The following is a 56,713-nucleotide window of genomic DNA, read 5'->3' on the forward strand; positions in this document are numbered from 1 at the left end:
CGCAGCACGCAGGCGTGCTGGACAGCCGGGCCGACAGTGAGGGATACATCGATTCCGCCCGGTACGACCTCGACGTGGTGGCGGCCGTGCACGCGGAGCTGCTCGCGCAGGTTTCCGCGCAGACGGCCGCACCGCACACCCCGCTGCCCCGGCCGCCGCGACGCTCATACCGACCGGCCAGGTGGATTACGCCGTCGTCCGGCTCGCCGCCCGCGGTGAGCGCACGGACTACGCCTGCCCGCGTGTGCCGGTCTCGGACGGGGGTCAGGGAGATGTGTTCGAAGGGCTCCACAAGGCCACCGGCACGAAGGTGGCGCTGAAGAAACTGCACAGCAGATAGCCGGCGGAACGGCCAGTGGCCCGCATGCGGCAGGAAATCGAGATCGGCCAGCTGCTGGACGGTCATCCCCACGCCATACCGGTGCTCGACTTCGACGCCGGCCACACCTGGTTCGTGATGCCCTGGGCCCAGGCAACCGCCGCACAACGCCAAGAACCACTGCGGGAGCCGGGTCGGCGGGCTCTCGGGCTACTTCGAGGACAAGCTGGAGGAAGAGGAGGAGCGCGAGCACGAGGCGGAGGAAGCGGCGGAGCGCGCGGGCAAGCCCCGCTCCGCGGTCATCCTGGCCGGCAGGGCCGCCTTCTTCATGTTCCTCTACCTCGAGGTCCTGGACGCGTCCTTCTCCTTCGACGGCTTGATCGGCGCCTTCGCCATCCCCAACGACATCGTGCTGATGGCGCTGGGTCTGGGCATCGGCGCGATGTACGTGCGGTCGCTCATCGTCTACCTGGTCCGCCAGGGCACCCTGGACGACAACGTCTGCCTGGGGCACGGCGCCCATCACGCGATCGGCACCCTCGCGGCGATCGTGCTGATCACCTTCCAGCACCAGATCAGCGAGCTGATCATGGGCCTGATCGGTGTGGTCCTGATCGCCGCGCCCTTCCTCGCCTCGGTGCGCCGCAACAAGGCCGGAGGCCTCCAGGACGATCAAGGCCGCAGCAGACGGGAGGGCGCAAGCAGCGTCCGGAACGTAAGTCGCGGCGCTGGCTCCAGGAGGGGAGACAAGGCGCGATCCGGGGCAAACGTGGTCCACGCCATAGGCGTTTTCGCCCGTTTGTGGCTAGCTGGATGCGTTTGCCTCGCGCACAGCGTCGCGTCATCCACGCGCCGCCCTCGTCGATCGCCCGCCCTGGAGACTCATGCGCCTCCGCATCCCCTCCGTCCCGCGAACCGTCATAGCTCGCCCTATCGGCTCGCTGCCGCCGCTGGCCCTGGCCGGCGGTGCCCTCACCGTCGGCGTCGGCGGCCTGTATCTCGCCGGGCTGCTGCTGTCGGGCGGTGACATAGAGGGCGGAACGACAGTGCGCGGCATCGACATCGGGGGCCTGAGCCGCGCGGAGGCCGTCGAGAAGCTTCAGGACCGGCTCGGACCGGCCGGCACCCGCGAACTGGCCGTGACGGTCGGTGACCGCACGACCACGGTCAACCCTCGGAAAATGGGCATCACCTTCGACTACGAGGCGACCGTAGACCGTGCGGGCCGCACCGAGAGCGCCGACCCGTTCAGCGTGATCGGCGGCCTCTTCAGCTCGGGCGGCCCCATCGAGCCAGCCGTACACGTTGACGAGGACAAGGCCCACGACACCCTGAAGAAGATGGCGAAGGCGCTCGACCAGAAGGTCCGCGAAGGCGCCGTCACCTTCGAGAACGGCCAGGTCCGGCCGGTCACCCCGCACAGCGGCCACGCCCTCGACACAGACGCCGCCGTCGCCACCCTGAGCACCGCCTTCCTGGAGGGCGACGCCAACGCCGTCACCGCTCTGCCCACCCATGAGACGAAGCCCAAGATCACCGAGCGGGAGATACGGCGGGCGGTGCGCACGTTCGCGGAGCCCGCCATGTCGGGGCCCGTCACCCTCACCGCGGCCGACCGGCGCTTCACCATCGACCAGTCGGTCCTGGGCCGGCACCTGCGGATGCACGCGGACGCCGCCGGGCACCTGACGCCGAAGGTGGACGCCGAGGGCCTGCGCGCCGACCCGGCGGTGGCCCGCCCCCTTTCCACCCTGCCCGCCCGAGCGCACAACGCCGAACTGCGCCTGGCCGGCAACCGCGTCGAAGTGGCCGAGGACGGCCGGGCCGGGCACACCGTCACCGCCGAAGCACTGGGCAAGGCCGTGATGCCGCTGCTCACCCAGCGGGGCGCGGCCCGCAGCGGCGAGATCACCACGCTCGTGGCCGAGCCCCAGGTGACCCGCGCGAACGCCGAGCGGCTCGGCCTGCGCGAACAGATGTCCTCCTTCACCGTCAACTTCGAACCGGCGGCGTACCGCTCGCGGAACATCGGCCGTGCGGTGGAACTGATCAACGGCTCCGTCGTCATGCCGGGCGAGGACTGGAGCTTCAACCGGACCGTCGGCCAACGCACTGAGGCCAACGGCTTCGTCGAGGGCGTGATGATCCTCAACGACGAGTTCACGAAGGCGCCCGGCGGAGGCGTGTCGGCAGTGGCCACGACCATGTTCAACGCGATGTTCTTCGCCGGCGTCAAGCCCCTGGAGCACGGCGCCCACTCGTTCTACATCGAGCGCTACCCCGAGGGACGCGAGGCGACGGTCGCCTGGGGGAGCCTGGACCTGCGGTTCAACAACGACTCGGGCCACACCATCTACATCCAGGCGCATTCCACCGACACCTCGGTGACGATCTCGTTCCTGGGCACCCGCAAGTACGACGAGATCACCTCGATCAAGAGCCCGCGCACCCAGGTGAAACAGCCCGAGCGCAGGATGAGCACGGCTGAACGGTGCGTCCCGCAGACTCCGCTGGAGGGCTTCGACGTCGCTGTGCAGCGGGTCTTCGTGCAGGACGGCAAGGAGGTGCGGCGCGAGCCGTTCCGCACCCACTACAAGCCGCGTGACGAGATCGTCTGCGAGCCGCAGTCACCGTAGGGACACAGCCCATCCGTGTCACAGGCCCAAGGTGGCCGGCCGACGTACAGGCCGCCCCACCACGGCGCGTGGTGCCTGCGTCGGGGCGCCGGACACGCGACGGTTCCGGCACCGGACCGCCCGGGAGGAAGTGATGACGCCACGCACGCGAGATCGTCACGAGCGCGACGAAGCACTTCCCCGCACTGGACACCCGTAGTGCAGGTGGGGCGGGCGGCCGACGGGTTCAGGTGGCGACAACGCTCGTGGCGAGCAGCCCGAAGAGCAGTAGGGGGTACGAGACCGCGCGGCTGGGTCGCCGGGCTACCGGACGCGGGGGGTTTGTGCGTGCTCAACGACCTCCACCCTGATGCCTTCGCACTGCCGGCGGTCGGGGCAGGGCCGACCGGATCGTGGTGACCACGGGGATGCTGCGAGCCCTGGAGCCTGTCGAGCGGGAGGCCCTGCCCCGTGCACGAGCGGGCCCATCCCACGGCGAGGCACCATCCTTTCCCGTCCGCTGCCCACGTGGCCGGATGGTGTCCTCCCGCGCTGGCGGCCGCCCGCCGCCTGGGAGACCAATCACCACTACCAGCGGGCTTGCGCCCAGGCCCTCGGCCAGGCCGGGGTCGCGGAACTTGTAGACGAGCTGTACCGCCCGCTGCTCACGGCGCTTCCTCCGCGTCACTGGGCAGACAGACATGCCCTGCCCCATGAGTGGGCAGCGGGCAGGGCAGTTCGGGGGCGCGCCAGGCGTCGCTCAGACGGGTGCGCAGAGCTGAGGCGTTCACGCGGCCAAGTGAACAGCACGGCACTGACATTGAGCCCTTTCAGCCTGCAGCACCGGGGGCCTCCTGCTGCTCTGTGGATTCGCCACCCACGAGCCGTGCAGGAGGCCCCCTCATGCGCGGCCGACCCGAAGATCACCGGACCGGGCCGACACCCCCGAACTCACGCCCGCCGCGGGCGATACAGCAGCGGCCACTCTGATGATCGGGCTACCGGCAAGGGCTCAGCAGACGTCGACTATGTCGATCATGTTGTCCCAGGGGGTGTTCGCGAGACTGTCCTCCGTGTGGTAGGCCGTGCTGCCGAACTTGTACACCTTGCGGCCCTCCCAGTTGTAGAACCGGGCCACCGTGCCGGTGGTCTGGTTGTTCTTGTACGAGGTGAGGGTGTCGTTGTTGAAGGCGTAGTTGTTCAGGTCGTAGTCCCGACACTGGTAAAACGACACCTTGCTGTCGGTCCAGTTGGGACCGGTCCACAGGCACAGGTACTCGTAGGCGCAGCTGGTGTTGGCGACGCCGGGCACGGACACCGTGATGATCGCGCTGCCGTCCTTCGCCCGGATCTCGTTGTACGCCACCTGTTCCGCCGGAACCTTGATGTCCGCCAGCTTGGCGTCCACCCGGTCCTGCACCTGGGCTGCCTGCCGGCTCGAAAGGCCCACCGCTTTCGCCTGCGCCGCGTACTTCGACTCGGCCGACTGCGCGGTCCGGTCCGTGGCGGCCGCGGCCGTGCTGCCGGCTCCGACTGCCAGCGCCATGACACACAGCACGGCTGAGACGGGCTTCGTGATTCGGAATCGGTACTTCATGGGGTTTCCTCCGTCTGTTGGTTTCGTTTCATGAGCAGCTCTGGGCGCCTGCAGACAGCCTCCGGCCACAGATGCGGCCGGGCCCTGGCTCCCCTGCCGACCGGCGGGACAGCAGGGTTCGCCAGGCCGCGTGAGGCGGGGCCAGGTGCATGCGGTCAGGGCGGGATCTGTTGTTCCGCTGGAAAGCCATGGGCAGAACCGTCTCCCCAGCAGCAGCCCCGTGCCTCGGTACCGCTCGCCAACCGATCTCAGCGGCTGGCCTATTGGTTGGCAGGGCTGTTCCGGCGACCATCCCCTTTGGGACCACTGCGGCGCCGGCCTCGATTCTCCAAGAGCTCCGGATGTCCTCACGGTCGATCCGACGCCGGTGGGCGCAGTTGCGGTGCTTCGCCGCCTGCGAGGGTGGTTATCGTCCGGCCTGCAAGGCTGTCCAGGTCTGCGGGCCGACGTCGCCGTCGACGCCGAGACCGCGGCTGGTCTGGTAGTCGCGCACGGCTTGTTCGGTGTTGGGGCCGAAGTCGCCGTCGATGCCCACGGTGCGGCCGAGTGCCGCGGTCAGTGCCCGCTGCAGTCGGCTGACGTCCGCGCCGGTCGACCCGCTCTGCAGCGCCGGTGTCGAGCCGTACGCCAGCAGGGCCGTCCAGGTCTTGGGGCCGATGTCACCGTCGGCCGTCAGACCTCGGGCGGACTGGAAGGCCTTCACCGCCGTTAGGGTGTTGGGCCCGAAGTCGCCGTCCGGTTCTCCCGGATTGTGTCCGGCGGTGATCAGCCGGCACTGCGCCGCCTTGACCAGATTGCCGCTGGATCCCTGCTGGATGAGGGGGTACGCGGTGAAGTCGAGGTTGATGCCGCTGCAGGTAGGCGCTGGTGTGCCGTCGCAGTTGTTGCTGGTGACGTTCCGCCAGGTCCGGCCGTTGGCTTGGCCGTACTCGACGCCGTTGAACCAGGGGCGGACCCGTTCCGAGGTGGAGTTGCCCCAGGTGGCGGATCCGTTGTTGTCGGCGTCGTAGGCGAGCTCGAAGTGCAGGTGCGGGTGGTTGTTCGAGGTGGGCCCCGTTTTGCCGACCCGGCCGATCAACTGGCCGCGCTGCACCGTCTGGCCCACGCTGACGTCGCGGGTCTGCAGGTGCAGGTAGGTGGTGAAGTAGCGCTGCCCGTGGTTGATCTGGATCACGTTGCCGGCGTTGGAGTGGTAGAAGGACTGCCGGACCGTGCCGGAGGCCGGAGCCAGCACGGGTGCTCCTTCGGTGCCCACCTGGTTGGGCTCGCGGACCATGTCGAGCGCGGGTGCGTGTGCCCAGCTGTCGAGTCGCCACTGCTGGCCGCAGGTGAAGGGCAGTTGGAAGGCGATGGGCGGGGCCGCCGCGGCAGCCGGCGCCGCGGCCTGCCAGGGCAGGACGACGAGGGCGACAACAGCCACGAGCAGTCTGCCGAGCAGCCCTGGGCTGAGCGTGCGGATGAGGGATATCAACGGACCTCCTTCTTTGGTGCCGAGTTCATGCGTGTGTGGGGCGGGTGTACGGGCGGCGATGGGACGGCAGATGCCCTTCCGCTGTGGCTGGGCGCTGCACGCGGCCGCGTTGGGTCGCGGTGTGTCCCCCCTGGCGGTCACGATGAGGGCCGAGGTGGCGGCAGCCCTGTTCGGCCCTCATCGTGAGCTCGCCGGCAGGGGGTCGACCGGTGCGCTGAGCGTGCGTTGCGTCGGTATAGGCCGGGTATTTACGGAGGTCACCCGGTTGCCCTGGCCGGTGGTGCCAGCCACGGACTGCATGACAGGGGAGAGCAGGCCGCGCCGGCGGCGTACCCGGGTCAGGGCTGCGGGCAGAGCGCGCCGGTGTCCTGGCCGGGGAGGTGGCGGTCGAGTTGCGCCGCGGTGGGCGGTGAGGCGGTGGCCTGGCAAATGCGCCGGATGGCCTCGGTCGCGGTGAGCGGCCAGTGGATGATGCGCTGGTCGGCTCCCGCGGACAGCAGGGTTCCGTCCGGGGTGAACGCCAAGCCCTGCACCGCTGCCGAGTGGCCGGTGAGGGTGGCGATGCGCCGGTGGGTTCGTACATCCCAGACGACGATGGTGTGGTCCTCGCCTGCCGAGGCGAGGAGGCGTCCGTCCCGGCTGAAGGCGAGCGTGCCGACCGCTGCGGTGTGGCCGGTCAGGGTGCCCCTGCTCTGCCCTGTCCGGGTCGACCACAGGCGCACCGTGTGGTCCGAGCCGGCGGTGGCGATCAGATCGCCTGCCGGAGTGGCGGCGATGTCCTGCGTGGAGCCCTGCGTGGCCGGGAAGGCCTTGACCAGCCGGTCGTCGGCGGTGCTCCACACGGCGATGCCGCCGGCCGGTGTGCTCGCGGCGAGGAGGCCGCCCCGGGCGGGGTAGGTCATGGCGGTCGAGGTGCGCGGGCCTTCCGGCGCCGGCAGTGGCCGGGGGTGTGCCGGGTCGCTGACCCTCCAGCGGAACGTTCCTCCCAGGGACATCACGGTGACCGTGCTGCCGTCCGGGCTGAAGGCGACGTCCGTGCCGGTGCCCATACCGGTGAAGGCGATGGTGGTGTGGCGGCGCCCGGTCGAGGGGTTCCACAGGGTCAGGGTGTGGTCGCGCGTCACGGCCGCCAGCACCGTGGCGTCGGGGTTGAACGCGACTGCCTTGACGTGGTCGGAGTGTCCGCCCAGCAGCCTTTCGGCAGCACCGGAGGTATTCCAGATCCGTACGGACCTGTCGTCGCCGGCGGAGGCGACGAGCCGGCCGTCGGGGCTGACGTCCACGTCGTTCACGGCGCCGCCATGACCGCTGAAGGGAAGGACCGTCCGGCGCACCACGATGGTGCGTCCCAGGCCGCCCGAGACCACCGTGCTCGCGTCCGGTGCCAGGTCCAGGGCCATGGTCTCCGAGCGGTAGCGGTCGGCGTGGCGGGCGATCTGCTCGCGGCGCCGGTAGTCCCAGACCGAGATCATGCCCTCTTCGTCGGCGATCGCGATCCGGTCACCGACCGGCGCGGAGATCATCCAGGGGAAGGCCGTCTGCACCGGGAGGTCGGCGAACTGGCGGGCCGAGCGGCCGGTCAGCCGCCAGAACCTGATGCCGTGTTCTTCGGAGGCCGTGGCCAGGACATCGGATGTGGAGCCGAAACGGGCCATCTGGACGCCTTCGGTGTTCAGCTCGACGCGACGGCGACCGGTTTCGATGTCCCAGACGGCCACCGTCCCATCGGGACGGGTGACGGCGAGCGAGCGCTGATCGCCGGCCAGGCTGAGTGCCGCGGGCATACCGGTGGGCAGGAACACGGCCTTGCCACCACCGCCCAGTGTGGCTACGCGTGTGCCCGCGCCCGTGCCGTAGGCCACGACCGTGCCGTCGGCGCTGAAGGCCAGACCGTTGCTGAGGTCGCCGGATACGCCCTGCTTGAACAGCACCTTCCTCGACCGGACCTCCCGCACGACGACCGAGCCTGCGGTCGGCTGCTGCGGATTGTTCACCCGGGCCAGGGACGCCAGCCGACTGCCGTCGGCGTTGAAGGCCACCCTCAGCGCGAAGAACCCCTCCGGGAGCGGCTTGACGACATGCTCGGTGAAGGAGGCCAGCCTCCGATGTCGTTTCGGATCCCACAACTCCACGGTGCCGTCGCTGGTGGCCGCGGCCACCAGCGAGCCGTGCGGGGACAGTGCCAGGCCGAACGACGCGGGCCCGTTGGTGTTGAGTACGACGCTGGGCTGCGCGGACGCCGACGTACTGATCATCGCGCCCAGGGTGTCGGCGTCGGGACGGAGCCGGTAGGCGGCCAGGGCGAGGGACCGGGCGACGTCCGGGTCGGTGGCGACCAACGAGCGCGAGGTGAGCGCGGCCTGATGGGCCAGGACGGTCAGGTGCTCGCGCTGTGCCACCTGCCGCTGCTGCCAGGCGGCACCGCCCCCGGCCACGGTCGCCGCCAGCAGGACCGCCAGCACCACCGCCAGGACCCTCAGCCGGCGGACCCGGCGCCGCGCCGCAGCGAGTTCGGACTCGGCCAGTTCCTCGCTGGCGTCGAGGAACTCACGCTCCAAAAGGTTCAGCTCCGAGCGGTGCGGGCGCGCCTCGGCCAGCCCCGCGCCCCGGTAGAGCCCTCCGGCGTCCCGCCCCGACTGCTGCCAGACCCGGGCCGCGGCGGTGAGCCGCTGCCGTACGACCAGGCGTCGGCGGTCCTCGCTCAGCCAGGCGCGCAACCTGGGCCACGCCACGATGAGCGCCTCGTGGGCGATCTCCACCCGATCCTCGTCCACGACCAGCAGGCGGGCCGCCACCAGCTCGCCGACCACGTCCGCGACTGCCGCGGCCGGGCCCATCCCGTCGAGTTCGGTCTGCGGGACCCGCCGCCGGCTGTCCCGGACCCCGTCCTCGTCCAGGCTGATCAACCGTTGCATGAGCCGGCGCACCAGGTCCTGCTCGGCTGGTTCGAGCTCGGCGTAGACGTGCTCGGCGGTCTGGGCGATCGCATCGTGCATCCCGCCCCCTGCGTGGTACGCGGCGAGGGTCAGGGTGCGGCCCGCCCGGTTGCGCCAGGTCTCCCGCAGCGCGTGGGACACCAACGGCAGTGCGGCGGCAGCGCCGGAGGCCTCCGCCACGACGGTGGCCAGCAGATCGGCGTCGACCGAGCAGCCCTCAAGGTCCGCCGGCCGGACGATCAGCTCGCGCAGTTCAGCGGCCGAGGGCGGACCGACCAGCAGCTGCGCCTCGCTCATCAGCGCCGGCGCCAGCCCGCTCAGCCCGGTCATCTGGACGAAGAAGTCCGCACGGACACTGAGCACGACCTTCGTTCCGGCATGGGACGCCGCCAACAGCCCGGCGACGAACTCCTCCCGTACGGTGGGATCGGAGCACACGGTGAACAGTTCTTCGAACTGATCGACCACCAGCAGCGCCTGACCGGCGGGCCGTTCGTGTTCGGCGAGCGCGGTCGCCAGCTGTTTCACCGGCTGGTCGGTCGGCGTCATCATGACCGGCTGCCACCGAGCGGTCGTCTCCCGCCGGATCCGGCCCAGTAGGCCCGCCGCCAGCAGCGAGGTCTTCCCCGATCCCGAGGCGCCGAACACGACGACCACGGGGAAGCGTTCCACGCGCTCCCACAGCAGCCCGCACAGCCGGTCGCGGCCGAAGAACCGGTCGTGATCCGAGGGGGTGAACGCCGGCAGGCCCCGGTAGGGGTTGGCCCCGGCCGGCTCCCCTGCCGCGACAGGGGCCGCAGAGGGCATGAGGCCCTCGTCGCCGCGGAGCATCGCCTGGTGCAGGCGCTGCAGACCCGGGCCGGGCTCGACACCCAGTTCGCTCCCGTACAGCGCATGGGTCTGCCGGTAGAGCTCGAGCGCCTCCGCCTGCCGACCCGAGCGATACAGGGCCGTCATGAGCTGGCCGCGCAGCGACTCCCGAAAAGGATGCCGGGGCAGCAGCTCCGTCAGCTCCACGACCACCTCGGCATGCCTGCCCAGGGCCAGACCGCAGTCGGCCCACCGCTCATGCACGGCCAGACGCAGCTCCTCCAGCCGGGCCGCCCGGGTCGCGATGGCTTCGGTATCCAGGAACTCCGCGAACGCAGGCCCGTTCCAGCACCGCAGCGCCTCAGCGTGCAACTCCTGCGCGCCCGCTGTCTCACCCTGTCGCAGGGCCTCCTCCGCCTGGAGGGCCAGCCGTTCGAACCGCGTGGCGTCCAGCGCGTCACCCGCCACCACGCGATAGCCGTCGCCCTGCCGCTCGATGCGCTCCGGGCCCAGGGCCTTGCGCAGCAGATGGACGTATAGCTGCAGGTTCTTGCGTGCCGAGCGCGGCGGTTGCTCGCCCCACAGCGCCGCCGTCAAAAGCTCCGACGGCACGGGCCGGTCGGGCCTGCTCAGCAGGACCGCGAGCAGCAGACGCACCTTGGGCGATCCGACGTCGACCGGCAAGCCCCCGCGCCGGACCGCCAGATCCCCCAGAATCCCCAACTCCACTCGGCCGCCCCCCAAGGCTGCACGCATCAACGCTGGCCGCCCGAAGGTACACCAGCCCCCCGACGCCCGCCCCACCCACGCATGACGCCGCACTGACGTGGATCAGCGCACTGCCGCCCGGTGCGGCCACCCGGGCCGGCACCCCCTGGCCGCATGTTCCAAAGGTCCGCGACGCGCAGCCAGCTGAAGCCACGCCCGATGTCCTACCGCACGCATCCCCACCAGGACTTATGCGGGCCTGTACCGCGTCTCACAACGATCGCTTCCCGCACCGGGCCCGCCGGCTCCTGGGCCCCTCCAGTCCAGGAAGGAACGAGTGCGCCCATCCAGAACGACCGACCAGTCCAACAAGCCCTCCGCCGTGGAGATGACGTTGGACTCGCAGAGACCGCGAAAGGACACAGACATCCGTACCCACATCCGTACCCACCCCGCAATCAAGGCGGACGTCCACTGCAAGCAGGACACTGGATAACAGTGCACCGCCTACGCCAGACTCGCCGTGGTGCAGCAGCGCTGGCTCGACGATCACCCCGACGTGCTCAAGGACCGCACCGCACTGCGGACCAGGCAGCTGAGAATCGCCCGCCAGGTCCTCCAGGGGCAGACCAGCTGAGCCGTCGGCGCACCCGATCCGCCCCGGCCCAGCTGCACCGGGTGCTCACGGCTGGGTGCGGTAGCGGAGATAGACCACGCCGCTGGTGAGCCGACGTTCCTCCAAGAGCTCCAAGCGGATCCGGGCCCCGTCGGGGAAGAAGGGCTTGCCGCCGCCCAGAACGGCGGGGCCGACGAACAGGTGGTACTCGTCCACCAGCCCTGCGGCGATCGCGTGAGCGGCGAGGGCGGCCCCACCGACGGTGAGGTCACGTTCGGAAGATGCCTTCAGCCGTCGAACCGCCTCGGGGTCGAAGTCCCGTTCGATGCGGGTCCGGATGGTGGAGGCCGACTCCAGCGTCCCGGAGTACACGACCTTGTCAGCCGCCTGCCAGATCTCCGCGAACTCCCGCGCCCCGGGCGACTGGCCCGCGATGGAGGGGTCGGTCTCCCAGACGGCCATCATGTCGAAAAGCCGGCGCCCGTACAGGTAGGTCCCGACCGGCCGCAGCACATCGTTGATGAAGGAGTAGTACTCCTCATTCGGTACCGCCCAGTCGAAATTGCCGTCCGCGTCGGCGATGTAGCCGTCCAGGGACACATTGAACATGTAGATCAACTTGGCCATGCGAGCGTTCTCCCACGTCGGGGCCACGTGTACGTCCCGCAGCACCCTAGCCCGCGCCTCTGACAATGCCCGGCGAACGGCACGGGCGCATCGCTGCAAGGGGCTGCGTCTGGGACTGCCGCAACTCCGGCGGCTCCGCCCGGCCCGTTGCCGGTCCCGGCCGCGGAGACGGTGGTGCAGCTCGGTGACAACGCGCCGTCGCGCCAACGGCGGAAGAAGGCATACACCCGATCCCGCGCCGGGAAAACTGCGGGCGTCACCCGCCACTTGATGCCGTTGTCGACCAGATAGAACACCGCATCCAGCATCCAATGCTTGGGTGGGGTCGGGCCGAGCAGCAGCATGGCGTCGTGGTCGGGAGTGCCGGCTTCGGCGGTGTAGAAACCGATGCGCTGGCCGGGGGACCTTCCAGTTGCATGGACTGGGAGATGAGCGTGACCGTCCCGACGTGGGGGTGGATCACTGCTGAGGCAGCGAGTCCAGAAGTTCGCGGCCGTGCTGCCATGAGCCCAGGCCGCTGGCGGAGTTGATGTGTCCGCACGCGCCCGCCAGGTGCCATCGCGCCTCCCACCGCGCCGCGAAGCCGGCGGCTGCTTCAGGGGTGCAATACGGGTCATCGGTGCTGCCCACCACCAGGGCCGGGCACGCCATCGGTTGTGCCGACACCTCGATGAACGTCGTGGCGACCTGACGTGGGAACGGCGGCCCGTGCGGGTCGGGCAGTGCGACCAGGAATGCGCCGCCTGTCGGACTCGAGGGGTTCTTGTTCAGCCAGGCGGACGCAGGCCAGCAGCCCAGACTGTGGGCCACCAGCACGACTTGGCTGTCCTGCTGGGAAGCGTCGTCGTATGCCTCCTGGACAGCGTCGACCCAGTCATCCAGATCGGGTCGGACCACGAGGCAGGGGAGATCCTCACCGCTGAGGTGCTCCCCTGCCGCTCCCACAAGGTCTGCCAGTGCTGCCCGTCCAGGCCGTCGACGCTGCCGTTCAGAGGGGCCCAAAGCCCGGAACGCCCGTGCGCATATCCGCACATGAATGCAGGTGAACGCGACTCAACGACCTCCATCGAGTCCCGGCCCTTTATCGGGTGCGCCGGGCAGGGAATCAGTTGCGGGTGATCTCCACCGTCGCCTCAGCCGAGGAGGCGGCGTGCCAGTGGTCGCCGCCGTACGCCACGACGTAGCGGACCTCGCCGGCCTTGGCCGGGGCGTCGGTAGCCGTGAAGGTACCGTCGGCCGCAACCGGTACGGCGCCCAGGGAGACGCCTTCAGGGTTGGCGGCGTCGTGGCGTGTGACCGTGACCGTGGTGCCGGGAGCGATTCCGGGGGTCAGCGTGCCGGTGAGGGTCAGCGTCCGGCCCTTCCGGCTGCTCGCCGGCGCGTCGAGGGCGAGCACCGTCTGCACCGTGGTGTTGACCGGGAGGGAGTGGAAGCGGAGCCCCATGACCCCGCTCTCCCCCGTCACGGCGAAGAGCCGGCTGCCGTCCGGCGCCCAGGCCAGGCCCCGGACCACCGGGCTCTGCGTGGCGGCGCCCAGCTCGACCGCGGTGAGCGGAGCCGGGGCAGTCGGAGCGTAGAGGGACACGTCCGGTATGTCGGCGCTGGTGTTCTGGGCGCCCCCCGCCACCGTGCCGTCGGGTCCGGCGGCGACGGCCAGGGGCGAGGCCGGGGCCGTATGCGTCGCCACGTCCGAGAGATCGTCGAGGCGGAAGGCCCGGTACCCCGGCGAGATGAGGGCGGCGGTCAGGATCGTACGGCCGTCCGGTGTCACGTCGATGTCCCGCAGACCGTTCATCTCGGTCCCGGACAGCACCCGCCGCTTGGCCATCACGGGCAAGCCGCTGCTCACGTCGTACACCGTGAGGGTGTTGCGGTTGGGGTCACCGGTGCCGACCACCAGCATGTTCGGGTCGGCGGGGGAAGTGACGAGCTCCGCCCCGAAGTCCAGCGAACTGTCCAGCCCCAGTTCGACGACCGGCTCGGGGCCGCGCACGTCGATCGAGCCGAGGTCCCCGCTGACGCCGTAGCCGAACCACAGCTTCCCACCCGCGACCGCCACACCCAACGGGGCTGTGCCGTCCCCCACGTGGTACCGCGCGGTCTCCGCCAGCGTCGCGGTGTCGTACGCCACGATGGTGTCGATGTCCCGCGCGGCCACGTACAGGGTCTGGTTGTCGGGCGAGAGCGCCAGCCCGCTGGCCCCCGGCAGGCCGCCCAGCCATGTGCTCTTCCCGTTGTAGTCCGTCACCACTACCCGGCCGTCGACTCCGGCCGGCATGCTGAGGAAGATCTTCTGATGGCTCCCGTCGACCTTCATGTCGGCGAGCTGGTACAGCGGCAACGACACACCGGTCGCCGCGTGCGCCGGTGTGGCCCCCGGTATCGCCAGCAGTACCGAACCGAGCGCCGCAGCGAACGTGGCACCCAGCGTGCGTCTGGATCTGCGCACGGCAGAACCCCCCTATGTGTCCTGTGAGTTCGCACCGGCAGCCCCCTCGACCGGCCGGCGGAGACGACGCATGACGCCGCCGTCGATCATTCTGCGCCACGATGTACGAAACCGCCGGTCCATTTAGCAAGAAAAGCCAAGAAACCAGAGCCTGTTGGGCAGATCACGATGTCACCCGATCGTGCAGCGGACCCCCGACGCCGGGCTCCGGGTCGGTTCAGCAAGAACGCGCCACCTCGCCACCGCGATCACACGGGCACGTAAAGGTCCTGCGGCGAAGCGCCCAGGATGAGCCCGTTGTCGAAGCGGACGCGCACCGTCACCAGGGGTCCCTGTTCCTGGAACGCCACCCACGCCGGCTCCAGCGCGCCAACCTTCTGCTCCAGCTGACTCCTGCTCTCCGGGGGCATGCCGTCACCGTAGGAGTCGAGCAGCGACTTGAGCCGCTCGTACTCGCGGACGGCGGCGTCCTCACGGACGTGCTCCGTGACTTCTACTACGGTTCCCACGGTGTCGGCGGCGAGGGAGAGGATGCCGATGACCACCCCGGACACCTCGATCGGATCGGTCAGGCGAAGATCGGCGGCCAGCTTGACGCGCTGGCCTTCCTGCAAAGTCATGGGATTCCCTGTTCCACGGTTCGGTCGTGCTCGTCCCATGATCGCGCCCGCCCCGCTGAACCGAAACCCGGCCAGGCTGCAGCGACCTTGAGGCCGAACCCGATCAGGACGACGACCGTGATGCGGTCCATGGCGCGGCGCACGGAAGGCTTCTGGAAGAAGGCGTGGGGTTTGGCCAGGAGCAATCACGTAGCCGCCAAGCCATACGGCGGTCGGCATCGCGTGAATGAGCACCAGCAGCGCCATACCGGCGTGCGGGGACAGCCCAGTCGCGTACGTGGACGAGACGGCCGACGTCCTCGCCGCCTGGGCGCCCAACCTGCGCGAGGCCCTGACCGGCCGAGGGGAGGAAGAGTTCGTGATCCAGGACGGCACTCTGATCCCCACCGACTGGGTCGCGGCGGACGAGCCGTCCTACGCGCAGAAGCACAAGAAGCACGGCATGAATGTGCAGGTCGTCGCCGCACCCGACGGCACACACGTGTGGTTCTCGCGGGCCCTGCCCGGACGCACTCACGACCTGACCGCCGCCCGTGCTCACGGCGTGATCGAGAACTGCCGCACACGACAGACCCTCGTCCTGGCCGACCGCGCCCGCCAGGGCGCCGGCGCCACAGCCCGTACCCCCTCCTACCACCACGAACTGCCCGAGCACTACCAGCAGTGCAACCGGGATCACGCCCGACTACGCGCCCCCGGTGAACGCCCAGGCGGCGAACGCGGCGTCCCGCTGGGCCCGTTGACGTCCTCTGGGCCATGCTGCGTGACAAGCGACACTTCACGCCCACTCCACCAGCCACCCAATCGGCTTGACGCCGTCATTGAGACTCACTCGACCGGGGCGTGAGGCGGGTCGGGTGCGGCAGAATACGGAACCAACGCGGCTTCTGTGCCTGTGGGTTGGGACTTCGAACACCTACCTCAACGCACGTGAGCCTCGTGCGTTGCGCAAGGGCTCACTGACACCAAGTCGCTCCGACAATCGGCCGCCGACGCGGGCATGACGATCACCACGCGAGTGGTGAAGACTGGATAGATGCGATCTCACCCCCCAGGCGGACTCCTGTTCGTCGCGCTCGGTCTCATCCTTGTCGCCGCCGGCTACGTTTGGAGAGGACGTGTCCTGCGTCCCCTCTCGGCGAAACGCGCCCAGGCAGCCGTGACCCGGGATCGTTCCAAAAACCTGCTGCGCTCTGCGGACATGGCAATCGCAGGAGCGCGTCGACGGGCCGCACATGACGAACCGGCCATCGTCACGGTCGGAGACGTGACCAGGGTGGCGCGCCAGCACTACGGGTACCACCTTGTGGAGCGCGAAGAAGCAGCTGCCGCCCTCCGCCAGCGCTATGAGGCCGCCGACTGCCGCGTGGACTGCATGACCGACGCTTTCAACTGACTGCCTCCCCGGCAAGGCCTTGACGCCACAGGCCCGGAGCTGTCACCTGATAGGTGGTCACGCTGAAAATCCTCAGAGTCCGTCTCCCCTGCAGTGTCCACGCATCAGCTTCACGCCGTCCGCGACCACGACCACGCGACTGTTCTGGAACAGCTGAAGCTTGGCCATGTTGCCCTGCCCCAATTAGCCGCGGTGGCGGCGCCGGTCACCTCCGGGAACTTCACACCGCGGGTGTCCGTGCCGTCCTCGGGGATGTTCAGCGTCCAGGAGTAGGCGTCCATTCGTTCCGGGCGGGTCCGCGAGCGGCCACGGGTCTTGCGGGCGGTGCGCGCGCTCCCCCATCGTCGTCACATGGGGATGGAGATTCTGACGACGTGCCTGCTCTCGATGGCGGCCGTGAATGTCGCGATGTGGCTGATCCGGCTGTGGCGGCGCTCGGTCGAGACCCGAGGAGTCCTGCAGGTGCGGGCCTGGCCGGGGCTCGACATCTACCACGCGGAGCTGCTGAACGCCGGCGAACGGCTGTGCTCCACCGACCACCAGCCCCGCGATCTGGAACGCAACTCCTGTCGCGCGGCCGAGGTGGCTGTCCGTCTGCTGCGACAGGACGGCCTGATCGACGACACCGTCATGAAAGTGGTCCCGGACGCAGCCGAACCAGCCCACCCGGTCACCGCGGCCGCATTCCGTCTCATCGACCAATCCTGGATCATCCCCAGTGAGATGCGCACGGGACACGTAGGCCGCGACCCCGACTTCCAAGCCGCCGTCCGCGCGCACCTCAAGGAGCTCTTCGTCCACGCCCCGGCCACCCGGCGCCATCCGGCCACCACGACCGTGCAGGCGGCCCTCTGGGCCTACGGCCTCGGCGCGGCAGCGCCAGCCGTGCACACGTTTCTCCTGCTGCGCGGTTCCGCTTCCGACGACCCCTACGTCGTGCAGGGCGCGTTCGTGCTCGCCTTCCTGGTTTTCGTGGCCGCCCTGATCGTCCTCACCGCCCAAGCGGGTAACACATGGCACCCCCTGGAGGACACCGGCGTACCACCCGGCCTCACGGAACTGTCTCAGCCCCACCACGGCGATGATCCACCGGCAGTGGCATGAACCAGCACGGCAAACCCCCCGACACCGGTCCGGGACAGCCCCTCCGGGTGGACACTGCGGCGCGTCCGGGGCCTGGCGCAGTCCTGACGACATGCCGTTGCCCCCACGTTCTCGCGCTGCGGCAGACACGGTACGCGAAACCGTCGATCTCCTGGCCTCACTCGCTCCGACGCAAGCACAAGAGCTCCTGGCTGATGATCTTGGTTGTGAACCCGTCTACCAGGAGGACCGTCGCGATCCCGATGTGGAAACCCGCCGCGAGGCGGGCGTAGGTGTCACCGCAGCGCAGGTGCGCGAGGACGAGCAGGGCCTGCCGGCCACAGGTGAGGCGGCGCCAGCGGGAGCCGATCCGGCGCCGGTGACCCGCGAGCAGACCGGCAAGACGCTGCAGGGTGCGGCTGGACAAATGGCAGACGGGTAGTCAGGTTCTCGCCGCCCCAGCCGGGCGCCTGTCTGGGCATCGGACGCACTGCCGGGAGCCACGCACGACCTGACCGCGGCCCGGACCCACGGCATCCCGTCCGCTCTGACCGCCGACGACATCAAGTGCTGTGCGGACAAGGCCTATCAGGTGCGAGCCCCAGCATCCGTGTCCCTTCGGGACAGCAACCTGCGCGGCTGACGCCAGCGTCACAACCGGGACCATGCCAAGATCCGCAGCCTCGGCGAACGCGCCGTAGCGATCCTGAAGAGCTGACGGGTCCTTCACCGCCATCGTCAGAGCCGTCGTCACCCTCGAACTCGCCATCTGATCAAGATGGAGAGCGCTCAGATCGGTGGGGTCAGGTCACCGAGATTTGCCACTTGCCATGTTCGGACAGGGTCACGTATCCGTGCTGCGGAAGGCGCAGGGTGCCCTTCTGGTTGACAGCGGAGGTGAAGCGGATCCGCTGCTTCCCGCCGTTGGCCGGCGTGTAGATGATGGTGCCGGGGGAGTCGATGAAGTCGTAGTGCACAACCGGGGCGTATTCGAAGTACGGCTTGGGGCTGAAATAGCCGAAGGTCTGGGTTCCCTTTCCCCGGGTTGTTTTGGTCGGGAGCTGAGGCAGCGCGTCGCTGTCCACGATGCGCACCTTCCACCGGCCCAGGCCACTGGCGGCCTCGTTGCCCACCATGACTCGCCAGATGGCGAGGGCGTCGCAGTCGGCTGGCAGGACAATGTGCGACGGCCCAGTCCGGCCGATGGTGACGAGCGTGTCATGGGCCCGCTGATGATAGGGACCCTTGCGCACGGTCGACAGGTTGAAGCTCGTGGTGAAGCCCGCGCGGAACTCCAAGAGGACCGGCTTTCCGTCCCCTGCGCCCGGTATCTCGACAATCCGGCTGCGCCAGCCGGACCATTTAGCGGACGTGGTGCTTCCCACGTTCCCTCCCCTGTGTCGGTCGCGAAGCGCTCGGGAGTCATGGTGGCACGCGGGCCCCGGCTCCGACTCCGCTCCAGCCCGACGAGGGCCAGCTGTCGCTCAGGAGAAGATCCTGGCATCGCTGACGCCGGGACGGACTCCGCCTTCGGCAGACCGGCCTCCGTGCACGGCGGGTTACCGACTGAGGAGGTTCAAAAGGGGCTTCGCTTCCTCGTCCCTGTTGAACCACCCGTCACGTTGGAAGAGGCTCAGGCACCCGGCTTCAGCCCGGTCGAGGACATCCGTCGATCCCGCGACGCACGACAGCCACTCAAAGCGGTTCGGGGCGCCCGCGACGAAGTCCCTATCCAGCAGGTCCGGAGCCTGCTCGACCTGCCCGCCAGGCAGCGTGGTGACCACCCGTCTGCCACGGACCGTTCCGGCGATGCCGAGTTCGCGCATCAGGCGCTCGACGGGCAGCGGGCCACCCGGTAACCGTGCCGGTTCAGCTCACGCCAGATCTTCCTCGCCCCGCAAGCGCGGTAGTTGGCCTCGAACACCCCGCTGATCCGGGTTCTTCCGTTCGACTTCACGGACGGTGCGTGCGGCAGGTGCGGCCTGGCGTTTGCGGTGGGCATAGTAGATGGTGGGGGCGATCTTGCAGTCGTGTTCGGCCAGGACCCGGCAGATCGGTTCGACGCCGCCGAAGCGGTCTTTGTACACGTCGATGAACGCTGTGAGCGTGTGTGGCCGGTCGGGCTCGGCCACGAAGAAGGACGCGGCAGCCTTCAGGATTTCGTTGGCCCGCTTGAGCTCGACGTTCTTCGCCTGCATCGCCGCGGACTCCTCCGTGGCCGTCCCGGACGCTGCCCCAAGAGCGAATGATCGCTGAGTAGGGAATCGACAGCGAGGTCGTCCGTGGCAGGAACCAGCAGTACACCGCACGGAGGCACCAATGGCCATGATCTGGGCCGGCATCGACGCAGGTAAAACTCACCACCACTGCGTCGCGATCGACGAGAGCGGCCGCCGGCTGCTGTCACGACGCGTCGCCAACGACGAACCCGAACTCCTCCAGCTCCTCGCCGACATCCTGGCTCTGGGCGACGAGGTGGCCTGGGGCATTGACCTGGCCGACGGCGGAGCCGCCCTGGCCATCACGATCCTGTTCAACCATGAGCAGCCGGTGCACTACATCTCCGGCCGGGCCATCCACCGCGCCTCCGAGAGCTACCGCGGCGAGGGCAAGACCGACGCCAAAGACGCCGCAGTCATCGCCGACCAGGCTCGCATCCGCCGCGACCTGCACCCCTTACGCACCGGCGACGAGACCGTCACCGACCTCAAGATCCTCACCGGCCGTCGCATGGACCTGGTCGCCGACCGCGCCCGCACTGTCAACCGGCTCCGAGCCCAACTCAACGACATCTTCCCCGGCCTGGAGCGGGCACTGGACCTGACCAACACCGGCCCGCTCATACTGCTGACCGGCTACCAGACCCCGGCCTCCCTCCGCCGGACAGGCAAGAAGCGGCTCGAGGCCTGGCTGCGCAACCGCAAGGTCCTGCGCGCCGACCGGCTCGCTGAGACAGCTCTGGAGGCTGCCGGGCGCCAGCACACCAGCTTGCCCGGCGAGAAACTCACCGCTCAGATGGTGCACACGCTCGCGCGGGAGGTGATGGCCCTCAACCAGCAGGTCGCCGAGCTCGACAAGGCGATCGAGGTCCGGTTTGGCGAGCATCGGGACTTCGACGTGATCACCAGCATGCCGGGTCTGGGCGTCATCCTCGGCGCCGAGTTCCTGGCCGCGACCGGCGGTGACATGACTGCCTTCGGCACCGCAGACCGCCTCGCCGGCTTCGGCGGCGTCGCACCCGTGCCCCGAGACTTCGGCAAGATCAGCGGCAATCTCCGTCGGCCACGGCGCTACAACCGCCGCCTCCAACGAGTCTTCTACATCTCCGCGTTGTTCAGCATCCGCCATTGCGATGAGTCCCGCCGGTTTTACGAACGCAAGCGAGCCGAGGGCAAGCGCCACATCCAGGCCGTCCTCGCCCTGGCCCGGCGCCGCGTCAACGTCCTCTGGGCCCTCCTCCGCGACGGACGGACCTACGAACTCGCGCCACCCAGCACTCTCGCGGCTTGACAGACCGCATTAGGAATCAGTGGATACACGTGCGAGGCGAGCGGGCAGACGAAGTCGTCCTCGCGCACGAGGTTGCGCTCCGGGCAGTCAGGGGACCGCCGGATACCACCCGCCAGTTTCCCGTCGACTCCGGCCTGGAGTGGGCCCTCCGGGCACAGTGGGTTGTCTGTGAAAAGTCGCGGGCGGGCACTGGATGGCTGCGGCGATGACGGTCATCTGGTTGGGGCTGCAGCGGGCCCGGCGGAGGATCTGCCAGTACTTGAGTAATCCGCGCGCCGTGGGCTCAGAACTCATCCATCGGGACGTCCTCAGAGGTGAGCTCACTCGCCTCGAACTCGGCGTCGTCCATCATCGCCCCACCGAGAAGACCCGTCATGAGATCCTCCACGTCGAGCATCGTCGCACGGCCCGGAGCGGTGGGCTTGGCGCCCTCAACCATCCGCAGAGTCAGGCCGAGCTTGTTCACCTCGGCGTTCTTGGTCAGCTTGGTAAGGTCGAGGTCCACCTGGGCCAACTCGCCGTTCTTGAGCGTGAAGTCCGCCGTCACCTTGGCATTCGGGGCGTCCTTCAGGTCCTTCTCCGTCGGGATCGGCGCGCCCGGCGGCAGGTCCTTCAGGAGGGGCTGGAGCTCCCCCAACAGCTCGGTCATCAGGGTGCGGAAAGGAGCAGTCGCGGTGACGTGCTCGGTGCCGTCCCCGGCGTCGGCCGTCTTGAACTCCACCTCACGCGCGACGACCGTGCGGAGAGCCTTCATGAGCTTCTTCTGCGCGTTGGCATCGAGGGACGGCGCGGGAGCAGGCTCGGCCTCCGGCCCCTCCCCGGCGGCCTCCTCCATCTCCTTGACGTTGAACTTCACCCACTTGCCCTCGATGACGTCCTTGAACGCCCCGGCCTCCGGGGGAAGATCGTCCGCGTCCGGCACGGGGGCGCCCATCGTCTCGCCCATGGCATCCATGTCGGCACGGATGTAGGCGTAGTCACCTACCAAGCGGTACTCGACGAGGTCGCCGTCCGCGCCGCTGACCTTCATGGCCATGCCGACGAAGTCGTTCTCGCCGGACTTCTCCAGCGGCTTCTTCGACTGCACAGTCATGGTGATCTTCGCGCCGCTGAACAACTCGGCGACCTCGGGGGGCATCTCGTCGCCGGGCGCGGGGTCGGACGCGGCGTCCAGCGCCTTCAGCGACGCAACATCGGTGTCCAGATCGAGCTCGAAAGAGAGCGTGTTCTTCTCACCGAGCTTGTCGAAGGCCCGGTCGAGCTTCTGGCCGGCGGACAGCTGCTCCACCGTGCCGCAGGCAGCGGAGCCCGCGAGTACCGTACCGACGACGGCGGCAGCGGTCAGGGTCTTGCGTATGGCGTTGATGATGGTCTCCTCGTAGCTCCGACCACAACGTGATCAATAAGGAGACCCACAGGCCAACCACAAGGTTGCTCTGTCCCGGTGGCGGAACCTTGCCCGGGCGCACGTCCGTACGGATGGTGGCGTGCAGCAGGTGCAGAGCGCGGGCTCCCCAGCGGACCTTGTGGTCGGTGTTCATGCCCTGCGCGCCCCGGAGGGCGAGGTAGAACTCGACCATGTCCGGGCGCACCATCGGCAGGGCCGCGGCGCGGGCCCGGCGCATCAGTCCCCCACCCGGTCGGCGCCGATGGCGGCACTGGCCTGCAGGTACTGCTCGACGAGCCAGGCGTTGGCCAGGTGGATATAGATCCGGGTCGATTCGATGGAGCGGTGTCCGGCCTGGTCCTGTACCGCTTCCAGGGCCATGCCCGCCTCCCGCAGCCGGGTCAGACAGGTGTGCCGGAGTTGGTGACATGTCAGCTTTGGCAGGCCGGTCCGTTTCCGGACGCCGTCGAGGATCTCGTCCAGGCCGTCGGCGGAGAGCGGCCGGCCGCGGGTTGGCCCGCGCGACACCACGAACGGATGGTCGTGCTCGACCGGCGGACGCTCACGGTCCAAGTAGACGCCGACCGCGCTGAAGAATTGCGCGGAGATGGGTATCAGACGTTGGTGCCCGCCTTTGCCCTCGCTGATGAAGACCCGACGCTCGCCCGGGGAGAGGTCACCAGGCGCAAGCCGAGGACCTCGCAGCGACACAGACCGCCCAGTAGCATCGCGAGGATCATGGCTCTGTCCCGCGCGGTGTTCGGTGCGGCAAGGACCGTCTCGACCTCGCCTGGCCCATGGACGCGTGGGAGGGTGCGAGGCGTGCGTAGGAGCGGTGCCCCGCGGTTGCCGCTGCGGCGGCGGTGGGCCAGTCCTGTCGGCACCGGGTTGCAGTCGATGGCGAGGCCGTCGCGGGTCATCAGGTAGCCGAACAGCCCGGAGATGCTGGCGAGCCGGCGCTTTATGGTGCGTGCCGAAAGCCCGGCTTCACCGTCTTCGAGCCGGACCTTTGGGCCGCGCCATGGCTTCTTCTGTGCCGGCGATGAACGCGAAGACGTCCGCGGTGACGATGTCGGCCAGCTCCTTGGGCACCACCGAGAAGAAGACCTTCAGGTCGTAGGCACTGGCCAGCAGCGTGTTCGGCCGGCAGCGTGCCGACAGGTCGCCCGGTGGATCACCACCACACCGCCGAAGCGCGGCCTGCACCCCACCGAGGCACTCCGTCGGCTGCTTGAACACTGCCCGGAGCTCGACCAAACCCACACCCTGGTACGGCAGTTCGCGGCCATGCGCGACGCCCGCGACGCCGCCCCGCTGCCGCCCTGGCTCGACCAACTCGCGGCCTCTGGCCTGCCTGCCTGCCTGCCTTGGCGAGCCTGGCCCACGCCATCCGCGAAGACCAAATGGCAGTTGTGCAGGGCATCACCACCCCGCACAACTCCGGCGTCAACGAAGGCCGCATCACGGACCTGAAGCTCCAGAAACGGGGCATGGCCGACCGCGCCAGCGTTCCGCTCCTGCGCCACCGCGTCGTCCTCATGGCTGGCCCACCTCCGACGCCGCTACCCGTGACGGAGCGTCACCGGTGCACGGTGGCATACGCCTGCTTCACGGCAATCTCGCCAGGGCCACCACGTGTACGCCGACGACCGCGTGCTTGTCTACCAAGTGCCCGGCTCGGAAGCCGCAGTGATGACCCTGGCGGAACCTGCCGCAGGACAAGCTGATCGCTGCCTAGTCGGCACCAACTCGCTGGTGGACAGCGCCTTGTGCCGGTGCAGACCGCGACCGGCTGCCGGTCACTGGGCCCGGCAGCCCGGTGGACAAGTCAGGACGCGCTCTCGTTCTTCCAGCCCGAACACGAGTTCATGTCGTACGTGCGGGTGCCGTATTCACCGAGGCAGACCCGGTACTCGACCCAACCGGACTCCGGAAGGTCCATGTTGATGTCGAGCCGGGATCCATATCCGTAGTGGTTCCAGTCCTTGATCAGCGTGCTGCCGCTGTCGGATCTGTAGTACATGACCATCACGGAGTGGCCGTCGGAATTGTTGTCCCAGACCAGCAGATGCTCGCCGTCGCGGACGAACGACGCAGACCCGTCACAGAAGTTCGGTTCATCGGTGCACAGGTCGCCGGCGTGGGTGCCGGGATAGGTGACGGTGTACGTGGAGGCGGAGGCGGGGGTGGCCACGGCGAGTACCGCCAGCATGCCTGCGGCCGCGGCGCCTATGAGCTTGGAGTGCTTCTTCATCCTGGTGGTCCTCGCATTTGACGGTTTCACAGCGGCAGCAGGCGATCGCAACGTCGACGGCCGCAGGTGAATGGGGAGCGAACGGATGCTAACGGAAAGGTTGATCTTGGGCCAGGGTCAGGAGCTGTTACGAGCTCGTCGTTGGCCACCACGGTGAGCGGGTACGCCTGCTCGGAGACGATGGCGGGGCGCACTTCGGACTCGGTGAGCAGGTGCACCTGGAAGCGCGGGCCGCTCGCCTGGGAGGTGTCGGCGGCGTACTCCTTGGCCAGGGTGGCCCACAGGTTGTTCATCCACCGTGTGGCCATGCCGTTGAAGTCACCGGCGTCCGCGATGCCGCGCTCGACGATGGGGGTGGCGCCGGCGGCCAGCGGACCTTCCTCGATCCGCTTGGGGAATGCCTGGTAAGTGGCCACCCACTGGGTGTTGCCGGGGCCCAAGGCCCTGACCAGGACCGCATGTTCCGCCTCGCGATGGACACGCTGATCACCGGTCTGGAAGGGCGGCTCACCGGCGATCGGGACGGCCGGAACGCCGGCCTTTGAACCACCATTCTGAGGCGCCCCACCCCAGGCCCCGGCTCCTGAGCCGCCCCCGCGGTCGGGGGTCGCACGGCCGGGCACACCGCCAGCCGCAGCGGACCCGTTGCCGGCCCCTCGAGGTGGCTCGCGCCGGGGGTCTCCCTGGCCTCGTAGGCGCCGAGCGCGTGGGGGCGGCCACCGCCCCGGTCCGCGACCTTGGAGAGCGAACCGACGCCCGCTCTCCAGTGGCCGCTCGGTCATCTTCCGCCGGGGCTCGTCGGGGAGTGCCTGGAGGCAGTGCGGTCAGTCGAGGTCAGGCAGGGGGCGCCGGGCGACGTCGTGGGCCTCGGCCGGTGGCAGGCCCAGCATGCGCAGCACCATCTCGGCGAGGTTCACCGCGGCCTCGTCGCCGTCCACCTCGGGGCGGGCGAACCGCAGCTCCACCAGTGACAGCAGCGTTCCGCCCAGGGCCGACAGCGCGACCACCGGGTCGAGGGTGGTGAAACGGCCGGAGGCGATGCCGACCTGGACATCGCGCAGCGCCCGGCGGGCCAGGCCGTTGTCCGAGTGAACGTACCCGAGGCCCCGGCTGCGCAGGACCCGCATCAGCTCCGGGTGGGAATCGGCCATCCGGGCACTGAGCCGGAAGCCGGCCGCGACGAGTTCCGCCGGGTCGTCCATCCCGGCCAGGCGCTCGTCGAAGCTCTGGCCGAACTCCTCCAGGGCGTCCACCACCGCCGCCTCGAACAACTCCGCCTTGGAGTCGAAGTGGTTGTAGAAGGAGCCGAATCCCACGTCCGCGCGCTCGGCGATCGCCTGGATGCTGGTGCTGGTGTCACCGTTCTCGGCGAGTATCTGCCGGGCCGCGCGCACGAGAGCCCTGCGGGTTTCTGCGCGACGCCGCTCGAACCGGTTGCTGGGCGGGGCTGACGTAGACATGCGCCGAGTCTAGCGGGCGGGGCGATGACTGTCACAGTCCTGATGAATCCATCATTTCCCGCTGCGAACATCTTGACGATGGAACTGTCACAGTTGATGATTTCCTCATTACGGCAATGTTGCTCGGAGGGCACCATGTCTGAAACCCGCGTCAACGGGGCCGATGTCGTCACGGCCCACCAAGACCTCCACAGCGAGCAGGGCGCCCTGCGCGGCGAACACCCCGGCCGCTCCCGGAACCCCGTGATCAAGGTCGCCGACCTGGCCTGGCTGGAGTTCGAGAAGCCCGACCTGGACCGCGCGGAGGTCTTCGCCCGGGACTTCGGGTTCGGGATCGCCGCCCGCACCGAGCGCGAGCTGTGGCTGCGCGGCACCTTCGCCGGCTCACCCTGCATGGTGATCCGCAAGGGACGCACGTCCCGCTTCATCGGCCCCGCGTTCCGGGCCGCCGAGCGAGCCGACCTCGACCGGCTGGCCCGCGCGACGGGCCGGGATGTGCGGGACGCCGACGTCCCCGGCGGAGGCAAGCTGGTCGACCTGCTCGACCCGTCCGGCATTCCGGTGCGGGTCGTGCACTGCGGCGAGCAGCTTCCGGCCCTGCCGGAACAGCAACCGCTGCTCCTCAACTTCGGCACGGATCACCGCCGTACGAACGCCACCCAGCGCCCGCCACGCGAACCCTCCCGCATCCAGCGTCTCGGTCATGTGGTCCTGGAGACCCGCGTGTTCGGCCGGGCCCTGGACTGGTATCTGGACACCCTCGGCATGATCGTGTCGGACTTCCTGTTCCTCGACGGACAGCGCGACCGCGGCCCGACGATGGCCTTCATCCGCTGCGACCTGGGCGGCGTGCCGACCGACCACCACACCCTCGCCATGCACCTGGGGCCGGGCACGGGCTACGTACACTCGGCCTACCAGGTCACCGACCTGGACTCGATCGCCGCAGGCGGCGAATACCTCAAGGAGCGCGGCTACAAGCGCAGTTGGGGCATCGGCCGGCACATCCAGGGCAGCCAGCTCTTCGACTACTGGCGCGACCCCGACCACTTCATGCTGGAGCACTTCGCCGACGGCGACCTGTTCTCCTGCGACGTCGAGCCCGGCTGGGCACCCATGTCCACCAGCGGACTCGCCCAGTGGGGCCCGCCCGCCACCCGCGACTTCCTCGGCGCGAGCCCCTCCCCGCACCGCGTCCGCGAGGTCATCGAGGCCCTGCGCGGCGACAACGAGATGGACCCGGCGCGGCTCTTCGGCCTGCTCAAGGCCGTCAAATCCTGAACTCCCGCCCCCGAATGATCCCCAGCACCCGAGTGAACCCCCGTACCCCCATCCCCTCACGAAGGCACTGACATGAGCACCAATGTCCTGCGCACCGCCGACGGCTGGTGGGTCGTCCGAGGCGGCCGGGCCGTCCCTGTCGAGACCAAGGCCGTCACCACCGCCGAACTGCTGGCCGACCGCGCCGCCGTGCGCGAGGCCGCCGCCTCCGGCGAAGCGGGCACGCCCGTCGCCGACCTGGTCGCGCTCTCGCCGGTCACCACGCCCTGCCGGGTCGTCGCCCAGATGGTCAACTACCGCAGCCACGCCCGCGACTCGGGCTTCAAGGGCGACATTCCGCCCACCTTCTTCCGCAAGGCGTCCGGCTCGGTCAGCGGTCCCGGCGAGGCCGTGGTGCGCCCCGCGCACGTGAAGTTCCTCGACTACGAGATCGAACTCGGGCTCGTCATGGGCGCGCCACTGCCGATCGGCACCGTGGTCGAGGAACGAGACCTGCCGTCGTACGTCGCCGGACTGGTGATCACCAACGACATCAGCGCCCGCGAGATACAGCTGACCAAGACGCAGTTCTACGAGAGCAAGTCGTACCCCACGTTCACGCCCACCGGCCCGCACCTCACGCTGCTGGAGCCCGAGGACTTCGCTCATCTTCTCGACCTGCGACTGCGGTTGAGCGTCAGCGGCGAGCTGCGCCAGGACCGCACCCTCGCCGACATGATCGTCCGCCCGGCGCAGGCGCTCACCCTGCTGGCCCGCTTCCAGACATTGGACGCCGGCGACCTGCTGCTCACCGGCACTCCCGGCGGGACAGCTCTCAAAGCCCCGCCCAAGGCGGTGGAGAAGATCGGCGCGCTGCTGCCGCCCGCCGTGAAATGGAAGGCGTTCTTCAAGAGCCAGGCGAAGAACCCGCACTACCTGCGCACCGGAGACGTGATCACGGCGACGATCGCGACCCCGGACGGCCGCATCGACCTCGGCGAGCAGCGCACACCCGTCGCGAACGCGAACTGACACCCGAAGTGAGCCGCACATGAACGTCGACGAAGCCGCACGTGTGCCCGTCGTGATCGTCGGGGCCGGGCCGGTGGGTGTGACCGCCGCCCTCCTCCTGGCCCGGCACGGCGTCCGCAGCGTCGTCCTCGAACGCCACAGGGACGTCTACCCGCTCCCGCGCGCCGTCGCCAACGACGACGAGATCCACCGGATCCTCCAGGCCGCCGGCGTCGGCGAGGAGTTCACCGCGATCTCCCGCCCCGCGGGCGGGTTGCGGCTCCTCGACGCCCGCCACCGGGTGATGGCCGAGTTCCGGCGCTCCCGGCAAGGCCATCACGGCTATCCGCAGTCCAGCATGTTCGACCAGCCCGAGCTGGAAGGCGTACTGCGCGCCCAGTTGGCCCGGCACCCGGAGTGCGAACTGCGCGGTGGCGTGGAAGTCACCGGCGTCGGCCCCGACACCGCGGGCCCGGTGCGCGTGACCTACCGCGACGACACCGGCGAGCACGCGCTGTGGGCCGAGGCGGTCCTCGGCTGCGACGGCGCCAACAGCCTCACCCGCGAGGCGATCGGCGGCGTATGGGAGGACCTGCGCTTCGAGGAACGCTGGACCGTCATCGACGCCGAGACGACAGGCCCCGTCCGCTGCTGGGAGGGCGTCGACCAGGTCTGCGACCCAGAGCAGCCGGGCACCTTCATGCACGTGAAGGGCACCCGCTATCGCTGGGAGTTCCGGCAGCGGGAAGGCCAGAAGCCGGTCCGCGAGCTGATCGCCCCGTGGCTGCCGAGCTCGTACGACGGGGACTTCGAGGTCGTGCGCGAGACGCAGTACACCTTCCGGGCACGCATCGCCGACCGGTGGCGCAGCGGACGGGTCTTCCTGCTCGGTGACGCCGCCCACCTCACCCCGCCATTCGTCGGACAGGGCCTGTGCTCGGGACTGCGGGACGCCTACAACCTCACCTGGAAACTCGCCCGCGTCCTCCGACAGGGCGGCGACGAACGGCTGTTGGACACCTACGAGAGCGAGCGCAAACCGCACGCCCGACATGTGGTGCGACTCGCGGTCGCCATGGGCTGGGCCATGACCGGGGGCCAGGACGGCGCCGCCGCGCTCCGCCGCAGCGTGCTGGCCGCGGCCTGCCGCATCCCCGGCCTGACCGCACGGGTCGGCCGCGACCTCAGCCCGCCCCTGACCGCCGGGCCACTGGTGCGGCGCGGTGTCCGCCGCGGCCTGGCGGGCACGCACTGCCCGCAACCATGGGTCAGCGTCGCCGGAGGGCGTGCCCGCCTCGACGAGGTGCTCGGCGACTCCTTCGCCGTCCTGACGGCCACCGCGCCCGGCCCCTCGCTGACCGCGCTCGCCCACGGACTCGGCATACCCGCGCTCCCGGTGGCCGACCTCGGCGACGACGGCACGCTCGCCGCCTGGCTGCGCGCCGGACACGCGGACGCGGTCCTCCTGCGGCCCGACCGGATCGTGATGGACGTCGTCCCCTCCGGCAGCCGGGACTTCCCGTCGACCGCCGTCTGGGCGTCCCTGCTGCACACCACCCGAAGCCCTGTTCCTTCCGAACGGACGGCCCCGAACGCCCTGTTGAGGAGTACGACGCGATGAGGACGCCCTTCTTCACACTCCACCCGCTGACGGCCGCCGCCAGTCGCATCGCGGAGTTCGCCCGGTGCCAGGGCATCGACCCCGACGACTACGCCGCCCTGCACCGCTGGTCGGTCACCGACCTGGAGGGCTTCTGGGGCGCGGTGTGGGACTACTTCGACATCGACTCCCCCACCCCGTACGAGCGGGTGCTGGCCGAGGAGACCATGCCGGGCGCCCGCTGGTTCCCCGGCGCCACGCTCAACTACGCCCACCACGCCCTGCGCAACGTCCGGGACGACGACGTGGCGATCATCGCCCTCGACGAGACCGGCTCGGGGTACGAGGTGACCGGCGAGCGGCTGCGTGCCCTGGTGGCCTCGGTCGCCGCGACCCTGCGCGACCTGGGCGTCGGCCAGGGCGATCGGGTGGTGGGCTACCTCCCCAACACGCCGCACGCGATCGTCGCCTTCCTCGCCGCCGCGAGCCTGGGCGCCGTCTGGTCGGTGTGCGGACCGGACTACGCGCCCCAGGCCGCCGCGGACCGGTTCGCCCAACTCGAACCCACCGTCCTGATCGCCGCCGACGGCTACCTCTTCAACGGCACCACCCACGACCGCCGCGACGCCGTCCTCGAACTCGCCCGCGCCCTGCCGACACTCAAGGCCACCCTGCTGGTGGACCACGTCGGACTGCCCTGGCCGTCGCGCCCGTATCCGTTCCTGGTCGTCCCGTGGGACGACGCATCGACCCGTGCCGAGGAACTCGCCTGCACACCCGTGCCGTTCGACCACCCCCTGTGGGTCGTCTTCTCCTCCGGCACCACCGGCCTCCCCAAGGGCATCGTCCACGGCCACGGCGGCGTGTTGCTGGAGCACCTCAAGACCCTGGCCCTGCACTCCGACCTCGGCCCCGGTGACCGCCTGCTCTGGTACACCACCACGCACTGGATGATGTGGAACATGGTCGCCTCCACCCTCCTGACGGGCGCCACGACATGTACGTACGACGGCAGCCCGGCGCCCTTCGCCCAACCGGACGTCCTGTGGGAACTGGCCGCACGCCACCGGGTCACCGTCTTCGGCACCAGCCCTCAATACCTGCTGGGCATGGCCAAGTTCGGCATCGACCCCTCGGTGCACGACCTGTCCGCGATCCGGGTGGTCGGCTGCACGGGGTCCGCCCTGCCGGCGTCCGCCTACCCGTGGGTCCGCGACCACGTCGGTGAGCACGTCCTGCTGGCCTCCATCAGCGGGGGCACCGACATCGTCTCCGGCTTCGCGGGCAGCGCTCCCAACACTCCCGTGTGGGCGGGCGAGTTGTCCGCACCGCACCTGGGCGTGGCGCTGGCCGCGTACGACGCCGACGCCTCGCCGGTGGTGGACCAGGTGGGCGAACTGGTCGTCACCCGCCCGATGCCCTCCATGCCGCTGTACTTCTGGAACGACCCCGAGGGCACCCGCTACCGGGACGCCTACTTCTCCGCGTATCCGGGGGTCTGGCGGCACGGCGACTGGATCACGGTCACGGACCACGGCTCAGTGATCGTCCACGGGCGCTCCGACAGCACACTGAACCGCAACGGCGTCCGCCTGGGCAGCGCCGACATCCACGACGTCGTCGAACGCCTCCCCGAGATCGCCGAGGCCCTCGTCATCGGCGCCGAAGAGCCGGACGGCGGCTACTGGATGCCGCTGTTCGTGGTCCCCGCCACCGGTGTGACCCTGGACGACGCCCTGCGCGAGACGATCAGGGACGCCATCCGTGCCGGTGCCTCACCTCGTCACGTCCCCGACGAGGTCATCGAAGTACCGGGCATCCCGCACACCCGTACCGGCAAGAAGCTGGAGGTGCCGATCAAGCGGCTGCTCCAGGGGACCCCGGTCGAGCAGGTCGTCAACCCGGCCGCGGTGGACGCCCCCGACCTCGTCGAACACTTCGCCCGCCTGGGCGCCGAACGCCGAAAGCGCAGGACCAGCTCATGACCACCGTGCTCGCCGTCTTCATGTCCCTGATCTTCCTCCCGCTGGGCCTGGCGAAGATCGCCGCGGTGCCGTTCATGCGTCAGGCGGCGGCCCACCTCGACATGTCGGTCGGCTTCTACCGCGTCGTCGGCGCGCTGGAGGTGGCAGGAGCAGCCGGTCTGCTTCTGGGGCTGGCCTGGACGCCGCTGGGCGTGGCCGCCGCCACGGGCCTCGCCCTGCTCTTGGCCGGAGCGGCCGTGGCCCACCTGCGCCACGGAGACCCGGCGGCCCGCGCCGTCCCCGCAGGCGTACTGGCCCTGATCGCGGTGGCATACGCGGCCACGGCGGTGGCCGCCGGCTGACGCATCTCCTGTACGGGCCGGGCCGGGGCAGCCCCGTGAGGGCGGCGGCTGCCTTTCCCCAGCTCCCCGCGGGCCGCCACGCACACCGGCCTCCCCTCTCCCCCTCAGGCCGGGGTAGCCCGCGCCAACGTCCGGGGCCTGCGCGGTGACTGTCCCGACAGGCCCCGGCCCTGGACTCCAGCGGGAGGCGTTCAGGAGCGAGCATGAAGCCGAGGCGCAGGAAGTGCAGTGCGTCGACCAACGACTTCACCACGAGCCCGCGTGTCGTCAGCACTTCCCGATGTTCAGGCCCTGGAGCTCAGGAACATGACCAGATAGCGCAAACCCATGGCCGTGCTGCGTACCTGACGTGATGTCCATCCGGCTGGCACCCGTTCGAGTTGGGGCGTAACCCGGATCGCTGGTGATCCTTGCTGTTCCTAATGTCGCATCATGATCTTTCGTCGTTCGTGGTTGTCCGCTGCCGTGCTGGCACTGGCTGTGTCATCCCTGCCGTCCGCTACGGCTTCAGCCATGCCACGCCCAGCCGGCACGGCGTGGTCGGTACAGCGTGCCGCCGAGGCGCTGCGCGATGCCGGGGTCACGGGGGTGGCGGTCCGTCTGGAGACCCGGCGCGGAACGGTCACGGCGCGCGCCGGGGTGGGAGACCTGGTCACTGGCCGTCCGGTTCCGACGGACGGCTATCTGCGTCTGGGCAGTACCACCAAGACGTTCGTCGCCACCGTCGTGCTGCAGTTGGCGGGCGAAAATCGGATCTCCCTCGACCAGACGGTAGAGCAGCTGCTGCCCGGGGTCGTCTCCGGTGCTGGAAACGACGGCCGGACCATCACCGTCCGCGACCTGCTGCAGCACACCAGCGGCCTGTCCGACTACGTCTACGACGTCTTCCCCGACCCCAGTGTCCAGACGTACTTCGCCAACCGATGGCGGGCGTACGCACCCGAGGAGCTGGTGAAACTGGCCATGCGCCATGAACCTGCCTTCCCGGCAGGCACCCGCTGGTCGTACTCCAACACGAACTACGTGCTTGCCGGAATGATCATTGAGAAGATCACCGGGCACACCTGGGAACAGGAGGTCGACGACCGCATCCTGCGCCCGCTCGGCATGCAGCACACCGAGACCCCCGGCACCTGGCCCTTCCTGCCGTATCCGCACGCGGCCAACTACCAGCAGTTCACCGTGAACGGCCCGCGGGTCGACACCACGATCCCCTACCGCCCCTTCGACAGCGGGGCCGACGGCTCGATGACCGGCACGGCCCACGACCTCAACCGCTTCTTCGCCGCACTGGTAAGTGGGCAGTTGCTCAAGCCCGCCGAGCTCGCTGCCATGCAGACCACTGTGCCGGTGCCGCACGACAGCGGGCACCCGGAAGGCACCCGGGACGGCCTGGGTCTGTTCTTCACTCCCCTGTCCTGCGGCGGCGGCTACCTCGGACATGGAGGAAGCGGTTTCGGATATGTCATCCGGGCAGCGACCACCATGGACGGTCAGCGCACCGTCACCGTCTCCGCGCACAGCCGATCCGCGGACCCGCAGACCGCGGCCCGTCAGGAAGACGCGCTGCAGAGCCTCATGGACCACGCCCTGTGCCGTTCCGCCTGAGAGTCTGCGCTCGGCGCAGCAGTGAAGCGCAGTCGATTCGTGCTGGGCAGGGTGACCAGGCCAACTCCGCAGGGCCCGGCCCCGCCACGGGCCCCGTCAGTTGGGGAAGGAGAAGTAAAGGGCAGCGCTGTAGAAGGACCCGAAGTGCTTCTGCCAGTCTGCTCGGGTCGAGGCCAGCCAGTCGTCGTTCTGGCCGGCGATCGCCGCCTCGGCCTGGGCGACGACGTCGGGGATGTCCTCGAACGCCAGACGCCGCACGCTCGCTGCCGGCTCCTCGCCCGTCATCGATACGATCTCCCCAGCCTCCAGGACAAAGTACTTCGCCTGCTGCTTGTCGAGGTGGGCCGTGGTCGTGGCAACGCATTCGGCGAACTCGGCGTCGTCCTCCAGGCCTTTGCCGACCGCGCGCAGGAGGCCGCGCAGCAGGTCCGCCCCGCCCGCGTAGTCCGCGGCGATGCCGATCGGGGGGTTCCAGATCATGGACGGAACGACCGTCGTTCCGCGCCCCACCATCAGTTTGTGCGCGAGCGGGATGTCCCAGTTGTGCTCCGATATGCACCGGATCCCCTGAGGGAGTTCCGTGTCGTTAGGCATCGAGTCCGCGGAGTACAGGTATGAACGATTCGCCATGTCGGCGACGCTAACAAAGGGCTGGAGGCCATCCGAGACCCGCGCGAGGAGTTCTACGTCCGGTACACGGGACTCGACTGGTGGTCGGCGTGAGAATGACATAACCCTTCATTACTCACGTCAGCAACGGTGGGCACCACCCGTCAGCGTCAACCACCAGGTCACCACGCCTGCGCCACTGCCCCTCAGATGACGAAGGGCAACGGGCACTTCCCTGCAGACCATCAGTTCACGGGCGACCTTGGCGGAAGCCAGGACAAGTCCGGCGCGGACCGCCGGACTCTGTCCGATTCTCAGGCGGTGCTGGAGGGCATCGGTGACGGGGCCGGTGTGGCAAGTGGTCCTGGCCAAGGCGTAGCAGGCGGCAATGCGGATCCCGGAGTCCGGATCGTTCAGGAGGGGAAGGAGCCGTTCCTCCAGCGTGCACCCTGCAGGACATCACCACGCCCGGCACCATCGACGACTTTCCCGGCCGACGCTCATGCCGAGATCCGCCAGCCGGCCCTGCGCGAAGCCGTCAAGGTCTGGGCCTACAACGACGTCGCCCGCCGCAGCGGCCGCGGAGCCAGAAGCACGATGTACTCGACGCAGGGCGGGCGGCCAACCGTGATCTCACCAGAGCTCTGTGACGCCTGGAGCACAGCGTCAGCGGGCTCAGCGTGACCCACGCTGAGCCCGCTGCCGGGTCAGGGTCAGTGGCTGTGGGTATGGCCATCTTGTGCCGGCTTGGCGGGTGCCGTGGTCGGAGGGGCCGACTCAGCGGGAGCCCGGTCCGGCTTTGCGGGATCCTGGTCCGGCTTTGTGGTTGTGCCCGTGGTGGAGCCGTGGTCGTGGCTGTGGCCATCGGAACTGATGGTGTCGGCCAGGGCCATCATCCCCAGCCAGGTCAGTGCCGAGATGACGACGACGGCGGCAGCGAAGGGGCTGACGAGGTGCCGCCAGCGGCCCTTGGAGTCCTTGGCGACGAACGCGACGTACGACATGAGCAGGCCGATGGGGGTCATCCAGGCGCTGCGCTCGGGGAACTGCTCGAAGTGCTGGATGCCGCCCCCGACCATTCCGACGCCGAAGGACAGCAGCAAGGAGAACGCGACCAGCGAGAACGCCTGGCTCACCGCAGGCCGCTCATCGGCCAGCATGAACTCGTTGACGAGAGTGCCGAGGAGGAACACGACGGCGCCGACCGCGCAGATGATCGCGTACAGCGAGGGGTCGATGGGGTAGTGGACGACGGCGCCGGCGATGAGGGCGGCGCCCATGAAGTAGAGCATCTGGCCGCTGTAGCGGGCAGGGAGCGACTTCTTGTCGAAGGTGGGGCGGCGATGTTTCGTGGGGGGAGTCTGGCGGCGCTCGGAGTCGAGAACGGTGGTCACTCGGGTCATGCCTTTCGGATCTTGTCGGCTGAGAGCATGCGGAAGCGCGCCGGCACCTGTGGAGTGCGGCGTCGCGCTGATACAGCTCTCAGCAGCGCAGGATCGAAAGTCGGTACAGGCACGGCGGGTCACCTGTGCGGCCGGCCCGGGGGCGCGTGCGTGACGCCCACCGGCGCAGGACCCCGTTGCCGCCTTGTCGCCTGAGGGCGAACGTGTACAGGGCGGCGACCATGTATAGCAGCGCCAGGCAGCTCTCCCCGACTCCACCGTGGTCGCATTCGCCGTCCGGGCTGTGCGGTGTTGCGGTGGCGTCGTCGGGAGCCGCGTGGGCGTGGGTGTGCTCGATCGTGCCGCGTGCGTCGGCGAGCGGGGTCGCGGTGGCGTGGCTGCTGTGGACTGGGTGGTGGGAGGCCAGGACGTGCATGCCGAAGAGGGCAAGCACCACCGCGAGGAGCGTTGCTCGCAGCAACGCTGCCTTGTGGTGGCCGCGATGGACGTTGCCTGAGATCACGCCTCACGACCATTGGAGGGACATGGCAGCGGGATAGCCTGCAGGGGCGTCCCCACCCGGACGGAATGGAAGATAGCACCGGGTGCGAACGGCTCTGTGTGAAGTCCAACGCGTGGGCTGCATCGCACTCGGCGTCTCGCGGGGCGCTGTCCGGCTTGCGGGCGTCGATGACGATCTGCTGCCAGGAGCCTTGGTCAGGGCAGCGGGCGCAGGGCTCCGAGGGTGAGGGCGACCAGTCGGTCGACCGCGGCTTGGGAGGGGAGGGTGGAGGCGGCGGTCAGGGCGTGCAGACAGTAGGCGGCGAGTTCGGCGGGCGGTACGTCGTCGCGCAGTTCTGCTGCCAGGGCGCCTTCGGCGATGAGGGCTTCCAGCAGGCCGGTCAGGTGCTGTTCGGCGTGGCTGACGTGCTCGCTTTGGTGAAGGAGGGCGGCGAGTTCCCCGCCGTGACGCTGCCGGGTGAGGTCTGCGTAGGCGGTCGCGACGGCCGTCAGGCGCTGGGTGGCTGTGCCGGGGCGGTGTGCGGCTTCGGCCAGCTGGTGGAGGTGGGCGGTGATCTGCCGCTCGTGCCAGGCGCCGAGGACCGCTTCGGCGTCGGGGAAGTACTTGTAGAGGGTGGCGCGCCCGATGCCTGCGCGCTCGGCGAGCTGGGACATGGTCACCGCCCGCAGACCGCCGTCCGCGATCAGTGCGGCGGTCGCATTGAGGATGGCCTCGCGCACGGCTTGGCGGTGCGCATCGATGGTCTCGTTCCACAGCTTCGGCACCGGCCCAGGATAGGGACGTCCACGGGGGATACACTCCGCACGAGTTGGAGACAGTGTGTCTCGAAAAAGTTTCGATCCCGTGGAGGGCGCCATGTCTGGTTCGCCGAGTCCTTCCGGTGCTCACGACGACGAGGACCACCGGGCACCACGCTGGGTGAGGATCTCCGCGGGCATCGCCGGGCTTCTGGTCGTGGTGTTCGTGGTGGTGCACCTGGCCGGCGGCGGCATGGTGGGGCACACGCCGTGACGGTGTTCGGGCCGCGGCTGCGCAAGGCGGCGCTGACGGCGCACGTCACCGCCTCTCTGGGCTGGTTCGGCTCCGTGGCGGCGTTCCTCGCCCTGGCCTTGGCCGGGTTGTCCAGCGCCGAGCCGCAGACGGTGCGGGGGGCGTATGTGGCGATGGAGGTGGTGGGGTGGTTCGTGATCGTTCCGCTGAGCATCGCCACGCTGGTGACGGGGGTGGTGCAGTCGCTGGGCACGGTGTGGGGGCTGATGCGTCACTACTGGGTGATCGCGAAGCTGCTGATCACCGTGGTGGCCACCGTGCTGCTGCTGGTGCACATGCAGCCAGTCGGGCATTTGGCCGACGCCGCGGCCCGGGCGGCCCTGGCCGGTGGGGAGTTGAAGGGCATGAGGGTGCAGCTGGTCGCCGATGCCGGGGCTGCGATCGTGGTCCTGCTGACAGCGGCCGGACTGTCGGTGTTCAAGCCCCGGGGGATGACCCGGTACGGGCTCAGGCGCCGCCGGCGCGAGCAGGGCCTCAGCGCGCGGCAGGAGGCCACGGGCTGAAGTCGAGCACGAGGAAAGGCCGCCGGGCAGTGTCCGGCGGCCCTTCCTTGGGTGCGGTCAGCTGCTGACGCGCTCGGTTTCTGCGGCAGCCTCCTGCGCTGCGGCCACGGCCGCAGGCTTCTTGCCCCTCATCAGCAGGGCGGTGGCCAGGGCCCCGGCCGCGGCGATGGCGGCCGCCCCGAGGAAGGCGGAGCTGAATCCGTCGGTCAGGGCGGGCAGGTCGCCGAGGCGGTCGGCTCCCTGTGAGGCGGCGAGCGCGGTCAGGGCGGCCAGGCCCAGGGCGGAGCCGACCTGGTAGGTGGTGTTGACGATGCCCGATGCCAGGCCCGCCTGCTCCGCCGGTGCGCCGGCCATCGCCGACATCAGGGCGGGGATGTAAGCCAGGGACATACCGGTCGCGGCGACCAGCGAGGCGGGCAGGACGTCCACCAGGAAGGTGCCCGTCGGCCCCACCGCCGACAGCCACACCAGGCCCGCGGCCAGGACCAGCAGGCCGGCCGCGATCAGAGGCTTGGCGCCGAAGCGGCCCAGCAGGCGCCCGGTGAGGGTGGTCATGAACAGCATCAGCAGGGCGGTCATCGGCAGCAGGGCCGCGCCGCTGGCGAAGGCTCCATAGCCGAGGACCTGCTGGAGGTAGAGGTTGAGGAAGTACCACATCGGGATCCACGCTGCGCCGAGCAAGGCCATCGCGACGTTGGAGATGCCCAGGCCCGGGATGCGCCAGATGCTCAGCGACATCAGCGGCGCCTTCGACGCCTTCTGGATGAGCAGGAAGATGGCCAGCAGAACGGCGGCGCCTGTCAGCTGCAGGAGGGTCTGCGCGCTGCCCCAGCCGGTCTCGGGGGCCCGGACGATGGCGAAGACCGCGAGGGCCAGGCCGCCGGTGACCGCTGCGGCGCCCAGGACGTCGATGCCGCCCCGGCGACGGCCCACGGCCGGCAGGAGGCCGGAGGCGGCAAGGGTGGCCATGCCGATGGGGATGTAGATGATGAAGATCCACGGCCAGGACGCCCACTGGGTGAAGACCCCGCCGAGGAACACGCCCGCCGTGCCGCCGGCCGGTGCGGCCGCGCCGTACAGCGCGAGGGCCTTACCGAGCTCCTTGGGGTCGTGACCGAAGAGCATCATCAGCAGCGTCATCGACGCCGGGGCGATGAGGGCGCCACCCGCTCCTTGCACGGCCCGGCCCGCGATCTCGACCCCGGCGCCGCCCGCCGCGGCGGCGATCACGGAGCCGGCGGTCAGCACCACCCAGCCAGTCGCGAACACCCGCCGGGCACCGAGGAGGTCCGACAGGCGGCCGCCCAGCAGGAGGAGCCCGCCGAAGGCGATCACGTAGGCATTGAAGACCCAGCTCAGGTCGCCCTGGGTGAAGCCGAGGTCCCGCTGCATCTGCGGGAGCGCCACGCCGATGATCGACGTGTCCATGATCACCATGAACTGTGCTGTCGCCAGCACGCCCAGCGCCCACCAGCGCCGGGGATTGACCGTTGACGTTGACATCGCCCTGCCCTCCACCGAGACCTTCAGGTACCCCTAGGGGGTATCGAGTTACGCTGAGGCAGAACGGTATACCCCCCAGGGGTATTCCGATAGAGGGAGATTTTCTTTCCCACCTCGAGCGGCCGGACGCAGGGCGGGTCAGGGCCCGTTGAGGGTCAGCCGAGGGCGCCGAGGAGTTCGTCGCAGACCTGCCGGCAGGAGCGGCATACTTCGGCGCAGATGCGGCAGTGCTCGCGCATGTCCGCGTAGCGGTCGCGCGCGCCGCGCAGGCCTTACAGGCGGTGCGGATTGCGGCCGTGATGTGGGCGTCGCAGCCGTGGCGGGAAAACTGCGGCGGTGGCACTGCAGATCCGGGAGACCCCCTCGCACGCTTCCTCCACCTCGGCGCGGGCCTTGCTCGCCGCCGCGGGTCGCCTCGGCCGCACAGGCGCTCGCAGGTCAACTGCCGAGGATTACGGCCAGCAAGCGCTGCGTGGTCACCTCGGAGTCCGGGGCCGATCCGGGGGTGCGGGTCATCAGCAGGTGGTGGGTCGTGCCGACGAGCGCGAGCGCGATGGCTGCGGCATCGCTGCTGGCAGGGATCCGGTCGGCGTGCTGTTCCGCCTGGAGGTAGGCGGTGACGGCGCGCTGGATCGCGTCGAACGCGGGCGCGCCGGACTGGAAGCCCTCGCGGGTGTGGGCCGCGGCCGCGGGGCGGGTCATCGCCAGGCCCACCACCGCGGGCGGCAGGGAGTTTAGCAGGGTTTCGACGACCTCTTGGAGGTTTTCGGCGACCGTGGCCTGTCCTACTTTGGCTTGCAGGGCCTCGGCCTGGCGGGCGCTGCGTGCGAAGCGGTCCAGGACCAGTTCGGCGACGAACTCGTCCAGGCCGGCGAAATGCGTGTGCAGGACGCCTTTGGCGCAGTCCGCCTCCGCGGTGACCGCGCGGCTGGTCAGGGCGGCGGCGCCATCGCGGGCCACCACCCGCTCCGCGGCCGCGAACAGCCGCTCACGCAAGTCCGGAATCGCCACTCCACGAGGTGACACAACGCCTCTCCCCCTTAGCCGATTGCAAGTATGGGCGTTCGTCCATACTGTTTGGGCGCTTGCCCATTCTAGGGCCGGGGCGCCCCGCCGCCCCCCGGCGGGAGGGAGTTCACCCATGGGGCAGTTCGCCAACACCGCGCAGGCCGAGGCGTGGAACGGATACGAGGGGGCGCAGTGGGCCCGCAGCCAGGAGCGCTGGGACGCCGTCAACGACGGCTTCAACCAGCCCCTCCTGGACGCCGCGGCCATCTCGGAAACCGACACCGTCCTGGACATCGGCTGCGGAGCCGGCCGCACCACCCGCCTCGCCGCCCGGCGGGCCTCACGCGGCCGGGCGCTCGGCCTGGACCTGTCGGGGCCGATGCTGGGCAGGGCGCAGGAGAGCGCTGTACGCGAAGGGGTCGCGAACGTGGCCTTCGTGCAGGGCGACGCCCAGGTCCATCCCCTGGACGCCGAGGCGTTCGATGCGGTCATCAGCCGGTACGGCATGACCTTCTTCACCGACCCGGTCGCCGCGTTCTCCAACCTCCACCGCGCGCTGCGCCCCGGCGGCCGGCTGGCCTTCATCTGTGCGGCCGAGGCCGAAACCAACGAGTGGCTCGCCGCGCTGGCCTCGCTCAAGGACATCCTGCCGCTCGGCGGGTTCGGGAAGGCCGGCGGTCCGGGCATGTTCTCGCTCACCGATTCCGGCCGCATCCATGGCGTACTCACCGCGAGCGGCTTCGCCGGGGTGGACGTGCAGCGCGTCGAGGCGGCAGGGAAATGGGGCGCCGACGCGGCGGACGCCGCGGCGTTCATGCTGGACTCCGGTCCCGGACGTCACCTGCTCGACCAGGTGGCCCAATCCGCGCAGGACGCGGCGCGTCAGGCGCTGACGGCCGCCCTGCAGCCCCATGAGGCGGACGGCGGGGTGTGGCTGCGCAGCAGCTCCTGGCTGGTCACCGCCGAGTGCGGCGGGATGGCACGCAGCTGACCGCAGCCGCGCCCCGACCCGTTCCTGGGGGCGGGGCGCGTTCATGCGCGAACCATGCGGGCGATGGCCTGGGACGCTTCGGCGATCTTGTCCTGGGCCTGGTCGCCGCCCTGGGCAATCGCGTCGGCCACGCAAGAGTGGAGGTGGTCGTCCATCATCGTCAGGGCGAAGGACTGCAGGGCCTTGGTGGTGGCACTGACCTGGGTGAGGACGTCGATGCAGTAGGCGTCCTCCTCAACGAGGCGCTGCAGGCCCCGCACCTGGCCCTCGATGCGGCGCAGTCGCTTGAGGACGTCGTCCTTGTTGGCGGTGTAGCCGTGCACAGCGATCCCTTCCCTTCACTAATTACCCCTGGGGGGTATAGGTGTAACGACAGGGGACGGTGAGGTGTTCCGCCGGTCGCCGCTCCGGATGCGCGAGCGCCCCGCCCGGGTCACGCGGCCCGGGCAGCTCAGTGACCGGCCCGGAAGGAACGCAGACGCAGACCGTTGCCGACGACGAAGACCGAGGAGAAGACCATGGCCGCTCCGGCGATCATCGGGTGGAGCATTCCAGCCGACCCTCATCGGTGAATACGCCGTACGGGCGCACCGCCTCGTCGACCGCCCCGGCCAGGACCTCGACGTCGCGAGCGGCGGCCGTGGGGGCCAATTTTCGGGCAATACGACCGCGCAGAGGTACGGGGCGACGGCCGTTGAGGAGGGGGCCCATCCAGCGGGCGCAGAGATCTTGGCACTGTCCACCTCCACCCGCTGCCGGGTAAACCGGGCAGAGTTGTGCCGTGGTTTGCGGCGGTACCCGCGTGTGTGACTGACCAGCGCACGCCCGTCACCAAGGGGATAGATGCGCACGAGACGTTCTATCCGTGCGGCATCCACGGTGATCAGTCCTTGGATGGTGATCTTCCTGGGCTGGGCGGCTCGTACACTGACGAGAATGGAGGACCACACGGCCACCGGGATCAGTGCACGTCCGGCGCCCCTCTTGCGGGAGTATGTCGACTCGTATGTCGGCTTCGACCTCCGCGGGCTCCCGACAGGGGTGCACTGCGGCCCGCCGGGCCGCGCGCTCACTGCGGTGATCAGCCTGGCAGATCCTTTGGAAGTGGCGGCGGGCGTTGACGACGGGTCACCGGTCACCCGATTCGGCAGCGTCGCCGGCGGCCTGATGTGCCGGTCCGTCGCGATTCACCACGACGGACGCCAGCAAGGTGTCCAGGTATCGCTGACACCGCTCGGGGCCCGGGCCATATACGGCATGCCCGCCGCCGAGCTCGCCCACCGACTGATCCCCCTTGACGAGCTTCTCGGGGCGCTTGCCGGCGAACTGGTCGACCGGCTCCGATCGGCGACAACCTGGGCGGCGCGGTTCACCGCGCTGGACGAATTGCTCCTTCGCGCTGTCGGCCGTGGCGGATGCGGCGACCAGGTGCGCTCGGTGCGCCCCGAAGTAGCCGAGGCATGGCGCCGCCTCGTCGCCGCGCGAGGTTGTGTCCAGGTGGGTGCGGTCGCCGCGGAACTCGGCTGGAGCCGTCGGTACCTCACCGAGCGGTTTCGCGGTGAGGTGGGCCTGTCACCGAAGACCTTGGCCCGAGTCCTGCGCTTCGAGCACGCGCACGAACTGGCGTCGGCGCAGGACCCACTCCCGTGGGGCGATGTGGCAACCGTCTCTGGCTACGCCGACCAGGCCCATCTCGTTCGGGACTGGCGCGAGTTCACGGGCCGGTCGCCGACGGCCTGGCGTCGCGGCGAAGTCCTCCTCGAAGCCAGGTAGCCGCCAACCGTCCGCCCGTCGCGTCGGCTTGTCTTCCCTTTTCTTCAAGACCGCCCGCTCGCTGACGTGGACGATCGTCGGCATGAGACTGGTCAACCACCAACGCAATGCCATGGACCTGCGGACCACCCCCGTACACCTCGGACTGGGATCGAGAGCGAGACCCGTCGAAGGCTTCACCTGGGACCCGGAGGTGCTCCAGGCCTACGGCGCCGCGGTCGCGGCAGACGGCGCCGAGGGCCGAATGGTGATGATCTTCGACGGCGACGGGCTCGGCGACCACTGGGAGAGCCACCCTTCAGGCGACGAACTGGTCGTGTGCCTCAGCGGGTCCGTGACGGTCACCCGCGACGTGGACGGGGTCCTCGACCGCGTTCTGCTCGGGCCGGGCGAGGCCACCATCAACCCGGCCGGGGTATGGCACGTGGTCGACACGGAGGGGCCGACATCCATCCTGGCCATCACGGCGACCCTCGGCACCGACCACCGTCCTCGGACCGACAGCCTCCCGACCGACCGCGTCAGCGCCCCCAGCCCGAAAGAGGCGCCGTGACGACACGCATCGCATGCCTCGGCGACAGCCTCACTCGCGCGCAGTTCAGCGTCGACTACCTGGATCTTCTCCAACGACGCCACCCTCCCGGTGACGTGCAGCTTGCCCGTTTCGGCGCCAACGGCGACTTCGCCTACAACCTCCTGCAGCGCCTCGATGCTGTCGTCACAAACCCACCCGATGTGATCACCGTGTTGATCGGAACCAACGACGCCCGGGCGAGCCTTCCCGGCTACCCCCTCGAGCAGGCCATGAAGCGCAAGAGGCTCCCCAATCGCCCGTCGGCAGGCTGGTTCCAACAGTGCCTGGGAACCGTCGTCGCACGGCTGCGAGCGGAGACCGACGCGACGATCGGTCTGCTGTCGCTACCGGTACTCGGCCAACAACTCGACGCAGCAGCGGCACAGGCCTCGCAGGCGTACAGCCGGATGATCGCCGAGGTCGCCGCCACCAACAAGGCGGCCTACCTCCCGCTCCACGAACGCCAGATCGAGGAACTGCGCCAAGCGGACCCGCCACCGATTCCCTACCGGGAGATGACGCCCGCAGCGGCCGTCGGCGTCCTCGTCCAGCACGCAGTGCTGCGCCGCAGCCTCGACACGATCTCCCGGCGGCGGGGTCTGCTGCTCACAACCGACCACATCCACCAGAACAGCCGCGGCGCCACCCTTATCGCTGAGGTCATCCACGCCAGCCTGCTGACCCAGAACGCGTAGCTGGTTTAGCTGGTTCCGGCGCCCGGCCAGTCGGATGCCACCTACCGCGCGGAGGTGGCATCCGAACCAAGCGGTCAACGCCTACGCCAACCCCACCGGTCCCGCGTGGCTGCGCTGGTATCCGATCTTCCCCCACGTGCTCTTCCTCCTCACCGGCGCACCCCGCACCAGACTCACCGACCGCATCAGCAACCTCCAGGCCATGACCACCCAGCACCCGAGCACCACGGTCCATCCGCAACACTGTGGACACCCTCACGGCGGCGAGCCGCGTTCGTGGACTGAGCTGTAACCACACACGCCGAGCCCACCAACCCGACAGGGGGACAAGGCTGAAGCCCGCGCCGTAGTGAACCCCGGGCGTCGGGATCGCCAATCATCAAGGCTGTACTTCACCGACCAGCACGCTCACCCGTTTCGCCACCGGCCATCGGCGTGGCAGTAGGCCAGCCGGCCTGCCCGGCCGCGCCGCGATGATCGCGCCCCAGGCATGGCTGCGTCACTGACGTGCGACCGCGTTTGTCACCAAGTTCGGGCAGCACGAGGTGACCGCAGGGGACGCTGCGAAGATCTCCGAAACCTCCACCGCAGTTCGATTGATCCACCAGACTTGTCCCAACGGAGAAGGGACGGCAGCCATGGCACACAGCGCACTTCTGGTGATGGACGTCCAACGGGACGTCGTAGCCATCGCCGATGACGGTTCCGGATATCTGCCGCGTCTACGAAGGGCGATCGACGGTGCCCGGGCTGCAGGCATCACCGTGATCTACGTGGTGCTCGCGTTACGGCCGGGCGATCCAGAAGTCAGCCCCCGCAACAAGGTGATGACAAACGCCGTGCGGGCCGGCCTGTTCACCGAAGGAGCACCCGGGACCGAGATCCATGACCACGTCGCGCCCCAACAGGGCGACGTCGTGGTCACCAAGAGGCGCGGGAGCGCGTTCTCGGGCAGCGACCTCGACTTGGTACTCAAGGCTCGCGATATCGACCACCTCGTACTCACCGGCATCGCTACGAGCGCTGTGGTGCTGTCCACCCTGTGGCACGCCATCGACCTGGACTTCGGCCTCACCGTCCTGGCGGATGCGTGCCTCGACCCTGACCCCGACGCGCACCGGATGCTCACCGAAAAGCTGTTCCCCCAGTGGGCAGATGTCCTCATGGTCGAGAACTGGCTCACAGCCATCGCACCGCAATAGCGGAAAGGCCGTCCGGACCCTTGCCAGCGGGACAAGGCGACATCACTCCGATGCGCTGGCGGGGGGCAGATGGACGGCCTGCCGGGGGGTGGGGAGGCGTCAATGCTCGTCGTGGTGCGGTCGTCTCTGATGAGGGTGGGCAAGCGGGTTCGCTGCCCGTGAATGGTGCTGCGACACCGCGACCGGAACCAGCTCTCCTGCCCGCATCGCGCAGTGATCACGTACACGAGTCTTTGCTCAGGTGCCCGTGTCAAGGGAGGTCTTCGTTGCCCGGCTGCCAGCCGGTTCTCCCAACGGCAGGCTTGTTTGAGTTCGTGGACGCGTGGGAGGAGCCCGCCGAGCCCGGCCGGCCCACCCGGCCCGAGTACGCCGGGGATTTCAACCTCAGGTCCTGGCAGGTCACTTGGCACGAAGAACCGGCGGCCCGCCACCCGCTACAGCGTGGGCAAAACTGTGCAATGACCCGAGGGCATCGCCGAACCAAAGAGGCAGACCACAAAGCACCTTAGCTCCCGCTGGACGGCTCCTCCACGCTGGCCGGTGGTGGGCCGTTGCGGAGTTCTTCGCGCCACGCCGCCCGGTCGTAGTCCGCAGGGTCGGTGGTGTGCAGGAAGTCCAGCACCACTTTGGCGAATCGGTCGGGCTCATGGTGGTGGGGGAAATGGCCGGACGCCTCGAAGATCTCCAGCCGGCTGTCGGTCAGCGCCTCGTGCGCCGCCGCTGCGTGCGACACCGGGATGATGCTGTCCCGCCCGCCCCAGATGATCAACGTGGGCAGATGCCGCGCCAGGTAGCCCCGGTCGAGCATGGTGATGTGCTGGCCGCGCAGATCCACCGCCGCCCGGACCGTGCGCAGGAAGGCACGCCGGGCCGTGGCGTCGGCGAAGCGCCGGTAGCGGTCCATGACATAGGGCAGATCCGGGCCGAGGCTCCCGCCGCCGGCCAGCCGGACGACCGGTTCGGCGATCGCGGCCACCGTCTGGGCAAGGGGCGAGGTGAGCAGATACATCCCGGCGAACGCCCCCGGCCCCGCGGCCAGCCGGAACATCGGATGCACCTCCGGCCCCATGCCCGCGCTGCTGACCAGCACCAGCCGCTCGCACCGCTCGGGGAACTGGTAGGCGAACTGCATCGCCACGCCGCCCCCTAGTGAGTGCCCGACGACACTGACCCGGTCCACTCCGAGCACCGTCAGCAAATCCCTCATCCCGCAGGCGTACGCGGCGATGGCGTAATCGGCCCGCGGCCGAGCCGACTCGCCGTGCCCGAGCAGATCGGGGGCGATGACGGTGTAGTGCTCGGCCAGCGCGGGCATCACCTCCGACCACGTCTCGGAGCTGTCCGCGATCCCGTGCAGGAGAAGCAGCGGCGGCCCGTCCCCCTCTATCCGGTAGGCCCGCCGGTAGCCGTGCACCACTCGGTACTGAAGCACAGCACCGATTCTGGAGTGCGGACGTTTCCAGGCCGCTAACCCGCGATGTGCACCATGTGCCCGCTCCACTGGGCGAACCCGGGCGCAGGGGCAAGGGCCTTCAGAGCGACGATACGGCCCATCCGCACATCCCTCGCAAGATAGGCCACGCTCACTCCCCCACGGCCGATCTCACGCTCCACCTGGTAGCCCGCAATCTGCGAATCAAGCTGAAAATCCAGCAGGACAGCGGCAGGCTGCCACTCAAGGGCCGCGTAGCGAGGGGGTCACGCGAGGGCATGGCCGTGGTCACGATGCGCCGGGTCTGCTTGCCTGCTGCCGTCCGGCGCAGGCATCCGCGAGGCGCGCCTGATCTGCGGGCACGTCCCGCCACAGGCCCTCCCCAGCCGGGCAGCGTTCAGGCGCCTGGAAGGAACAGGCAGAAGAGGTGACCGTGAGGATCGCGCAGGACTCGCACGTCCTTTTGAGGCTGATGGTCCTCCAGCGTCGCACCCAGGGCGCGGGCCCGTGCGGTCTCCGCGTCCAAGTCGTCGACCAGCACATCCAGATGCGCCTGCATCTGCTGGGTCCCCGGGCGCTGCGGCCACACCGGCGCAGTATGGTCCGCCTCCAGCTGGAAGCTCAGCCCGGGGCGCTCTCGCTCCGGATCCCTCAGGCGCACCCACTGCGGCTCGCGGTCGACTTCCTCCCAGCCCAGCAGGGCCCGGTAGAAGTCAGCCAGGGCGGGAGGATCAGGAGTGCCGAGCACAAAAGCACCGAGTGTTGTCGTCATGCCCCTGCTGTGCCCCCCAGGCCCGATCTCACTCATCCGCACGGCCTTTCGTGTGCACGGCACGCTGGCCTCCACACAGCTGCGCACCGTGGACAGTGATGCCCATCGCGGGGCTGCAGGTCCGTGCGCCCGGTGCCGGGAGGATGCGTCTGCTGGGGTGGGAAGGCGTCCTGTCGCTCTTGGTGATCCGAAAGGTTGTGGGGCTCTAGACGTGAGAGGCAATCACCTGAGGCTTCATGCCTCAACGATCACCGCTCCGGCGTCACACCGCCCGTATGCAGTCGGCTTGACCCGTAGCCCACCCTCACCACGGGCGCAGCCCCTGCGATCCGGTCGCTTGCCCGCAGGTTTCGTGGCCCGCGTATCCAGGTGTTCTGGAACCTGCGCGTCTACGCATGCGGGGACGCGGGGCCGGTGAGCCGTCGCTCCCGACTGCCCGAACGACCCGGACGTCAGCTGCTGCCGCGCGCAGACCCGCCGGAGCCACGCACACGCTTGCGGCCGGCGCCTCCCGGTCACCCTGCCGGATCCGGCCTCCGCCCTGTGGCCGCGGCGGAGCCCTGCGGGACGAGCCGCTGGGCCAGCTCCCACACGCTCCCGCACCTCATCCGGCACCAGCCGCTCAACGAGCCGGGTGCGGTGCGGCGGCTGTCCTGCCTGGCGTAAGCCGGGTCGCGGGTGCCGTGCGCGCGCACGAGGATCGCTGCAGTGCCGGTTGGCGGCGCGCTGTCCATGCGGGAGGACAAGATGTCCCACAGCCTTGAGGCCAAACCTGCTCACCCGGCCGTCCTTGCGGCCAACCAGGCGATGGCCTCGCGCTTTCCCTTCGATGACACCCAGGACTTCGACGACGCCCGGCGCGGCTTCCTGGGCAGCGCCGCTGATCCCCTCATCCGCGACGTGCAGGGCCGCACGGTGTGGGATCTGGGCGCGTACGGGTTTTTGGACCAGGAGTGCCCGGACACGGCCAACCCGAGTCTGTGGCGGCAGAGCAGGCTGTGCGCCGACCACGGGTTGTTCGAGGTGACCGAGGGCATCTACCAGGTGCGCGGCTTCGACCTGTCGAACATGACCCTCGTCGAGGGTGAGCACGGAGTCTTCGTGATAGACCCGTTGATCTCGGCCGAGACCGCGGCGGCCGGCCTCGCGCTCTACCGGGCCCACCGCGGGGACCGGCCGGTGACCGGCGTGCTGTACACCCACAGTCACGTCGACCACTTCGGCGGCGTGCGGGGTGTGCTGAGCGACGAAAACGTCGCGGCGGGTCTACCGGTGATCGCGCCGCAGGGCTTCCTGGAGCACGCGGTGAGCGAGAACGTCTACGCGGGCACGGCCATGAGCCGCCGGGCGGCCTACATGTACGGCGCCGCGCTGCCCAGGGGAGAACGCGGACAGATCGGAGCAGGTCTCGGGCAGACCACGTCGACGGGAACCGTGGGCCTGATCCCGCCGACCGTGGAGATCACGCGCACCGGCCAGAGCGAGACCGTGGACGGCATCCGCATGGTCTTCCAGCTCACCCCCGGCACCGAGGCGCCGGCGGAACTGAACATCCACTTCCCCGACCATGCGGCCTTGTGCATGGCCGAGAACGCCACCCACAACCTGCACAACCTGCTGACCCTGCGCGGCGCGGTGGTGCGCGATCCGAGGGTGTGGGCCCGCTACCTCAGCGAAGCCATCGCAGCGTATGCACCCCACGCGGACGTTGCGTTCGCCTCTCACCACTGGCCCGTGTGGGGGCGTGAGCGGATCCACCAGTATCTCTCGCAGCAGCGGGACCTTTACGCCTATCTGCACGACCAGACGCTGCGCATGCTCAACCTGGGGCTGACCGGCCGTGAGATCGCCGAGCAGATCCAGATGCCCCCGGCGCTGGAACGGGCCTGGCACACCCACGGCTACTACGGTTCCGTCAGCCACAACTCCAAGGCCATCTACCAGCGCTATCTGGGTTGGTTCGACGGCAACCCCGCCCACCTGTGGGAGCACCCGCCGGTCGAGGCGGCCCAGCGGTACGTGCGTTTCATGGGCGGTGCCGAAGCGGTGCTCCAACAAGCCCGGCAATCCTTCGAGGAGGGCGACTTCAGGTGGGTCGTGCAGGTGGTCGACCACGTCGTCTTCGCACACCCCGACAACGCGCAGGCACGGGAACTGCAAGCCGACGCACTCGAACAACTGGGCTACGGCAGTGAGAACGGCACCTGGCGCAACTTCTATCTCATGGGCGCCCATGAACTGCGCCACGGCAACGTCGGCACCCCCATCGGCGCCGCCGCCCCGGACCTGCTCGCAGCACTCACCCTCGAGCAGCTCTTCGACTCCCTGGCCATCCGCGTCGACGGTCCACGCGCCTGGGACGCCGACCTCACCATCCGCTGGGACGTCACCGACGGCGACACCTTCCTGCAGCAGCTGCGCAACGGAGTCCTCACCTGCCTCGCCACCACCACCGGAGCCGACCCGGACGTCTCCGTGACACTGAGAGAGGCCGACCTGCGCGCCGTCCTGCTGGGGCTGAGCACCCCGGAACAGCTTGCGGCCAAGGACGACGTGGAAGTAAGCGGAGACATCGGCGCGTTGAGCAAGCTGCTGGGCCTGCTCGACAGCCCCGACAGTGATTTCGCCATCGTCACCCCCTGACCAAACCGCATCGCTCCACAAAGCCCGCCTCCTCCCACCCTGCAACGCAGAACAAACGCCAACAGCGCAAGTCCGGCGCGTGTGCGCCGGGTCCCGCTCCACCACCCCAACCACACGCGCCGTCGGGGGTGTGATGGGCGGCGCCGGTCGTGGCACGCCGCCGTGGAGGCGGCACAGAGCACGAGGCGGACCATGCCGAAAGAGCAACCCTCGGGCATCGCCAACGCCCGAACCGAAAGAAGGCGCTGCCGTGGTGAACAGGGCGGCCCTGAAAGGGCGCGCTCACGCCCTCGGGCCCGCCGCCCAGGCGCGCGGGTCAAGCGTGGCCGAACTTTCCCGCCGCCGTGCACACAGCGAGCCCGGGAGGCCTGCAGTTGCAACCGCGCCCTGCGCCGGCTCGGCAACCGCCTCGCCGGCCTCCCCCAACGGATGCTTCACCACCCGCGCCAAGGACGCCGTGCCTCACCTCACCGGGCATCCTGCCCGCCGGGGAGACGGAAGCCGGTGAACAGGTCGTCCAGGCCGCGTCGGGCCAGACGGTCCGGAGTGGCGCGGACCGCGAGGTCCCGGGCGGCAGCCGCAAGCGGATTGCGCACCGCGCCAAGACGGCCCACCCGCCGGGCGCGGACCCGTACCGCGTCGGTGCGGGTCCGGCGAGCAGCCGTGTACGCGGCCAGAGCAGACGGAATCCCGTCCGCGACCGTGCCGGGCGTGTCAGCTGCGGGCAGCAGGCGGGCCAGGACCACCGCATCCTCCACGGCCTGGCAGCCGCCCTGGCCGAGGTTGGGAGCCATGGCATGGGCGGCGTCACCCAGCCAGGCGATCCGGCCGCGGTGCAGGGCCGGCAGAGGGCCCGCCAGCTCGTAAAGGTCGCTCTGCAGGACCTCGGCCGCATCCAGACGGCCCACGCGTTCCAGCAGCGCCGGGATCGGCTCATGCCAGGAACCGAAACGGCGCAGCAGTTCCGCGCGCGGATCGGCCCAGCGGGTGCTGGCCGGGACAACCGCGGTGGCGTAGAGATAGAAACGGCCATCGGACAGCGGCGTGATACCGAATCGCTCGCCTCTGCCCCAGGTCTCGCTCATGGCCGTCACCCGCAACTCGGGAGCGTCCACCAGACACCGCCACGCCATCTCACCGAGATAGCGCAAGCCCGGATGGGCGGGGAAGAACGCACGGCGCAGCGGACTGCGGATGCCGTCCGCGGCAACGACCAGGTCGGCGGGCAGGTCAGGTCCGGCTGCCGTAAGCACCACCGGGTGGCCCTCGGCGTCGTCCACACCGGTCACGGCGGTGTCGTAGCGCACGGCGCCCGGCGGCAGGGCGGCGGCCAGAGCGGCGGTAAAAGCCGGACGGGCAACGGCAATCGGCGGCATACCGTACCGGGCCGTCATGTCCGCAGTGGCCTCCCGCACCAACCACCGGCCACCGGAGCGGCGCAGGCCCATCGTGGCGGGTACGGCGCTGCCCACGGCGTATGCGGCATCCACTCCTAGCGCGTCCAAGGCACGCAGGGCGTTGGGAGCCAGGCCGATTCCGGCACCCGTGGCAGGCGGTTCCGGAGCACGCTCACAGACGGTGACACGCCAGCCCCGGCGATGCAACGCAACAGCAGCAGTCAGACCACCAATCCCCGCACCGACCACCACCACATGACGCTCAGACACACAGCACCCCCCGGGCCCCGGTCAGGCGCCGGGCTGCCCTAACACCACACGCACACGCTACAACCGCGGCCGGACGCCCCAGCAGCCCGGTCGCGGCCCAGGAAGCGCGCGACGCGGCCAGGGGCGGTACGGCGGCGAAGCAATCGACGTTTCGAGCCCTGTGATCGCTGAGTGCTGCCCGAAACCGTCGACAGGGGTTGCCCACACTCACCTGCAAGACCAGAGGGCTCGGGGAGTTGCGGCGTACCGACGCAACGGGGTTGTGGGGGGGGTGACGACACGCAGTCCGTCGTCGGCCGTGCGATGGGGTGGACGCCCATCCCGTCGAAGGCGCCTGTCGCGTGCGGCAACTTCTGCGTATCTGCGCGGGATACACGGGCGTCAACCAGACCGAAGCCTGTGATCGAGCAGCCCCGGCTGACAGCAGTTGACAAGATCAACCCATGAGTCAGCACTCGGTGTCCTTGGACAAGATCGCGGTTGATGACTGGCAGGCCATTCACTCGTGGGCCCGTCTCCCAGAGGCTTGCCGTTTCCAGCCCTGGGGACCAAACACTGAGGACCAGACACGCGATTTCGTGAAGGCCGCGGTCGAGGCGTGGTCGAGCACACCCCAGCAGAGGTTCGCCCATGTGGCGCGCTTCGGGGGCGACGTTGTCGGTGTCGGCGAGCTGCACGTCCGCAGTCACACGCAGCGCCAGGGCGAGATCTCCTACATTGTGCATCCTCGCGTATGGGGGCAAGGCATCGGCACAGCAATCGGGCGCCAGCTTCTCGCGCACGGCTTCGGCCAGTTGGGACTTCACCGGATCTTCGCCACCTGTGACCCACGGAATCTCGGCTCCGCCCGAGTGCTGGCCAAGCTCGGCATGACGCACGAGGGGCGCCTTCGACACACGGCATGGATACGGGACGGCTGGCGCGACTCCCTGACGTTCAGCATTCTCGAAGAGGAATGGCGTGCTGAAGACTCGGAGTGATGCCGGCGTAGAAACGGTGGGTTCACGAAGTGGAGCCGCGCTTCTTGGCCCGGTCATCGGTGCGAGGGCTCTTGGGGGTGAGGCGTCGGGGCCTCGTGGTCATGAGTGCCAATTTCACGTGTACTTCGGAGTGCAGCGCAAGATCGGTGTCACCGGCTGCGGCGCCCCGCCCATCGGGTCTGAGCCGCGCCCCAGCCCAGGCGGAGCGGGGCTGGGTCAGAATCCATGCGCCAGGCCACGACGGACGCTTCAGCCGGTCACAGGTTGGCGACGTCTCCGGCCTTCTTGATCACGGAGTCGAGCGCGTCCACCACGGCGTTGTGCCGCCTCGCGCCCGCCGCCCGGTCTGCCGGCACCAGCCGCGCGGCGGCCTGCACGGCGTAGGCGTCGGGATCGCCGAAGGCAGTGCGCGGGTGCTCTCCCGTCTGCGCGCAATGGGCCGTGACATCCTTGACCGCTTGGAGCACGACTGCCCGGTCCACGCCCGGCTGCATGGCCAGCCGCACCTGGAAGCGCGCCATCCACTTTTCGCGGTCCTTCTCCCCCGCCGCGTCCGGCCTGTGGTCCTTCTTCGTCACGTGCTCTCCTGGGTATCGACAGCCGTCCGTCATGGAATGGGACGCCGGGTCTCCGAAGGGGGTTGCGAAGGCCCGCATCTGATGGAACCGAAGTGCGTGCCGGGGAGCCGCACGACCGGGACAAAGCTCACCTGACCGGTCCACTGGTGGCCGGGACGGTTTGAACCTGCCTCTGACGGACGGTGCGAACAGGGTTTCGGTCCGGTCGTGTTGAGCGGAATCGAGGCACAAGGGACGAACCTCTTGGCAACTCGCGGTCATCGAATCCAGCGAGTTGCCCGACGCCCTGGGGTTGAAGCGTTGCGTGGTGGTGGCCGACGGATCACGTTGGGCCGCCCTTGGGTGTGACGGTATCGCCCACCGGTTCAAGAATGCGGCTCACCGGCCAGGCGGGCGGCCACGGCAGGCGTCGGCATGAGCGATACGCAGTGGTCCCTGGCACGGGGCCTGCTGCCGGCGCCGGGATGGACAAAAGGCCGGGGCGATCGTCCGGAGCATTCCTGCCACAGCCAGATGATCTGCAGATTCGTACTGCGTCGAGAACACATGGACTCACGCAGGTCCTGCTGTCCGGAACGGCCGGCCATCACGCCTTCGGCCACGCCTTCTCCCCCTGGCATCCCGCCAGCGGGACCGCGCCCGAACGCGTAACAACAACCGGCCGGGTGTGGTTCGCTGCGGGGGTGAATGAGGACTTGGAGACCGTCGCCTTCGAATCCGCCGAGGCGTTCGAGGCATGGCTGGGTGAGAACCACGCTCTCTCGCCGGGCATCTGGCTCAAGCTTCGCAAGAAGGCACCCGGAATCGTCGCGCTGGACTACGCCCAGGCGCTCGGCGTAGCCCTGTGCTACGGCTGGATCGACGGCCAGAAGGCCAAGTTCGACGACCAGTGGTGGCTGCAGCGGTTCACCCCACGCACCCGGCGCAGCAAGTGGTCCAAGGTCAACCGGGACAAGGCGGCAGCCCTGATCGCACAGGGCCGGATGCGTCCGCCGGGGCAGGCCGAGATCGACCGCGCCAAGGCCGACGGCCGCTGGGAGGCGGCCTACGACAGTGCGAAGACCGCCACCGTGCCCGACGACCTCGCAGCGGCCCTGGCTGCCAACCCGGTGGCAGCGGACTTCTTCCGGACGCTGGACGGGGCGAACCGCTACGCGATCCTGTACCGGATCCAGGAGGCAAAAAAGGCCGAGACTCGGGCCCGCCGCATCGAAAAGTACGTAGCCATGCTCGCGAGGGGCGAGAAACTGCACCCGTAACCACGCCGGTCTTCGATCAACCCCGGATCTCGGAAGAATCCACGATGTGTTGCACGCCGGTGATGTATCGGCGTTCGGGCCGCTGCGGGACGAAGTGTCGCACGAGCGCGTTGAAGGCCGGGCGGAGCACCGGAGCGGTTAGGTCCAGTGGGGCCCTACGTAGCGGCTGCCGTTGGTGCACCACGTGTTGATGGGAGGCACCTACTGGCGTACAGCCCGGACGTAGCGGCAGGTGGAGCGCTCCCGTTCGGGATCTCGACGTCGGCTGCGGACCGGCGGCACGTGTACGAGGTGGGAAAACCCCGTTCGCGCCGCCAGGCGGCCCGTTCTCGTCCGAGGCCCGCAAGCTTCTCGGGTCAACCGACGGGAGACGGGAGTCGACGGTCAGCCGCGCACGTGCAGTCCGAACCCCGTCCGGCCCGCCGGCTCCAGTCCCTCCTTCAGTTGCAGCGAGGGGATCTCGTAGTCACCGAAGTTCTGGCGCCGGAACGCGATCGGCTCGGTCGACTCCAGGGTGAGCAGACGCTGCTCCCAGGCCTTGGCGACGTCCGGGTAGCCCTCACCGGTGATCCGGTCGGCGCCGTACAGCACGAACGGTGGCAGTACCTCGATGCCCGGGTGGTAGAGGATGCCGTGGTGGATCGGGAAGAGCAGGTCCTCCACGGGGCCGTTGATCCCACGCGCGGCATAGTGCGACTCGGCGCCGCCCACGGTCACCGACAGCAGGGCCTTCCTGCCCACGAGAGTGCCCTCACCGAAGCGTTCGCCGTACTTGGTCTCGCTGTGCTCGCCGACGCCGTACGCGAAGTGGTAGGTGAACACGCGGTCCACCCAACCCTTGAGGATGGCGGGCATCGTGTACCACCACAGTGGGAACTGGAAGATGATCGTGTCGGCCCAGAGCAGCTTCTCCTGTTCGGCGAGGACGTCCGGGGTCAGTGTCCCGGCGTCGAAGGCCCGGCCCGAGGCCCGGGTGACCTTCAACGGAGCCGAGGCGTTGGGGCCATAGTCCGTGGCGTCGACGACCGCCTTCCAGTTCATCGCATAGAGGTCGCTCACCCGTACCTCGTGGCCGGCGGCTTCCAAGGTGGACACCGCGAGGTCCTTCAGCGAGCTGTTGAGCGACTTCGGCTCCGGGTGGGCGTAGATGATCAGCGTCTTCATGGCAACTCCCTCGGATCGGATGCCTTCGATCCTGGGCGCCGCGGCGGCCGGCGTTCAGGGGCAGCTCTTCCGTCGGACTGGACTTCCTGGTACCGGCAGGGCCACCTTCACGGGCCGGCGCGGAGCGATACTGGGGTCATGGACGATCTCGCGGGCTTCCTCCGGACCCGGCGTTCCCGGGTCGATCCGGCAGCCGTCGGTATCCCTGCCGATAACCGGCGACGGGTGACGGGCCTGCGCCGTGAGGAGGTCGCGCACCTGTCCGGCGTCAGCGTCGACTACTACGTACGACTGGAGCAGGGCCGCGCGACGCAACCCTCCGAACAGGTCCTGGACGCGCTCGCCCACGTCCTCGGTCTCGACGAGACCGAGCGCGGGCACCTCCACCGGCTCGCCCGGCAGCGCCGCCGACGCGCGAAGGCGCCCGGCGGACGGGTCCGGCCGGAATTGCTGCGCGTGCTCGACCTGGTCCCCCACGCACCCGCACTCATCATGAACCAGCGCTTGGACGTGCTCGCCGGGAACCGCCTCGCCAAACTCCTCTACGGCCGGCCGATACCGGGGCTCAACACCGCGCGGCACATCTTCCTCGAGGAGGCGGAGCGGGGTCTTTACGCGGACTGGGACACCTGCACCCTCGACGTGGTCGGGCACTTGCGCCTGGCCGCCGGCAAATACCCCGAGGACCCTCGACTGGCGTCGCTCATCGGCGAGTTGGCGATGAGCAGCGAGCGCTTCCGCC

General features: G+C 69.4%; 50 protein-coding genes and 6 pseudogenes (1 of these 56 cut by a window edge). 22 read left to right on the plus strand and 34 right to left on the minus strand.

What is annotated here, in order from left to right:
• A partial coding sequence (locus ACWDRW_RS17805) for a hypothetical protein (protein WP_451724195.1) occupies nucleotides 1-445 on the minus strand: 445 nt, incomplete at its 3' end.
• Between the two features lie 67 nt (nucleotides 446-512).
• Here ACWDRW_RS17805 and ACWDRW_RS17810 point away from each other — a divergent pair.
• Together ACWDRW_RS17810 and ACWDRW_RS17815 are read left to right on the plus strand one after the other, a co-directional pair.
• A pseudogene (locus ACWDRW_RS17810) lies at nucleotides 513-1,004 on the plus strand (DUF475 domain-containing protein); the annotation flags it as partial.
• 199 nt (nucleotides 1,005-1,203) lie between these two features.
• Nucleotides 1,204-2,955 (plus strand): VanW family protein, encoded by a 1,752-nt coding sequence (locus tag ACWDRW_RS17815; protein ID WP_451724197.1) that lies wholly within the window; start codon nucleotides 1,204-1,206, stop codon nucleotides 2,953-2,955.
• 644 nt (nucleotides 2,956-3,599) lie between these two features.
• Here the strand turns inward: ACWDRW_RS17815 and ACWDRW_RS17820 are convergent.
• The 11 genes and pseudogenes from ACWDRW_RS17820 to ACWDRW_RS17870 form a co-directional block, all read right to left on the minus strand.
• Entirely contained in the window at nucleotides 3,600-3,725 is a 126-nt protein-coding gene (locus ACWDRW_RS17820; RefSeq protein ID WP_451724198.1) for a hypothetical protein, read from the minus strand.
• 221 nt (nucleotides 3,726-3,946) lie between these two features.
• On the minus strand, nucleotides 3,947-4,480 hold the full coding sequence (locus ACWDRW_RS17825; protein WP_451724199.1) for a hypothetical protein: 534 nt from the start codon (nucleotides 4,478-4,480) through the stop codon (nucleotides 3,947-3,949).
• A 457-nt stretch (nucleotides 4,481-4,937) separates the two neighbouring features.
• Nucleotides 4,938-5,393: pseudogene (locus ACWDRW_RS17830) on the minus strand (peptidoglycan-binding domain-containing protein); the annotation flags it as partial.
• A gap of 153 nt (nucleotides 5,394-5,546) precedes the next feature.
• Nucleotides 5,547-5,807, minus strand: a pseudogene (locus tag ACWDRW_RS17835) (M23 family metallopeptidase); the annotation flags it as partial.
• Nucleotides 5,808-6,340: 533 nt separating this feature from the next.
• Complete coding sequence (locus ACWDRW_RS17840; protein ID WP_451724201.1) at nucleotides 6,341-10,477, minus strand: nSTAND1 domain-containing NTPase; 4,137 nt, start codon at nucleotides 10,475-10,477, stop codon at nucleotides 6,341-6,343.
• 661 nt (nucleotides 10,478-11,138) lie between these two features.
• Nucleotides 11,139-11,699 carry a dihydrofolate reductase family protein gene (locus tag ACWDRW_RS17845; RefSeq protein WP_451724203.1) on the minus strand — a complete coding sequence of 187 codons (561 nt, stop codon included), beginning with the start codon at nucleotides 11,697-11,699 and terminating at the stop codon, nucleotides 11,139-11,141.
• Nucleotides 11,687-12,043 carry a transposase gene (locus ACWDRW_RS17850; RefSeq protein ID WP_451724414.1) on the minus strand — a complete coding sequence of 119 codons (357 nt, stop codon included), beginning with the start codon at nucleotides 12,041-12,043 and terminating at the stop codon, nucleotides 11,687-11,689. The genes ACWDRW_RS17845 and ACWDRW_RS17850 overlap by 13 nt, the downstream gene beginning before the upstream one ends.
• Nucleotides 12,017-12,156: pseudogene (locus tag ACWDRW_RS17855) on the minus strand (MmyB family transcriptional regulator); the annotation flags it as partial. The gene ACWDRW_RS17850 and the pseudogene ACWDRW_RS17855, both read right to left, overlap by 27 nt.
• A gap of 2 nt (nucleotides 12,157-12,158) precedes the next feature.
• The gene (locus ACWDRW_RS17860; RefSeq protein ID WP_451724206.1) at nucleotides 12,159-12,596 is read right to left on the minus strand and encodes an RBBP9/YdeN family alpha/beta hydrolase; all 438 of its coding nucleotides are present in this window, start codon (nucleotides 12,594-12,596) and stop codon (nucleotides 12,159-12,161) included.
• Nucleotides 12,597-12,804: 208 nt separating this feature from the next.
• The gene (locus ACWDRW_RS17865) at nucleotides 12,805-14,148 is read right to left on the minus strand and encodes a WD40 repeat domain-containing protein (protein WP_451724209.1); all 1,344 of its coding nucleotides are present in this window, start codon (nucleotides 14,146-14,148) and stop codon (nucleotides 12,805-12,807) included.
• A 248-nt stretch (nucleotides 14,149-14,396) separates the two neighbouring features.
• Entirely contained in the window at nucleotides 14,397-14,768 is a 372-nt protein-coding gene (locus tag ACWDRW_RS17870) for a hypothetical protein (RefSeq protein ID WP_451724210.1), read from the minus strand.
• Nucleotides 14,769-15,042: 274 nt separating this feature from the next.
• Here ACWDRW_RS17870 and ACWDRW_RS17875 point away from each other — a divergent pair.
• Nucleotides 15,043-15,474 (plus strand): annotated as a pseudogene (locus ACWDRW_RS17875) (transposase family protein); the annotation flags it as partial.
• 1,041 nt (nucleotides 15,475-16,515) lie between these two features.
• Nucleotides 16,516-17,268, plus strand: coding sequence for a hypothetical protein (locus ACWDRW_RS17880; protein ID WP_451724211.1), 753 nt, complete (start codon nucleotides 16,516-16,518; stop codon nucleotides 17,266-17,268).
• A 229-nt stretch (nucleotides 17,269-17,497) separates the two neighbouring features.
• Here the strand turns inward: ACWDRW_RS17880 and ACWDRW_RS17885 are convergent.
• From ACWDRW_RS17885 to ACWDRW_RS17900, 4 genes and pseudogenes are all read right to left on the minus strand, one after another.
• Nucleotides 17,498-17,674 (minus strand): annotated as a pseudogene (locus ACWDRW_RS17885) (transposase family protein); the annotation flags it as partial.
• A gap of 376 nt (nucleotides 17,675-18,050) precedes the next feature.
• Nucleotides 18,051-18,632, minus strand: a complete 582-nt coding sequence (locus ACWDRW_RS17890; protein ID WP_451724213.1) for a hypothetical protein — start codon at nucleotides 18,630-18,632, stop codon at nucleotides 18,051-18,053.
• 174 nt (nucleotides 18,633-18,806) lie between these two features.
• Nucleotides 18,807-19,073, minus strand: a complete 267-nt coding sequence (locus ACWDRW_RS17895) for a hypothetical protein (RefSeq protein ID WP_451724215.1) — start codon at nucleotides 19,071-19,073, stop codon at nucleotides 18,807-18,809.
• A 48-nt stretch (nucleotides 19,074-19,121) separates the two neighbouring features.
• Nucleotides 19,122-19,445: a hypothetical protein gene (locus ACWDRW_RS17900; RefSeq protein ID WP_451724217.1), complete on the minus strand. Its 324-nt coding sequence runs from the start codon at nucleotides 19,443-19,445 to the stop codon at nucleotides 19,122-19,124.
• Nucleotides 19,446-19,566: 121 nt separating this feature from the next.
• On the opposite strand from ACWDRW_RS17900, the gene ACWDRW_RS17905 reads away from it, so the two are divergent.
• Entirely contained in the window at nucleotides 19,567-20,757 is a 1,191-nt protein-coding gene (locus ACWDRW_RS17905; protein WP_451724218.1) for an IS110 family transposase, read from the plus strand.
• 283 nt (nucleotides 20,758-21,040) lie between these two features.
• On the opposite strand, the gene ACWDRW_RS17910 is transcribed toward ACWDRW_RS17905, so the two are convergent.
• The 6 genes from ACWDRW_RS17910 to ACWDRW_RS17935 form a co-directional block, all read right to left on the minus strand.
• Nucleotides 21,041-22,045: a hypothetical protein gene (locus ACWDRW_RS17910; RefSeq protein ID WP_451724219.1), complete on the minus strand. Its 1,005-nt coding sequence runs from the start codon at nucleotides 22,043-22,045 to the stop codon at nucleotides 21,041-21,043.
• 336 nt (nucleotides 22,046-22,381) lie between these two features.
• On the minus strand, nucleotides 22,382-22,855 hold the full coding sequence (locus ACWDRW_RS17915) for a tyrosine-type recombinase/integrase (protein ID WP_451724221.1): 474 nt from the start codon (nucleotides 22,853-22,855) through the stop codon (nucleotides 22,382-22,384).
• A gap of 276 nt (nucleotides 22,856-23,131) precedes the next feature.
• Entirely contained in the window at nucleotides 23,132-23,401 is a 270-nt protein-coding gene (locus ACWDRW_RS17920; protein ID WP_451724222.1) for a hypothetical protein, read from the minus strand.
• Nucleotides 23,402-23,972: 571 nt separating this feature from the next.
• Nucleotides 23,973-24,398 carry a hypothetical protein gene (locus ACWDRW_RS17925; protein ID WP_451724224.1) on the minus strand — a complete coding sequence of 142 codons (426 nt, stop codon included), beginning with the start codon at nucleotides 24,396-24,398 and terminating at the stop codon, nucleotides 23,973-23,975.
• Nucleotides 24,399-24,424: 26 nt separating this feature from the next.
• Nucleotides 24,425-24,814, minus strand: coding sequence for a hypothetical protein (locus tag ACWDRW_RS17930; protein WP_451724226.1), 390 nt, complete (start codon nucleotides 24,812-24,814; stop codon nucleotides 24,425-24,427).
• A 408-nt stretch (nucleotides 24,815-25,222) separates the two neighbouring features.
• The gene (locus ACWDRW_RS17935; RefSeq protein ID WP_451724228.1) at nucleotides 25,223-25,858 is read right to left on the minus strand and encodes a TetR/AcrR family transcriptional regulator; all 636 of its coding nucleotides are present in this window, start codon (nucleotides 25,856-25,858) and stop codon (nucleotides 25,223-25,225) included.
• 135 nt (nucleotides 25,859-25,993) lie between these two features.
• On the opposite strand from ACWDRW_RS17935, the gene ACWDRW_RS17940 reads away from it, so the two are divergent.
• The 6 genes from ACWDRW_RS17940 (at nucleotide 25,994) to ACWDRW_RS17965 (ending at nucleotide 33,663) form a co-directional block, all read left to right on the plus strand.
• Nucleotides 25,994-27,139: a VOC family protein gene (locus ACWDRW_RS17940; RefSeq protein ID WP_451724229.1), complete on the plus strand. Its 1,146-nt coding sequence runs from the start codon at nucleotides 25,994-25,996 to the stop codon at nucleotides 27,137-27,139.
• Nucleotides 27,140-27,211: 72 nt separating this feature from the next.
• Nucleotides 27,212-28,150, plus strand: coding sequence for a fumarylacetoacetate hydrolase family protein (locus tag ACWDRW_RS17945; RefSeq protein WP_451724230.1), 939 nt, complete (start codon nucleotides 27,212-27,214; stop codon nucleotides 28,148-28,150).
• A gap of 19 nt (nucleotides 28,151-28,169) precedes the next feature.
• Nucleotides 28,170-29,750: a bifunctional 3-(3-hydroxy-phenyl)propionate/3-hydroxycinnamic acid hydroxylase MhpA gene (mhpA, locus tag ACWDRW_RS17950; RefSeq protein ID WP_451724232.1), complete on the plus strand. Its 1,581-nt coding sequence runs from the start codon at nucleotides 28,170-28,172 to the stop codon at nucleotides 29,748-29,750.
• The gene (locus tag ACWDRW_RS17955; protein WP_451724233.1) at nucleotides 29,747-31,714 is read left to right on the plus strand and encodes an acetoacetate--CoA ligase; all 1,968 of its coding nucleotides are present in this window, start codon (nucleotides 29,747-29,749) and stop codon (nucleotides 31,712-31,714) included. The genes mhpA and ACWDRW_RS17955 overlap by 4 nt, the downstream gene beginning before the upstream one ends.
• Entirely contained in the window at nucleotides 31,711-32,055 is a 345-nt protein-coding gene (locus ACWDRW_RS17960) for a DoxX family protein (protein WP_451724234.1), read from the plus strand. Before ACWDRW_RS17955 ends, ACWDRW_RS17960 begins: the two co-directional genes overlap by 4 nt.
• A 513-nt stretch (nucleotides 32,056-32,568) precedes the next feature.
• The gene (locus ACWDRW_RS17965) at nucleotides 32,569-33,663 is read left to right on the plus strand and encodes a serine hydrolase domain-containing protein (protein ID WP_451724236.1); all 1,095 of its coding nucleotides are present in this window, start codon (nucleotides 32,569-32,571) and stop codon (nucleotides 33,661-33,663) included.
• 96 nt (nucleotides 33,664-33,759) lie between these two features.
• On the opposite strand, the gene ACWDRW_RS17970 is transcribed toward ACWDRW_RS17965, so the two are convergent.
• The 4 genes from ACWDRW_RS17970 to ACWDRW_RS17985 all read right to left on the minus strand — a co-directional run bounded on the left by ACWDRW_RS17970 (nucleotide 33,760) and on the right by ACWDRW_RS17985 (nucleotide 36,941).
• Complete coding sequence (locus ACWDRW_RS17970) at nucleotides 33,760-34,293, minus strand: DUF7822 domain-containing protein (RefSeq protein ID WP_451724238.1); 534 nt, start codon at nucleotides 34,291-34,293, stop codon at nucleotides 33,760-33,762.
• 692 nt (nucleotides 34,294-34,985) lie between these two features.
• Complete coding sequence (locus tag ACWDRW_RS17975) at nucleotides 34,986-35,675, minus strand: hypothetical protein (RefSeq protein ID WP_451724240.1); 690 nt, start codon at nucleotides 35,673-35,675, stop codon at nucleotides 34,986-34,988.
• A gap of 79 nt (nucleotides 35,676-35,754) precedes the next feature.
• The gene (locus ACWDRW_RS17980) at nucleotides 35,755-36,177 is read right to left on the minus strand and encodes a DUF6153 family protein (protein WP_451724242.1); all 423 of its coding nucleotides are present in this window, start codon (nucleotides 36,175-36,177) and stop codon (nucleotides 35,755-35,757) included.
• Between the two features lie 194 nt (nucleotides 36,178-36,371).
• A complete protein-coding gene (locus ACWDRW_RS17985) occupies nucleotides 36,372-36,941 on the minus strand; it encodes a TetR/AcrR family transcriptional regulator (protein WP_451724243.1) in 570 nt (189 codons plus the stop codon).
• Nucleotides 36,942-37,032: 91 nt separating this feature from the next.
• Here ACWDRW_RS17985 and ACWDRW_RS17990 point away from each other — a divergent pair, with 91 nt between their 5' ends.
• The gene (locus ACWDRW_RS17990) at nucleotides 37,033-37,188 is read left to right on the plus strand and encodes a hypothetical protein (RefSeq protein ID WP_451724244.1); all 156 of its coding nucleotides are present in this window, start codon (nucleotides 37,033-37,035) and stop codon (nucleotides 37,186-37,188) included.
• Nucleotides 37,185-37,730: a hypothetical protein gene (locus tag ACWDRW_RS17995; RefSeq protein ID WP_451724245.1), complete on the plus strand. Its 546-nt coding sequence runs from the start codon at nucleotides 37,185-37,187 to the stop codon at nucleotides 37,728-37,730. The genes ACWDRW_RS17990 and ACWDRW_RS17995 overlap by 4 nt, the downstream gene beginning before the upstream one ends.
• Nucleotides 37,731-37,787: 57 nt before the next feature.
• Here ACWDRW_RS17995 and ACWDRW_RS18000 read toward each other — a convergent pair whose 3' ends face one another.
• Nucleotides 37,788-39,233: an MFS transporter gene (locus ACWDRW_RS18000; protein ID WP_451724247.1), complete on the minus strand. Its 1,446-nt coding sequence runs from the start codon at nucleotides 39,231-39,233 to the stop codon at nucleotides 37,788-37,790.
• 438 nt (nucleotides 39,234-39,671) lie between these two features.
• Nucleotides 39,672-40,259, minus strand: coding sequence for a TetR family transcriptional regulator (locus tag ACWDRW_RS18005; RefSeq protein WP_451724249.1), 588 nt, complete (start codon nucleotides 40,257-40,259; stop codon nucleotides 39,672-39,674).
• A 115-nt stretch (nucleotides 40,260-40,374) separates the two neighbouring features.
• Here ACWDRW_RS18005 and ACWDRW_RS18010 point away from each other — a divergent pair, with 115 nt between their 5' ends.
• Entirely contained in the window at nucleotides 40,375-41,232 is an 858-nt protein-coding gene (locus ACWDRW_RS18010) for a class I SAM-dependent methyltransferase (RefSeq protein WP_451724250.1), read from the plus strand.
• A 41-nt stretch (nucleotides 41,233-41,273) separates the two neighbouring features.
• On the opposite strand, the gene ACWDRW_RS18015 is transcribed toward ACWDRW_RS18010, so the two are convergent.
• Nucleotides 41,274-41,561, minus strand: coding sequence for a metal-sensitive transcriptional regulator (locus ACWDRW_RS18015; protein ID WP_451724415.1), 288 nt, complete (start codon nucleotides 41,559-41,561; stop codon nucleotides 41,274-41,276).
• Between the two features lie 607 nt (nucleotides 41,562-42,168).
• Here ACWDRW_RS18015 and ACWDRW_RS18020 point away from each other — a divergent pair.
• From ACWDRW_RS18020 to ACWDRW_RS18035, 4 genes are all read left to right on the plus strand, one after another.
• Nucleotides 42,169-43,005: a helix-turn-helix domain-containing protein gene (locus ACWDRW_RS18020; RefSeq protein WP_451724251.1), complete on the plus strand. Its 837-nt coding sequence runs from the start codon at nucleotides 42,169-42,171 to the stop codon at nucleotides 43,003-43,005.
• 82 nt (nucleotides 43,006-43,087) lie between these two features.
• Nucleotides 43,088-43,558, plus strand: a complete 471-nt coding sequence (locus ACWDRW_RS18025; protein WP_451724252.1) for a cupin domain-containing protein — start codon at nucleotides 43,088-43,090, stop codon at nucleotides 43,556-43,558.
• Nucleotides 43,555-44,274 (plus strand): SGNH/GDSL hydrolase family protein, encoded by a 720-nt coding sequence (locus ACWDRW_RS18030; protein WP_451724254.1) that lies wholly within the window; start codon nucleotides 43,555-43,557, stop codon nucleotides 44,272-44,274. Before ACWDRW_RS18025 ends, ACWDRW_RS18030 begins: the two co-directional genes overlap by 4 nt.
• Nucleotides 44,275-44,912: 638 nt before the next feature.
• Complete coding sequence (locus ACWDRW_RS18035; RefSeq protein ID WP_451724257.1) at nucleotides 44,913-45,476, plus strand: cysteine hydrolase family protein; 564 nt, start codon at nucleotides 44,913-44,915, stop codon at nucleotides 45,474-45,476.
• Nucleotides 45,477-45,981: 505 nt separating this feature from the next.
• On the opposite strand, the gene ACWDRW_RS18040 is transcribed toward ACWDRW_RS18035, so the two are convergent.
• Nucleotides 45,982-46,908: an alpha/beta fold hydrolase gene (locus ACWDRW_RS18040; protein WP_451724258.1), complete on the minus strand. Its 927-nt coding sequence runs from the start codon at nucleotides 46,906-46,908 to the stop codon at nucleotides 45,982-45,984.
• Between the two features lie 397 nt (nucleotides 46,909-47,305).
• Nucleotides 47,306-47,680 (minus strand): VOC family protein, encoded by a 375-nt coding sequence (locus tag ACWDRW_RS18045; RefSeq protein WP_451724260.1) that lies wholly within the window; start codon nucleotides 47,678-47,680, stop codon nucleotides 47,306-47,308.
• Nucleotides 47,681-48,427: 747 nt separating this feature from the next.
• Here ACWDRW_RS18045 and ACWDRW_RS18050 point away from each other — a divergent pair.
• On the plus strand, nucleotides 48,428-50,323 hold the full coding sequence (locus ACWDRW_RS18050; protein ID WP_451724261.1) for an alkyl/aryl-sulfatase: 1,896 nt from the start codon (nucleotides 48,428-48,430) through the stop codon (nucleotides 50,321-50,323).
• Nucleotides 50,324-50,790: 467 nt separating this feature from the next.
• On the opposite strand, the gene ACWDRW_RS18055 is transcribed toward ACWDRW_RS18050, so the two are convergent.
• Nucleotides 50,791-51,990, minus strand: a complete 1,200-nt coding sequence (locus ACWDRW_RS18055) for an FAD-dependent oxidoreductase (protein ID WP_451724264.1) — start codon at nucleotides 51,988-51,990, stop codon at nucleotides 50,791-50,793.
• 443 nt (nucleotides 51,991-52,433) lie between these two features.
• Between ACWDRW_RS18055 and ACWDRW_RS18060 the strand changes: the two genes are divergently transcribed.
• Nucleotides 52,434-52,970 (plus strand): GNAT family N-acetyltransferase, encoded by a 537-nt coding sequence (locus ACWDRW_RS18060; protein ID WP_451724265.1) that lies wholly within the window; start codon nucleotides 52,434-52,436, stop codon nucleotides 52,968-52,970.
• Between the two features lie 257 nt (nucleotides 52,971-53,227).
• Here ACWDRW_RS18060 and ACWDRW_RS18065 read toward each other — a convergent pair whose 3' ends face one another.
• Complete coding sequence (locus ACWDRW_RS18065; RefSeq protein WP_451724267.1) at nucleotides 53,228-53,548, minus strand: hypothetical protein; 321 nt, start codon at nucleotides 53,546-53,548, stop codon at nucleotides 53,228-53,230.
• 665 nt (nucleotides 53,549-54,213) lie between these two features.
• Between ACWDRW_RS18065 and ACWDRW_RS18070 the strand changes: the two genes are divergently transcribed.
• Entirely contained in the window at nucleotides 54,214-54,807 is a 594-nt protein-coding gene (locus ACWDRW_RS18070) for a YdeI/OmpD-associated family protein (protein ID WP_451724416.1), read from the plus strand.
• Nucleotides 54,808-55,191: 384 nt separating this feature from the next.
• Here the strand turns inward: ACWDRW_RS18070 and ACWDRW_RS18075 are convergent, their stop codons facing one another.
• Nucleotides 55,192-55,971 (minus strand): NAD(P)H-dependent oxidoreductase, encoded by a 780-nt coding sequence (locus tag ACWDRW_RS18075; RefSeq protein ID WP_451724268.1) that lies wholly within the window; start codon nucleotides 55,969-55,971, stop codon nucleotides 55,192-55,194.
• A 138-nt stretch (nucleotides 55,972-56,109) separates the two neighbouring features.
• On the opposite strand from ACWDRW_RS18075, the gene ACWDRW_RS18080 reads away from it, so the two are divergent.
• A protein-coding gene (locus tag ACWDRW_RS18080) for a helix-turn-helix transcriptional regulator (RefSeq protein WP_451724270.1) crosses the window boundary here: on the plus strand, nucleotides 56,110-56,713 show its 5' portion. It continues 245 nt past the right edge of the window; only the first 604 of its 849 coding nucleotides appear in the window; its start codon is at nucleotides 56,110-56,112; its stop codon lies off the right edge, out of view.

The organism is Streptomyces sp. NPDC003635 (genome assembly GCF_053587635.1).

Excerpts from the sequence above, each read along its gene's own strand:
- ACWDRW_RS17935 (WP_451724228.1), bottom strand. The coding sequence starts at position 25,858 with ATGTCTACGTCAGCCCCGCCCAGCAACCGGTTCGAGCGGCGTCGCGCA.
- ACWDRW_RS18075 (WP_451724268.1), bottom strand. The coding sequence starts at position 55,971 with ATGAAGACGCTGATCATCTACGCCCACCCGGAGCCGAAGTCGCTCAAC.
- ACWDRW_RS17845 (WP_451724203.1), bottom strand. The coding sequence starts at position 11,699 with ATGGCCAAGTTGATCTACATGTTCAATGTGTCCCTGGACGGCTACATC.
- ACWDRW_RS18050 (WP_451724261.1), top strand. The coding sequence starts at position 48,428 with ATGTCCCACAGCCTTGAGGCCAAACCTGCTCACCCGGCCGTCCTTGCG.
- ACWDRW_RS17945 (WP_451724230.1), top strand. The coding sequence starts at position 27,212 with ATGAGCACCAATGTCCTGCGCACCGCCGACGGCTGGTGGGTCGTCCGA.
- ACWDRW_RS17975 (WP_451724240.1), bottom strand. The coding sequence starts at position 35,675 with ATGACCCGAGTGACCACCGTTCTCGACTCCGAGCGCCGCCAGACTCCC.
- ACWDRW_RS17955 (WP_451724233.1), top strand. The coding sequence starts at position 29,747 with ATGAGGACGCCCTTCTTCACACTCCACCCGCTGACGGCCGCCGCCAGT.
- ACWDRW_RS18020 (WP_451724251.1), top strand. The coding sequence starts at position 42,169 with ATGGAGGACCACACGGCCACCGGGATCAGTGCACGTCCGGCGCCCCTC.
- ACWDRW_RS18035 (WP_451724257.1), top strand. The coding sequence starts at position 44,913 with ATGGCACACAGCGCACTTCTGGTGATGGACGTCCAACGGGACGTCGTA.
- ACWDRW_RS17825 (WP_451724199.1), bottom strand. The coding sequence starts at position 4,480 with ATGGCGCTGGCAGTCGGAGCCGGCAGCACGGCCGCGGCCGCCACGGAC.
- ACWDRW_RS17990 (WP_451724244.1), top strand. The coding sequence starts at position 37,033 with ATGTCTGGTTCGCCGAGTCCTTCCGGTGCTCACGACGACGAGGACCAC.
- ACWDRW_RS17850 (WP_451724414.1), bottom strand. The coding sequence starts at position 12,043 with ATGCTGCTGCTCGGCCCGACCCCACCCAAGCATTGGATGCTGGATGCG.
- ACWDRW_RS17815 (WP_451724197.1), top strand. The coding sequence starts at position 1,204 with ATGCGCCTCCGCATCCCCTCCGTCCCGCGAACCGTCATAGCTCGCCCT.
- ACWDRW_RS18025 (WP_451724252.1), top strand. The coding sequence starts at position 43,088 with ATGAGACTGGTCAACCACCAACGCAATGCCATGGACCTGCGGACCACC.
- ACWDRW_RS17905 (WP_451724218.1), top strand. The coding sequence starts at position 19,567 with ATGGCCATGATCTGGGCCGGCATCGACGCAGGTAAAACTCACCACCAC.
- ACWDRW_RS17940 (WP_451724229.1), top strand. The coding sequence starts at position 25,994 with ATGTCTGAAACCCGCGTCAACGGGGCCGATGTCGTCACGGCCCACCAA.
- ACWDRW_RS17870 (WP_451724210.1), bottom strand. The coding sequence starts at position 14,768 with ATGACTTTGCAGGAAGGCCAGCGCGTCAAGCTGGCCGCCGATCTTCGC.
- ACWDRW_RS17880 (WP_451724211.1), top strand. The coding sequence starts at position 16,516 with ATGGGGATGGAGATTCTGACGACGTGCCTGCTCTCGATGGCGGCCGTG.
- ACWDRW_RS18045 (WP_451724260.1), bottom strand. The coding sequence starts at position 47,680 with ATGACGACAACACTCGGTGCTTTTGTGCTCGGCACTCCTGATCCTCCC.
- ACWDRW_RS18000 (WP_451724247.1), bottom strand. The coding sequence starts at position 39,233 with ATGTCAACGTCAACGGTCAATCCCCGGCGCTGGTGGGCGCTGGGCGTG.
- mhpA (WP_451724232.1), top strand. The coding sequence starts at position 28,170 with ATGAACGTCGACGAAGCCGCACGTGTGCCCGTCGTGATCGTCGGGGCC.
- ACWDRW_RS17895 (WP_451724215.1), bottom strand. The coding sequence starts at position 19,073 with ATGCGCGAACTCGGCATCGCCGGAACGGTCCGTGGCAGACGGGTGGTC.
- ACWDRW_RS18060 (WP_451724265.1), top strand. The coding sequence starts at position 52,434 with ATGAGTCAGCACTCGGTGTCCTTGGACAAGATCGCGGTTGATGACTGG.
- ACWDRW_RS17960 (WP_451724234.1), top strand. The coding sequence starts at position 31,711 with ATGACCACCGTGCTCGCCGTCTTCATGTCCCTGATCTTCCTCCCGCTG.
- ACWDRW_RS17965 (WP_451724236.1), top strand. The coding sequence starts at position 32,569 with ATGCCACGCCCAGCCGGCACGGCGTGGTCGGTACAGCGTGCCGCCGAG.
- ACWDRW_RS18010 (WP_451724250.1), top strand. The coding sequence starts at position 40,375 with ATGGGGCAGTTCGCCAACACCGCGCAGGCCGAGGCGTGGAACGGATAC.
- ACWDRW_RS17925 (WP_451724224.1), bottom strand. The coding sequence starts at position 24,398 with ATGAAGAAGCACTCCAAGCTCATAGGCGCCGCGGCCGCAGGCATGCTG.
- ACWDRW_RS17970 (WP_451724238.1), bottom strand. The coding sequence starts at position 34,293 with ATGGCGAATCGTTCATACCTGTACTCCGCGGACTCGATGCCTAACGAC.
- ACWDRW_RS17900 (WP_451724217.1), bottom strand. The coding sequence starts at position 19,445 with ATGCAGGCGAAGAACGTCGAGCTCAAGCGGGCCAACGAAATCCTGAAG.